Source organism: Thalassospira sp. MCCC 1A02898 (genome assembly GCF_001618185.1).
Taxonomy (GTDB): Bacteria; Pseudomonadota; Alphaproteobacteria; order Rhodospirillales; family Thalassospiraceae; genus Thalassospira; species Thalassospira tepidiphila.
In genome coordinates this window covers 172,644-230,314 of the sequence record NZ_LPXK01000009.1, presented here as the reverse complement: position 1 = coordinate 230,314, position 57,671 = coordinate 172,644, and the positions used below count along the sequence as shown (strand labels likewise).

Sequence of the window (57,671 nt, the reverse complement as noted above, 5' to 3'; positions counted from 1 at the left end):
CGCCTGAATGCCAACCGGCTTGCGCAGGATCAGGCCTTCATAAACGATCAGAATAACCGGCGGCAGCGCCATCAGGGTTGAGGCAATCCCGACATTAGCGTTTTGAACCGCCAGCATTGAAAGCCACACACCGATTGCGGGCCCGATAAGCGCGCCCAGCAGAAGCCATTTGCCAACATCCGGCGCAATACAGGCGGTAACAGTCCGCCGTACCCGGCCAAGAATGATCGCCAGTCCCCACATGGCAATCACCGCAACCAGTGTCCTGATCCAGGTGGCGGAAAGTGCGGAATAGCCATCAATCAGGGCATATTTCGCGGTGATCAGATTGGCGACCTGACCGACCGCGCCGCCAAAACCAAACAGAATGCCAATGGCGTAATTGCGTCCCTCAAGCCCGATCGGGCGGCCCTTTTTGCCAAGAATGACAATCAAAACACCACCCACCCCACAGGCGATCCCAGTGATTTCAATCGGACGCAGCGTTTCATCAAACAAGACCCAGGCCAGAACCGCGCCCATGATCGGAACGGTCGACATCAACAACATCGAAAGCCGCGCACCGATCAGAACAAAAGCCTGAAACAGCATGGCATCGCCAATCACGAGGCCCAATACAGACGAAAGTGACAACCAGCCAAGCTGTTCCCACGTCACGGCATTCGGCCATGGCTGGCCCAGAAGGATCCAATGCAAAATGGTCAGACAAAAAATCGAACAGGCCAGACGCCCGCGATTAACCGTCTGCGCGCCTGCCTTGCCGCCGATATTGGAGAAGATCATGCTGGAACTCGCCCAACAGAGCGCAGCAGTAAAGGCAGCAGCTTCACCAAAAAGGGAAATCATGGGGCGCGTTTCCGAAAGGGTTTGTCTGTCTGGCTTTAACACCAGTTATGAGTGCAGGTCGTGGTAGCGCATACCTGCCTCCGTCATACAGCGGAGTTTTACGTCATTTGCAATGGCTTTTATTACCTTACAAAGACGCAAGCGCCCTTAAGCACGCACGTTTTCCGTCCGCAAAATGGCAAATAGACAGATCAGATTGTTGTCTTAAGAACACAACGTATGCAGGACACGTTTGATCTTCATTGATCGTAGGCATTAAGAGTCTGAAAATCAGATTGAGTCAGCACACGGGTGATCTCTGGCAGATATTTTTCGTTCTTCTTCGAAAGCCAAAGATAGGCGTGCCCCTGCCTGACCACCGTTTTCGTCGCAGACGCCAATTGCGCTTCATACTGTTTCAGATTGTTACTTTCGATCAGAAACGCATCAAGACGACGCCTTAAAAACATATCAACGACAATGTCGTATGATGGCAAAAATATCCGGTTGATATGCCCGCCAGCAGCCTCCGAGGACCATTTGGTGCCACGACGAAGGCCCAATGTCACGGCACCAAGATCATCAACGGATTTGATCGCAGGGTCAGAGGTTACCAACAGCCCCTCACCAGAGATAAGCGGGACCGGAACCATCACTGCCTTGGCGCCAACATAAGGCGCAAACTCCGGCAACCTTGGAAAATCACCATCAATCTCACCACTCAGAAGCAGCGCCTCTGAGCGACTTGCAGGCATATATTGCACTGAAAGGCAGGGGTTATGGTCGGCAAAGATGTGTTCGAGCTTTTCACCGACTTCTCTGCCGATGGCGTCTTCAAGACCAGCCAGTTGCAAACACGGTTGTGCTCTTACTGAAATTGGCTGCCATATGACTATCATAAGAGCAATCAATACACTGGCGGTACCGAACAACCGCATACAGCGGACTCCAAGCCTGATCTGGTTACATTAGAAAAGATTATATAACTTCAACCTATCAGTTCAGCTCACGAGATTCACGATTTTGTTTCGGTTTCCATTTCCGGCTCAAGTGCAGCCCGAAAAAGGTATGTTCCCCGATCGAATTGCGGCAACAGGGCCTCGTATTCCTTGCGCAGCCAGCTATAGGTCGTCAGCGTTTCCAGTTCGATGGTGCGATAGCCTTCCGGCACGCCTTCGGTCTGATTAAGCGAGAAGTCGTCAATCAAAAGACCATCCAGCCGCCCATGACGGAGCATGCGTAACATCATCCCGGCACCCCCGGGTACGGTGACGATATCGGCAAGACCGACCAGTTCCTGTTTGCCGTGGTCATCGCCCAGCCAAACGCCGATTTCCTTGTTTTTAAGATCATTGAGTGATTTCACGGTGTCGTCGGCCGTGATCAAAAGGCTTTTGGGACGCCCAACAACCACCGCCCCGGAAACAAGCGGCACACCAGCCGATTGTCGAATGGTTTCGCCACTGGCAAAGACACCATCAATTTCGCCGCGTTTAAGCGAAACAGCGGTGCGTTTGTTTGGCAACCAGACGGGCTGCACACATAACCCGGCCTCTGCCATCGCGGCACGGTATCGCTCGGCAGAGCGGACATGATCGGCCATTTCCGGCAAGGCAATCTTGAGACAGACTTCTTCGTCTGCCTTTGCCGAGGGCAGCAATTCAAATGACAGGAAAAGTGCTGCCAGAAAAATGACAGCAAACATACACGACCGAACGATCGCATTGGGCTTGCGAAGCGCCATAGTATCACCCCCAAGGCAACATCTTCCCGGTATTTGCGGGACATGTTGCGAGCCTACCTGATCTGCCCGCCGTCATTAATTGCGGTCGGGTCATTTTCATTGTTCTTTGGTTTCGGCTTTTGCCGTTAGGGAAAACTATAAGTGCAATCCAAAAGCGCGTGCAAGCACCTGTTTGCCAACCGTCTAAGGCAAACGTATAGGTCGCAGTGCAGCATTATGCGCCAGAATCAAAGCCAAGCTGTAACGGCGCCAGAGCCAATTTGACCGCACATTGCAGCACTCAACCGCAAAGGCGGGAGCGCCTTTGGCCCAAAGTTTGATGCGGCTCAGGAGGGGTCCTTGCGGAAGGCCGCTATCTTTTCCCGGAAGCGGACGGTGCCATTATCAAATTTCGCCATCTGTTCGGCATGTTCGGCCCGAAGGAAGCTATAGACGGCGAGATTGGCAACAGGGATCGCAACAAACCCTTCGGGCGCACCACCCTGGCTGCGCAATGAATAGTCATTGAGCAAAATGCCATCCAGACGCCCTTTCACAAGCATCTCCATCATCAACTCCGGTCCACCGGCGACGGGCACAACGTGGTCATACTGTTCAAGAAGCTTTTCTGACCAGCCTGTTCCCAACCAGACGCCGATCTGCTCGGACGTAATCTCTGACAGGGTTTTGGGCCCATCCTTTTTAACGACAAACATGCCATCGGGTTTCCCCAAAATGACACTGCCCCGGATCACAGGCGTTTCGGTCGTCTTCCCGTATGTTTCAAGCATGGCAAAGACGCCATCAATCTGTTTATGGCGCATTGCCATGAACGTTCGCGCATGGGGCATCAAAACAGGTTCGACACAAAGACCGGCATCATTCATTGCCGCCTGGTAAATGTCGTGTCCGGTATCGCCAATTGTGGCTTCGGGGATGGCAATGCGCAGGCATGGCTGCTTTGCCTTTGCGCCGGGCAGCATGGCAAAGGAAAGATAAAGCGCCGCCAAACAGAACAGTGTCAGGGCACAGTTTCGTAGGAACGTGTGCAATTGAAAGCTAGCCATTTTCAGTCTCCCACGGCACCAACTGTTTGTTGAGTAACCGTATCCCGGGAAGTTCAGCTTGCACCTGGTTGGCAAGTTCTGTCGTTCCAGATTTTTTAATCCGTTGATTGAAAAGATATATTCAAACCCGCTGATTGCCTAGCGGCGAGTTATCAGCCTTAGGGGGTTTCAATTCGGAGGACCCGCATTATCGCAACAGGATACCGTAATACCAAGTTTTGCCAGAAAGGCGCGCGTGGCGCGGTCAAATTGCGGTTTGATATCGGCAAACTCGGCTTTCAGCCAGCTATGCACATCAAAATGATCAACCTCAATCGCCTTGTATCCTTCGGGCACACCGCCCGCAAGACCAAGCGAATAGGCATCAGCCAACATGGCATCAATGCGCCCTTCGGCCAGCATTTCCTTTAGCATCGCTGTACCGCGCGGCACCCTGATCACGTTTGCGTATTGCTCAACAAGCTTGGTGCACCAGGTCGCGCCAAGCGGAACGCCGACCACTTCGGTAGTAAGATCGGCGATCTTATTTACCGGTCCTTCGCGCACAACAAGATATCCTGCCAGCGATCCAAGAAGGACATTACCGGCAACCAGCGGCAGGTCTACAAGCTCCGGCAGGTCATCGCGTGCTGCAAAAACACCATCAAGTCGCCCGGAACGCAGTGCGACAACCGCGCGTGTTTGCGGCAATGCCACAGGTGATACACATAACCCCTCATCTTTCATCACCTGACGATAAAGATCGAGTTTTTGCGGACTGGATTGGAGTTCAGGCATGGCGATACGAAGGCATTTCTCATCGGCCTTGGCAGACGGCAACACCCCGAAAGACACCACAGCAGCCATAAAACATATCGTTGCAAAAACACAGGCTTTGGCAAAGCTGTGCTTTGAAGTGCGCACCATACTTACCCCCAAAGGCATTCGGTCTGTTCTTTTTCTTTTGTTTCCCGGAATTCCGTTATTTCGAACCACTCAGGAACCTGTTTGTTTTGGCCATTGCCGTTGCGGCTTTTGCGCTGCATTGCGTCAAACGATACGTCGGAATGCCGGGCTTTACCAGCCGGAATTATGTGGTTATGCGCAGAGGAAAAAGAAACCCCGGTGCTCTGCAACCTGGCCGTCAGGCCCAAGAATTTCACACTATCGGCTTCTTTGCCCCGCCCCTTAAACAAGGTTTGGCTCGTAGCCGCTTGACCATCGACAAATGTTCCAGCATTGCGCGCTTTTGGAACTTGACCAATATGCGGATGGGGCGCACCATCTGCGCGCGGCTGGCCCGGAAATCGGGAAAGCAGCGCCACCAAGCCACCAAAGTTTGCAACCGTGCCGCCCTGCATCCCCCTTGGATGCACGACGCCCCATATTCCGGACACCCTCGATGAAACCAGGGGATATCGCCCGCTACCTGTTCCTCGCCATCGTGTGGGGACTGTCATTCCTCGTTGTTGTTAAAATTGTCGAGGCCTTTGGCTGGGTCGGTGCCGTCACCTTCCGCGCCCTAATTGCCGCCGGATCGCTTTATCTTCTTGCCCGGTTGTTTCGCCGCAAACTTGATTTTTCTGCTGGTTGGCGTCCCTTTGCCATTGTCGGTGCCACCACGGTTGCCGGGCAACTGATCGGCCTTTCCTATGCCGCACCACGGATCGGGACCGCGATGGCCGCCATTTTTGTCGCAGCCATTCCATTGTTTTCCATGATCATCAGCCAACTCTGGGGTCTTGAGCGCACTACAAGACAGGGCTTTGCGGGCTTGGTGCTTGGCATCAGTGGCATTGTGTTGCTGGTCGGGTTCCCCGCCGTCCCGGTCACGTTCGAATTTGCCCTTGGCTGTGTGGCATCAATCCTGGCCGCCCTGTGTGCGGCCTTTGGCAGCAACTATGCCAGCCGCCATCTGCGCAACAGTGGCAATTGGGAAACCACCATCGGGGCGTTTCTGTTTGGTGGATTGATGACCTTGCCGCTGATCTTTGCCGTGCCGCTGGAACGCACGCCGGTTGCCATGGACTATCTGTATCTGATCATTGCCGCAGTTTTGATGAGTGTGTGCACCTATATCGCCTATTTCCGACTGGTCGCCTCCATCGGGCCGACGCGGGCAATCAGTGTTGAGTTTCTGGTCACCGTGATTGCCGTCTTTATCGGTGCGACCGTTCTGGGTGAAAAACTTTCCGCCATGCAGTTCATTGGAGGGATAACAATCATGGTGGGCTGCGCGCTGGTGCTGAACCTTGTGCCTGCGTGGATGCGTCCGCGTCCGAGCGTCCCTGAAATCCCGTAAGCCACGCGGACCACATCCGCCAAGGAACAAGCAGGCCTGTGAGAAGTTAGACTAGATAGTCCTCTCTGATCACGGAAAGCAGCGCATGCCCTTTGACCTTGGCCAGCAGTCGCTCGGCATAATTGTGATGACCTTTGCGGTCTGCACACTGATTATCGGTTTTGCTGGGACCCGACTTGCAGGAATTGCCGTCAAACTGGCCGAGCGCACAGGCATGGGGCAAATCATCGCAGGCGCGTTGTTTGTCGGCATGTCGACCAGCCTGCCGGGCAGTGTCCTGTCGGTGACTACCGCGTGGCAGGGACATACCGATCTTGCGATTGGCAACGCCCTTGGCGGGATCGCCGCCCAGACAACCTTTCTGGCGATTGCCGATCTGGTTTATCGTAAGGGCAATCTCGAACATGCCGCCGCAAGCGCTACTGGCCTTGCGCAAACCACCCTTCTTTTAAGCATGCTGTCCGTGCCGCTTCTGGCCTATGCCGGGCCGGAATGGATGATTTTTCATATTCACCCGGCATCAATCCTTTTGTTTATCATTTATGCGTTTGGTCTGAACCTTTTGTCGGAAATCCGCGATGAACCGATGTGGCATCCCAAGAAAACCGACCTGACCGAAGAAGACGCCAAACATGACGAAGCCGACACCCACCCGGAAAGCTCCGTTCGGCTATGGGGTGAATTTCTGGCCTTCGCCCTTCTGACCGCCATTGCCGGTCACGTCATCGGGCAGGCCGGCCTTGCAATCGTTGCAGTGACCGGGATCAGTGAAACCGCCGTTGGCACCTTCCTGACTGCGATTTCAACATCCTTCCCGGAATTTGTTTCGGCCATTGCCGCGGTGAGGATGGGGGCAGTTAATCTGGCAGTCGGCGACATCATCGGCGGCAATGCCTTTGATGTGCTGTTTTTGGCCGCATCCGACTTTGCCTATCGCGAAGGGTCGATCTACGCCGCCTTTACCGATCAGCACATCTTCACCATCGCGCTGGTCATTCTGATGAGCGGGGTGTTGCTGTTAGGCATGCTCAACCGCGAACGCCGTGGCATTGGCAATATCGGCTGGGAAAGCTTCGCGATGCTGGCACTTTATGGTGGATCAATATTCTATCTGGCGGGCTAGATTCTATCTGGCGGGCTGGCCTGTGGCGTAAACGCCTCAAAGCACTTCCTTGACCTTGGTCGCAAGGTCTTTGAGAGAGAATGGCTTGGGCAGGAAGTGTACGCCATTTTCTTCATCAAGCTCATCGCGATAGGTATCTTCGGCATAGCCCGAAATAAAGATGACCTTCAGTTCCGGCTTTTGCTCGCGCAGCATCCGGATCAAGGTCGGGCCATCAATGCCCGGCATAACCACGTCCGAAATCACCAGATCAATGACCTTGTCGGTATTATTGAGCACCTCAAGCGCGTTGTCGCCGTTATTGGCTTCGAGCACGTCATAGCCCTTGCTGCGAAGAGCCCGTGCACCAAAGGTCCGGACCGCATCCTCATCCTCGACCAGCAAGATTGCGCCGGTGCCGGTCAGATCGCGCGACGGGGTTTCTTCAACGACAGCCTGTGTTTCGGCAATCTCAGCCTCGGATGCCTCATAGCGCGGCAGATAGATGGTAAAGGTCGTGCCTTTGCCTTCTTCGCTGTTGACCGCGATGAAGCCACCGGTCTGTTTGACGATGCCATACACGGTTGAAAGCCCAAGACCCGTCCCCTCGCCGCGCTGTTTGGTCGAGAAGAAGGGCTCGAAAATGCGGGTAAGGTTTTCTTTCGGAATGCCAATCCCGGTATCGGTGACCTTGATGCCGATATAATTGCCCGGCGGGATGACCTCGGTGCCGGTTGCGGTCGGCTCGTCAATAATTTCGGTGCTGGTCTGAACCGTAAGCGTCCCGCCCTCGCCCGCCATGGCATCACGCGCATTGACGACAAGGTTAATGATCACCTGATCAAGCTGACCCGGATCGACCTTGACCAATCCGATGTCGCGACCGTGGCTGACTTTAAGATCAATCTTCTCGCCAATCAGGCGGCGCAGAAGATTGGACATCTCGGCCAGGGCATCAGTGATATTGATGATTTTCGGCTGCAAGGTCTGACGGCGCGAGAACGCCAAAAGCTGCCGGACAAGGTTGGCAGCACGGTTGGCATTCTGCTTGATCTGCATGATATCGGCAAAGCTCGGATCACCCGGCCCATGACGCGACAGCAACAGATCACAGAACCCGATCATTGCGGTCAGAAGGTTATTGAAGTCATGCGCCACCCCACCGGCAAGCTGACCAACAGCCTGCATTTTCTGGGACTGGGCAAATTGTTCCTCAAGGTTCTTCTGTTCGGTCGTATCAAGGAAGTTCAAAAGCAACGCACCGGCTTCACCCGAACGGCCTGCGACACGTTGCAGATAAATCTGGGCGGCAACCCCGCGTGAACCGGCAAGGCGGGCTTCGATCTGTCCGCCTTTGCCCATGCCCATCACGGCCTTCGACAAATAGCGCGCCACTTCGTCGCGGTCTTCAGGCAGGATCAGCTCAAGGATGGAGCGCCCGACAACCTTGTCATGGTTTTGTCCGGCCGTGACAATGAAGGACCGGTTGGCATCGGTAACCGTGCCCGACATATCCGCCAGAACAATCGAAAGCGGGCTTTCATCAAAGAACCAGCGCACCCGGCGTTCGGTTTCAGCCAGCGCATGTTCCCATTCATGGGCAGGCATCGGATCGGGGAAGATCACGGCCTGACTGCGTACAGGGCCCGTGCCCGGCGCATTGATCGAATGGGTCACAAAGCAGCGAATGGGCTCGCCACCGGCCACCTTGAACTTGACCTCGCCGTTGACCCCGTCACCGACGATCAAATCGGCAAGTTCGACGGAACCATTGTTAAAGTCTTCGGGCTCCCCGCCAAGCCAGCTTGCCAGACGGCGGTTGAGGTACAGAATGCGTCCTTCTTCATCAAGGCCACACACCCCGACCGGCAAACGTTCGATCATCTGATCGGCATGCTCAAAGCCGCTTTGCGCCGTTGCAACCGGCAGGTTGGCCGCCATTTCGGTGGCCTGAGGTGCAGACAGGGCAAAGCTCTTCTGGGGTTCTGAGGGCGGCAAGAGCAAGGACGCATCGCTATCGGCGAGAACGACACTATCCACACCGTCAACGGTCCACAGCATTTGGCCGGCACGCGCATTCGCCGCAGTCACCGAAATACGCAGACACGCACCGTTAGGCGATTTGGTCTCATCCAGCTTGCCGTCATCCTGTTCGACATCATCAGCATTCTCGCCGCCATCGTTATCCGAGGCAGCATTGTCTGATTGAAGTTTTTCGGAGCGCGAAAGATCGACAAACATCTGTCCGCCTTCGCCGCGCATGGCGCGCGTACGAAGCTCTGCAAGTTCGTCACTGCCAATCCCGAGGAAGGACAGACGTGCCTCAAGCGCGGACAACATGTCCGACCCTGCATCAATGCCGAGCTTGGATGAAAAGGCCGGGTTGGCATAAAGCGTCTTGCCATAGGCATCAATCAAAGCAACGCCGATGTCGGATTTGGCAAAACCGGAAATCAGCGGCCCAAGGCCATCATGCCCGCCATTGCGCAGCTTTGCCGAGAGGGACAGCGACGCAACCGCCACAACGGCGACACCGGTGACCATCGCCCCGATAATCCACATCAGGCGCGCATCAAGACCCGCCTTTGCCAACACATCCATCAGGACGAAGACAAACGCGACAAATGCGACACTTACAGCAAGGATAAGTCCCCGAAACAGCACGCGACCGCCTTTAACGACAATAACTTAACAAAATAGTCTATACTTTTAGCTGCTTATCGCCCAACTGGCTACCGACAAGTTTGTCGTCCATCACACAGCCCGGCAATCCCCCCAAACCGAACGCAACGCCCGCAAAATATGCGAAAGGCAGGAACCAAGAATGGTCCTGCCTTTCGAAGATTACAATTCCGCGGTTTCAGTTCACGATTTTGCTGTGATCAATACCTAGCGGCTCAGACGCTTAACCTGCGCTTCGTCGAGTTTGATGCCGTCGAATTCAACGCTAACTCCCTCGTCGCTTACATTGCGTACGATGGCACGTACGGGTTTGTTCAAACCAGGAAGTTCAACTTCGACCTTGGTGCCCAAAGCAATTCTCTCATTGCACGAGAGCTTCGCCCCGCGTTCGGAGATGTTTTCAAGTCGCGCCTTCGATGCCTTACCGCCAAAGCTGATAGCCACATCCTTCGAGGCGCGATGACGGGTCGAAGAGCGACGGTCAACATCAGAGGTCGAAGTCCGGACAACTTCGACGAGCACATTGCGAAGATCTCGCACAGCATGTGCGACCTTCTCGGAAAGAGCACCAACCTCGGCGGCAAGTCGCCCCGTGCCCGATGCTTCTTCGGAAACCTCATTGATCCGACTCGAAACTTCACGGGATGCATCAGCGGTTTCGTTTACATTACGTGCGATTTCCGATGTTGCAGCACTCTGTTCCTCGACGGCAGCCGCAATCGCGGTCGAAACTTCATCCATTTCGTGGATTTTCTCGGCGATGGTTGCCACTGCCGTAACGGCGGAATCCGTCACCGCCTGAATTTCCGCAATTTGACGGGTAATTTCATCGGTCGAACGGCTGGTCTGCGTTGCCAGATTCTTGACTTCCTGCGCAACCACGGCAAAGCCCTTGCCTGCATCACCGGCACGGGCGGCCTCGATGGTGGCATTCAAGGCAAGAAGGTTGGTCTGCTCGGCAATGCCGGAGATCAGCTCCACTACCTCGCCAATGCCACGCACGCTGTCTGCCAGCTGCGAGACGGTTGCTTCTGTTGTGCGGCTGGCCTCAACAGCGTCTTCACTGACCCGGTTGGCACGTGAAATCTGACCATTGATTTCGCCCAGCGAAGAGTTCAGTTCTTCACCGGCACCGGCAACCGCTTCTACCGTCGCCAGTGCCTGTTCAGAGGCCGCAGCAACGGTCTGGGAATTGCCCTGAACAAGGTCGGCAGAACTCGACATGCGATGGGCTGCCTCTGCCAGTTCACCGGTTTGTCCCGAAATGATTTCAACTACGCGGCGGGTTTCATTTTCAACCCGCTCGGCCATTTCCATTAGAGACTGGCGGCGCTGCTTTTCGGATTCCAAGCGATCAGCTTCTTGCTGTTCGCGCATTTTAAGGTTGTTCAAACCGGTTTCGCGGAACACATGCATAACCCGAACCAGATCGCCGACTTCGTCACTACGCTTGGTTTCAGTGAGTTTGACGTCATATTTGCCATCAGCCAGTTGCGCCAGCGTGGTCACGCTCTCGGCGACCGGTGCTGAAATGCGGCGATGCATGACCCATGCAATCAATGCACAAACAATGATTGATGCAATGGTCACTGCCGTTGTAAGAACGAAAACAAACTCAACATTGCGTTCAAGGCCATGAAGCTTGTCGACCAGGGCTTGTTCGATTGAGATACTATAGGTATCGGTGTACTCGACAGCAACTTCAAGCGCCGCAGCAAGGTTTGCCGCAGCATCATCAAAGTTGCCCATCATCTTGTTGCCAACTTCAGGACCACCGTTGATATAGCCCTGCGCCATTTCCTTGCCAGCGGCATAATAAGCCGGAAAAGCGGCCTCGACCTTTTCAAGGGATGCTAGCAACTCATCCTGCCCCAGCTTTTCAGCCAGAGCTTTTGCTTTTGCCAAGTTTTCTGCCAATGCCTGTGCAGCGATTTCGGCCTCGTCAAAGCCGTCATTGAGGCCATCAAGCCCACGGGTCGCAGAAATATCGGTCAACCATTGCTGAACCTGAACAACATTAAAGCGCGCGCCCTCAATCGCCTTAATCAAGCTCGGTACATCCAAACTGACAACCACACCAATTTCGGCAGCTTCATGAGTCGCACGACGGCTCTCGCCATTCACGATACCTATACCAAAAGCCACCGCGATCAGCATGACGACGATAATCGCGTTCGACAGGGCTATCTGCCCGGCAATCCTCAATTTCATAAAGACATTCCCGTTAGAAAAGGCACATATTTTTGCAATGGACTAGGCGTACATAACCGCCCGTATAGTATCAAAAACACGCAATGGGAACCACTAATTTGCTTCTACCACCTATGCGGCAATCACCGATCGCCGCAAATCATTGCAAGCAAAACGTACTATAGTATTACAGAAAGTAATTTTTATAGATCAGACGGACCTAAGAAGCTTACTATCCAAGCTTCTTGCCACGTTGACGGAAAACGAACGAGATGATTTCGGCAACGGCCTTGTAGTGCTCGGGCGGTATTTCCTGATCGATTTCAACGGTGGCAAACAGGGCACGCGCAACCGGCGGGTTTTCCATGATCGTGATGTTGTGCTCCTCGGCAACTTCACGAATTTTAAGCGCGACATTGTCCTGCCCCTTGGCGATACAAACCGGGGCCCCCATGGTATCGATGTCATATTGCAGGGCGACGGCAAAGTGCGTCGGGTTGGTGATGACCACGTCGGCCTTGGGCACGTTTGACATCATGCGCTGCTGGGCGCGTTCCATCCTGATCTGGCGGACCTTTGCCTTGATCTCGGGGCTACCCTCGGTCTGTTTGTATTCGTCCTTGATCTCCTGCTTGGACATTTTCATTTTCTGATTGAACTCGTACTTCTGATAGGCAAAGTCGAGCCCGGCAATCACCGCAGTGAGCGAGATCGTCGCAATCAGCAGGATCACAATCATGTCGTAAAGGCGTTCCAGCGTCAGGCCGAGCGACAGCTGGGGATACAGTTCAACGTCCATCAGTTCAGGCACGATCACGAGGCCCAGCACAACCCCAACAAGGATGATCTTGCTGACGTTTTTGACAAACTCGACCATGCTTTTCATCGAAAACAGGTTCTTGAGCCCGGTCAGCGGGTTCAGTTTATCGGGCTTGGGTTCGATCCGTTCCATCGCAACAACGATACCGTTCTGGACAATATGCCCGGCTGCGGCAAAAAACATCAACAGCACAAACGGAATGCCCAGAACCCAAAGCATGCCCAAAATCACGTCTTCAAACAGACCGGGAATGCCCGCCTGGGTGACGTCAAATCGGTGCGGATGCTCAAGGAAACCGACAGCAAGATCACGAACGCTTGCGGCCATGCTCGGCCCGAGCATGGTCATGACAAGACCACCGCCGAACAGGATCATGAAGTTGCCGACTTCCTTGGAAACCGGCACCTGACCTTTCTTTCGCGCGTCCTCAAGCTTTTTACTTGTGGGGTCTTCTGTCTTTTGGCTGTCGTCTTCTTCTGCCATTGGCAAACCCATGCTTGGCAATGCGGGGGAAAATGCTGCCCGTCATTGCCTTACGGACTAAGAAACGCCTCAAGCCCGTTCTCGAAATATGCAAGATAAACCATCATCATGGATGGCAGGGCCAAGGTCAACAAAAGCAGTGCGATCGCGATCTGGACCGGCATCGCGACAAAGAACACCGGCAATTGCGGCATCAGCTTGTTAAGCAGACCCAACGCAATCTGCAAACAGATCGCGACCACCAGAAACGGTGCCGACATCTGCATTGCAATCGCGAAGCTGTCATTCAGCGCCCTTGCAAAAAACTCGCTCATATCACCAACCGGCAAAACACCGCCCGGCGGAAACAGGGTATAGCTTTCAAACACCGCCTGGATCATCAGGTGATCCATCCCGGTGGCAAACAGCAACACCAACCCGACCTGCATCAGGAAATTACCGGTCACAGCACTTTGCGCCCCGGACAACGGATCGGCGGTGAAGGCGTTCGCCATCGATGACAGATAGGCAATAATCGACCCGGCAGTCTGGATTCCGGCCATCATCACCTGGGCGAACAGGGCAAAGAACAATCCCACCGTGACTTCATATCCGATACCCACCAGAAGAGACGGCGCATCAGCGGGCTGTGGCGGGAAAAGCGGCCCGGCCAACGGCGAAATGACAACCGCCACCCAAAAGGCAAACAACAGGCGCGCGCGTGCCGGAACGGCACGCGCCCCGATACCCGGCATAAAGGCAAAGGCCGCCCCCACCCTGGCGAAAGTCATCAGGACGACGTAAACATTCAGCGTAAGAAGTTCTTGAAGATCCATGTCGTCTTCGACTGCCTTACTCATTCACGCTGGCGGGCGGCGGGTTTAACGCTAATTCGGTAGCCCGATAAAGTGGTCAACCATTCGGCCCATAAATTCAACCATCTCGGTCATCATCCATGGCAGCAAAACCAGAAGCGCGATGAAGATCACCAGAATTTTGGGCACGAAGGTCAGTGTCATTTCCTGAATCTGTGTCAGGGCCTGAAACAGGGCGATGATCAGGCCAACCCCAAGCGCAATAAGCATCAACGGCGTGGTGACTTTCAGCAGTGTCCACACCGCGTCATAGGCCACGTCCATGATTTCAGCTTGATCCATCGGGTCTTCCTGTTTCGCCGTCTTGTCATGCGGGCCGCTTCGGGCCTTTATCCTTCATACAGGATTTATCACGGGTTTTGCCATGATTTCCTGACTTATCAAACGCTTCCTTGCGGATTTCCCCAAAAACACAAAAACCGCACGAATGATCGCGCGGTTTTATCAAGGGCGTCTGAAAATGCCGATCAAACCGGCATGTTGAGAATGCTCTGATAGGCTTCAACGGCCTTGTCACGAACCGAGACAACGGTACGCAGGGTAACTTCGGCGGCGGATACCGCAGTCACCACTTCGTGCAGTTCGGCATCACCGGTAATGGCCTTTTGGGTCATCTGTTCGCTGACTTTCATGGTATCGCGGGCATCATATGCCGCCCCCTTGACCATGTCGGCAAAACTTTCCCCCGGATTCACGGACTGGCCCGAACCGGTTACGGTTTCCGTAACGGTGTTGGTCTTGCCAGCGGCCGCATTACGGTAGGCAGAAATAGCATCGTTGAAGCTTGCGACCATGGGTATCAATCCTTAAGCGTGTTCTTGTCCCGTTATATCGACTGCCTACTGCAGGATATCAAGGGTCTTGAGCAACATACTGCGCGATGACTGGATCACATTGAGGTTGGCCTCGTATGAACGCTGTGCTTCGCGCATATCCATCATTTCGACCAGCGTTTCAACGTTCGGGGTCTGAACATAGCCCTGATCGTTTGCTGCCGGATGGCTTGGTTCATATCTCATACCAAAATCAGAGCGATCCGGCATCACCTTATTGACCTTGACCATCTCAACGCCAACTTCGCGGTCCATGACGTTTTTAAACGTCAGAAGCTTACGGCGATAGGGCTCCTGCCCCGGTGCCGTTGCAAGGCTGTCTGCGTTGGCAACGTTTTCAGCCGCAACACGAAGACGGGTACCCTGTGCGCGCATACCGGCAGCCGAGATTTTAAAAGCCTTGTAAAGTTCCATGGTTCTTACTCTCTAACGACAGGTTAAATGCGGCCAAGGGCCGAAATGAACATTGATTTCTGTTTGGCATACAGACGGGTCATGGTCTGATAATCGACCTGGTTTTCGTTCATCTTGACCATCTGTTCTTCAAGGATGACGGCGTTTTTGCCCGGTGCGACTTCATAGTTCTTGCGCACTTCCTCGTCCTTGAAGTTCTGCGGTTTGTTAAGACCCTGACTATGGCCCGGCGTGGTCGCCTGCATCGCAAGGATGAACTGACGGTCGCGGCCGATATTCTTCGGGTCGAATTCCTTAAGATCGTTGGCGCGGTAGTTCGGCGTATCGGAGTTAGCAATATTCTGCGCGATGACTTCCTGACGCTGAGTCAGCCAGTCCATCTTCTCTTTGAGGTTGGCGAACATGCCAAGTTTGCCGATATCCATTTCCTGCTCCTTGTCTGCGCGTCTTGCAGTATTGAGTGCGCGGGTAAAGCCGAAGTTAACATCACGCCCTGATCGGACCCGGATCGTTCGAAGGGCCGTTTTTGCCGCCCCGATAAATCCTGCCAATACAAATGCACGTAGCGTGCCAAACATAAAAACAGCGTTGAATTTGCCCGCATTTCGTTCTAATCACTGCGGGTACTAGACCCCGAGTATGAAACCGGGCATATTGAGCTCATCTGACGAATTATATTTGTCATCTATCTATCGAAACCGGGACATTGCATGCTCTATCTCACACGAAAAGTTGGCGACTCCGTTGTCATTGATGACAATATTGAAGTCACTGTCGTTGAGGTGCGCGGCAAGACCGTAAAGCTCGGCTTCACCTTCCCCGAAGATGTTCAGGTTCTGCGTCGCGAACTTTATGATCGCATTCAGGAAGAAAACCGTTCGGCAGCGGTCAGCGAAGATCTTATTCGCCACCTCGGCACTGTCGGATCATCCGACAAGACCGCGTCCGAGAAAAAGAGCGATTCCAGCGACGATTAGGCCTTATACCTCCGCCCCGCTTATCGCTTAAATACCCACCCCACTGACATCCCGCATCCAAAACATCTCAGCCCGATGATTATCGACTGTGTCATCTGACGGTCGTTTGCGCGGCTACTCATCGCAGTTGTCGGCGACAACGATTTGTTGACCATCTTGGGTCTATGGTCGACGCTATTGAGGTTGATCGCCGCAGACTGACACGGCAAACCGTCCTGAGTTGAAGAACCGAATGAGCGGGAAAAAGCCCACCTATGACATTACCGACACCCCGGCAAGCAGGACGGAAAATCTTGCCGCACCGGGTGCGCATGACCAAAAGGCGGTCGCGCTGCGGTATCGGCATGGGAAGGATAATGCCCCGACATTAAGTGCCAAGGGTGAAGGCAGCGTTGCGGAACAGATATTGCAAGTCGCCTTTGCCAACGGCATCAAGGTCCGCAAGGACAGTGACCTGACCGAAATTCTGATGGCTGTCGATGTTGAAAGCGAAATCCCGCTCGAAGCCTTTGCAGCCGTCGCCGAGATTTTGAACTATATATACCGGATCAATCGCATCTATGGCGGTCCGTCGCGCAGCCAGTCAGATCCCGAAGATCAGATCATGGCCACACCAAATAATGACGTAAACGGGGAAGGCCCATCATGAGCCCAGAACAGTACAAGCCCGATCAGTTCAAGAACGACCTGAAGCGCGTCCTGTCATTGATCCGCACCGGACAGCGATACCTTGAAGACGGCAAGGTGGTTGAACTGGCAGCGCTTGAAAGCCGCATTGCCGATCTGTGCGAGAAGGCCCGCACCATGGCCCCGGACCAGCGTCAGGATGTTGCCCCGTTGCTTGCCGCATTGAGCGAGGAACTGGCAGAGTTCGAAACCCGCATGCAGCAGGAATATAGCGACATCCAGCGCCAGCTGCGCGGCATCAGCAACACCGCACAGGCAACAAATGCCTATGCGCAGGCCGCCCGCACGAAATAGGTCCAGTCTACTAAGGTGCTGATTTAAAACCGGCCCTTGAAACCGACCTTTGGGGGCAGTGCATGTGGATGCTGCCTTGCCTGCACTTGCACGGCGCGGTAAACAGAAACACGAAGGCAGGTGATCGTTTCAAGATCAACCTGCCGACTGAGCGTCACAGGTTGTCGACGGGGAAAACTGCCTGATGGAACTAAGCGCCTATTTCCGGTTTGTGGCCGCCCTGCTTTTTGTGCTGGGGATTATTGGCGTGTTTGCCCTTCTGGCACGACGGTTTGTACCCGGTGCACGCAACATCAACCGCCGTGGTGTAAAAAGACGCCTGGCCGTTGTTGAGGTCGTCCCGGTCGATACCAAACGCCGTCTGGTTCTGCTCAAACGTGATGACACTGAACATCTTGTCATGCTTGGCCCGAATGGCGACACCGTGATCGAACGTAATATCGGCACACAATTCAGCGAAATCCTTGGCAATCAGAGCCTTGCCGATGAAATCCCCGCATCTTCGGATAGCTCGATCACGGCCGACAGCCCAAAAGACATCGATCAGACTGACAGGAATGCGCCTGCATGAACCGTGGCATCCCATCACCATCAGCACGCACCCAGGATGTGAAACCGACCAAAACTGGTTGGCGCGCGCCGCGCTGGTTAACGCTTTGCGCAATCTGGTCGCTGATCCCGCTGATCGCCATCATGGCCGGCGGCGATACCGTTCATGCGCAATCATTCAACTTTGATCTTGGCGACGGCCCCGGGGTGACATCATCGGGACGGCTGATCCAGTTGATCGGCCTGATCACGGTTCTGTCCATCGCGCCGGCCATCCTGATGATGGTGACGTCCTTTACCCGTATTATTGTGGTTCTCAGCCTGCTTCGAACCGCCCTTGGCATTCAGCAATCGCCACCGAACCAGGTTCTGATCAGTCTGGCCATGTTCCTGACCCTGTTTATCATGATGCCAACCCTGGAACGCGTCTGGGACGAGGGTCTGGAGCCGATGATCAATGGCAACATCGATGAATTCGAAGGGTTCGAACGGTCCGTCAAACCGGTTCATGATTTCATGATGACCCAGGTCCGCGAACGTGATCTTCAGTTGTTCGTCAATCTGGCGGGGATCGATGAAATCACATCCCCCGACGACATCCCGCTGCGCTCGCTGATCCCGGCCTTCATGATCAGTGAATTGCGCCGTGCGTTCGAAATCGGCTTCTTGCTGTTTATTCCGTTTTTGATCATCGACATGGTGGTCGCCAGTATCCTGATGTCGATGGGTATGATGATGCTGCCGCCGGTCATCATTTCCCTGCCGTTCAAACTGATCTTCTTTGTGATGGTGGATGGCTGGTACCTGATTGCCGGATCACTCGTGGAAAGCTTCGGCGGATAGGCCGACGGGCCAAAAACGTCGCATCCCAGACAACAGAAAAACAGCTTATCTCAGCTTTCGAGGTAATCGCGCAGGCGATAATACCAGATTGCCATCGTCGCATAGGTACGATGCATGTCATGGGCAATCAACGGGCTGATGTCACTGAAACGCAGGGGCAACGGCGTATCGGGCGCCAACAGGTTATCGGCAATTGCCTTGCCCAGTGACGTCGACAAAGCAACCCCGCGCCCGTTATAGCCAACCGCCATCGTCATATTGTCCACCGGGCGATGAATATGCGGCAAATGGTCATAAGTCATTGCAAGACGGCCCGACCAGCAAAACTCAATCGGAACTGACTTCGTCCACGGATAATAGGCATGCAGTTCCGAGATGATCCCCCTGAATGCCGCGCGACTGACGGGATCAGCAAAGGATCCCCGCCCCCCGATCATCAGGCGTCCGCCCGGACCGATGCGGAAATAATTACCAATCCGGCGGCTGTCGGAAACGGGTGTTTTGGTCGGTAGCACTGTCGCAAGCTGTTCTTCACTCAGTGGCGCTGTTGCCACCTGAAAGCTGTTTACCGGGATCAGGCTTTTGCGCAATTTCGGAAACAGGTCGCCGGAATAGGCGTTTGTTGCAACCACCAGATGGTCGCTTGTTATGGATGCCGTGCCATCACCAATCTCGGCATGCCATTTCCCGGAAATGCTTTTAACGCGCTGAACCGGTGCAGGTGCAAATACCCGACAACTTGCCGCTTGGGCTGCCCGCGTCAGACCGCGGATATACTTTAACGGATGAAGCTGACCTGCCCGGTTATCGAGCCAACCACCGACAAGGCGCTGGCTCCCCGTAAGGGCCTGAATTTCGGCGGTATCGAGCATTTTGACATCTGCCCCGCGTGTCTGCCATTCGCCCATGCGGGTTTCCAACCAGCCAAGATGATCGCGCTTGACCGAACCCTGTATCCAGCCACTTGGCGCGGCGTCACAGTCAATGTCGTTTTCCTTGATCAGGTTGAATGTTGTCTCGGCGGTTTTACCGGCAAACGCGGTTGAGAATTCGCCATAAAGCCGGTCTATCTTGCCCGGGTCGTGTTTAAGCCCCGGGATCACCTGCCCGCCATTGCGCCCGGACGCACCAAAACCCGGCCGAATAGTATCCACCACAATCACCGACGCACCGCCCTTGGCAAGCTGAAGCGCGCAGGACATACCGGTAAAACCGCCACCGACGACCAAGACATCGCAGGCGTATTCGCCTTCGGGCTTTTGCGTTTCGGGGGCGTTATTCGCGGTCGCTTCCCAGACCGACGCCAGATCATCTTGCATTTGGACCTCGGTCACCGGGTGTTGCGGGCCTTGCGGCGCAAGTCGGAAATTAATGGGGTTAACGAACTGATTTTAAAACCATAACTCAAATTCAGATGGCATCAACGGATTAGTTTTCCTGTATCCAGCGCCGTTGGTAACAACACCATCCCTCCAACCCGACCGCCAAATAAAAAAGCCGCCTGCAGCGCAGGACGGCTTTTGGTCTTCCCTAGACTTGGGCTTTGGCGCCCAACGGTTATCCGGTCCTAGCCTTGGCGGCGGCCGGATTTGAAAACATCCTGTTCAAGTGGCTTGAGGCCAAAGCTGCCGCGACGCGGACCGGGATTTTCCACCACGTATTTTTCGGCCACCTTGCGTTCATCCTCGCTCATACGGGCATGGATTGCCCCCATTTCGCGCTGCGCCTGACTGCCTTCGGTCGGTGCCGACATTTTCAGCCAGTAATAGGCCAGAATATTGTCCTGTTCGACGCCACTGCCAATCGCATAAAGGCGTCCAAGTGCTGCCTGACCATTTGCCGATCCCTTGCGGGCGGCGCGCTCATACCAGGTCGCTGCACGCACCATATCAACCGGCACACCAAGGCCGTGTTCGTACATTACACCGATCAGGTGATAACCGCCCGGATGGCCAAGCTCGGCCAGATCCATGGCAAGATCCAGCGCATTGGCGTAATCGGGTTCGCGGTGCGGCACACCGAAAATCTGGATCTGGGTCATCTGATATTTCGCAGATGCATCCCCCTGATTAACCGCATGGCTCAACATCTTCCAGCCACGGTCAAACAGTTTCAAATCCGATGAATGGCAGAAATACATCGCAAGGTTCGCCTGGGCATAGGCATCTCCTTCGCTCGCGGCGAGTTCGAACCAGCTGATGCTTTCGGCGATATTGCGTTCCGCGCCAAGCCCGACACCAAGGGCATAGCCAAGGGCCGATGCGGCCTCGACACTGCCGGCACGGGCCGCGCGCATGTTAAACTCGAACGACTTCGACGGATCGCGACGAACCCCGCGGCCTTCAAGATAAAGGTATGCCAGAACGCTGGCAGCAGACGGGTCATTCAGTTCGCTTGCGCGTTCGAAATACGACACAGCCTTTTCGTCGTCCTGCGGCACGCCCCAACCGTTCAGGTAGCAAACACCAAGGTTGTAAAGTGCTGCGACAGAGCCGAACTCGATCGCCTCTTCAAACCAATGCGCCGCCGTTTCGGCATTTTCCTGAACGCCAAGCCCCTTGGCATAGAGATAACCAAGGTTGTTTGCCGATACCGGACCACCGGCAGCAGCTTCTTCGTTAAACCAATAAGCCGCTTCGCGGTACCATTGCTGGCCTTCGCCAAGATCCTCGGCAACGCCGAGTCCCTTGCTGCGCATATAACCATAGCAAACAGCCGCAAAAGCACGGCTCTGTCTGTGAATTTGGTCAAGGATGCGGCGGGTCGCGGACTCATCACGCGGCATGCCGTCGCCCAGATAATGCTTTTGGGCAAGCGAAAGCTGGGCGAAAATGTCTTTTTCGACATTTGCCTCATCGTAATAGACCATTTTAAGTGCACGATCCATCACAGCACTACACTCTTCACCGCTCAAAAAAAATCCAACAGAATCATAGCGCTTGCACCCACGTTGGGCGAAAAAGGCGCCACCATATAGTTATTGAACGTTAATTTATAGCACTAAGCTGCGACTTTTCCAACTGGTCTCGATAGGTTGCAAGGAAACCTTGGAACTCTTCTACTTCGTCGACGCGATCGGCAAGCGTCCGGTAATCGATCAACCCTTGGGTCGGTGAAGATGTGATCAGGCTGAAGGCCTCGGCATAGGGGCTTTGGGCCATGACTTCGCCATAGCGCCGCTTGAGCATGTTAAGGGTGCGTTCCTGCCCGGCCATCGCCAGATTAACCGCCCAATTGAGCATGTATCGGCCACGCTCATCAGAGATGCCGTTTTCATCGAACGGCTCTTCACCGACCAGTCGCTGGAACGTCTCGGCGGCCGACATATAGTCGCGGGTATTGCGATAATGGTCGATCCGCAACAATTCGGCATTGCGCGAATAGTCGCCTTCAAGCGACGTAATTGCCTCGACACCGCGATCCGTATCAAGCAGGGCACGCGCCCGAAGGTGTCGGCGCTGGGTGGCAAGTTCGTCGGAAACGCCGGGCACTTCGGTCTCGTCGATAATGCGGATGGTTTCCTCGGGCTTGCTATCAAGAAGATAAACCAAGGCCAGTCGCGCCCCGACCCGGGCCTTTTCCACCCCGGTCAGACGGAAGTCGACCTGATGTTCAAGGAGTTCCTCGGCGCGTTCAAACAGTTCGACATCAACCATGCGGTCGGCAAGACGGCGAATAAGTTCGTCGCCCTTGTCACCCGCCGGCGTCAGTTCGCGGAACTCGTCATAAAGCGCAACCGCCTTGATCGCCGAGATATTATTGATTTCCTCGCCGAGATACAGGTTTTCGAAAGTCTTGTGCATCATGTCGGTTGCCTCGGTCGCCACCGGCATATTCGGGAAGAAGATCGCGACCTGACGCAGGGTATTAAGCCCTTCGCGGAAATCCTTGTTCTCGATCTGCAGTTCGCCAATCCGTTTAAGCAACGCCATCTCGAATGCATCACCGCGCCATGCAAAACGCAGCTTCTGAAGCTGTTCGATCGCATCTTCGACCGTCAGGCGTTCAAGCCGCATCAGAAGTTCGGTGCGGTCAAAGATCGCATGCGCGCGCGCCTTGCGGTTTTCACCCTCTGCCACCTGATCCCAGGTCGCAACAGCCTGCTCAAGCTCGCCAGCTTCTTCTTCGAAAATACCCTTGAGGTACTGGATATCCATGATCTTGCTTTCGGAAAGACCCGGGGTCACCAGCATCTTTTCGATCATGTCCATGCCGGCCTCTGGGTTGCCGACTATCAAGGCCTGTTCGGTTGCAATCGGCACCAGACGCGACAGCAATTCGGGCGGGTAATAATCAAGGATATGAACACTTTCAAGAAGGTCCCGCGCACCTTCGTTCGGACGCCCGCGCGCAGCCAGGGTCACCGCCCGCCAAAGCTGCATCTCTGGGATCTTGCGCAGGCGTTCATCTTCCAGCAGGCGTTCGGCCTCTTCATATTCCCGGTTCAGGAACTTGACCGCAGCCTTAAGCGCACGGAACTGCAATCGCTGTGCAATCAGCGGATCATCGTGTTCCATTGCGGAAATCACCGCATCGGCTTCGGGGCCCAATCCGTTGGCTAGATAATACTGGGCCAAATCAAGACGCGCCTTGTTGCGATGCTCGTCACCGGATTCTGCAATCTTCCGGCGCAGCCCACGAATGGTTTTGTTGTATTGATCCAGTCCACCGCGCCGCCAGTCATCCAGCTCGAAAATAAGACCTTCGCGGCCATCACCTGTTTGGGCACGCACACCGGTTGCCGAGGCCAGCAACCGCGCACCTTCCGGTGAGATATTAAGACCATCTTCGGCGGTAACAATCACAGCCTGTCCATCATCGCGCCCTGCGACCTGCACGCTGTCATTCATCGGGGCAACGACCACACCCTGAACGGATGGCAGAACTTCAAATTCCGGATAGCGCAGCGCAACCTCGATGCCATAGCCGTTCTGGGTTGTCGTGGTCACGCGCAGGGTGTCGCCGACTTCGGGATCATCAATCGGGATAATCGGCCCGACATCCTCAAGGGGTACGATCAGGCGCGCACGGGTCTGTTCGTCCAATTCAATCGACGGACCCAGCTTTTCAACCGGCTGCATGATGCCTTGCTGCATGGTGATGCGCCAATCACCCGTTTCACTCCGGCCAGTGTAAAGTCCGATGCCCTCCGGGATTGTCATGCGGACAATCGTTGCGTACGGGCTTTCGATCTGTTCGACAACGCCGATGATCTGGGCAGCCTGTTGGCGCACGTTATCAAGGTTGAGGTTGGCACGCACATCAAACGCCAACCACAAGAACCCGGCGCGCGACCATACCGCCGCCCCGCCCGGCTGACCAAACGGGAAACCAAGCGTCAGTTCGGTCGCGGTCTGATCAACAGTGACGACAAGATCGCCGATGCTTTGCCGTTCGATCGGTGCCTGCCCGTTGGTTCGAACGGTATTGCCTGCATTCTGCGCGGCTTGGGCAAGGGCTTCGGGGGAGTTGGGGTCAAGCGCGCCCTCTTCAGACGTTGGCACGCCTGCATCGGAAACGTCCGGCGCCGCATCTCCATTCTGCGCAGACTGGGTTGCGGGCGCAGGCGGCGCTGGGGTTGTCACCCCGGCCTCTGGCGTGTCTGTCGTGCGGGTTTGCGCGGTGGTGGTTGCCGGAGCACGCTGCACGCCCATGATATCAACCACGACCTTGTTGCCAGACCGGAAATGGCGCAATTGTCGCGCCGGGGTCGTTTCGACAACGACATCCAGCGGATTGGTGTCGCCCTGGCGCACACGCACACCTTCAGGCAGGCGTCTTGAAATATCGTTGGCATTGATCCGGGCCGGCGCATCAAACGCGATGGTTTGCGCGCCTTGCGCCCCTTCAAGGACGTAATCGGTGCGGTTTGGCCAGTCAAACACCAGACGATAGAAAGTCGGATGGCGTCCAACCCGCACGTCAAGCTCCGCCAGTTCTGCCGGGTTATCGGCAACGGTTTCAACCGGCGTTGTCGGCGCCGGGGTTATTTCGGGGGTTTGGTCATCCTGTGCGGGACGCGCCTGGGGTGTTGGTACGGAGGGTGCCGGTGCGTCGGGTTTATCGAGGATGTCCAGGACGACGTTGCTGCCGACGTTAAACGCGCGCACTTCGTAATCATCACTCAGCACAAAGGCGATTGTGCGCCCATCGGGATCAAAGAATGCATCGGAAATATAGCGCGAAACCGGCGTCAGAACACCGCGCAACGAAGCCACCAATGGCTGATCGAACCGCACGACCAACTGGTCGCCGATGATCTCGGCGGTGTAGTTGACCGGCTCGTTCCATTGCAGAACAATTCGGCCATACCCGTTATGAAGCCCGGAGCGGATGATAACAGGGTCCGCCACCTGGGCTATTGCAGGGCGCATTCCGCTATAAGGCAAAACCATTGCCGTGGTGGTCGCAATTGCAACCGCCAGCAGGATGCGCACGGCAAGTTTCGCCATACTTACGTGCCTCCGATCCCGCTTCCCCCGTGAGGCTCGATTACAATGTCGACCCGGCGCGCCATTGCAAATCGCGCCTCCTCATCCAAGAGTTTGGGAAGCTGGTCGTATCTTGATGCCGCAAATCCGTAAATATTTATGTAATCTGTGTAACCGGATTGCTTTAACTCGTTGGCAACAGCCCCGGCACGGGCCAGCGAAAGTTCCCAGTTCGATGCATATTGCCCGCGCCCGCTAAGCGGCCGCGGATCGGTATGCCCCTGAACACCGATACGGTTACCGATATTTCGCAACACCCCGCCAAGCACAAACAACGCCTGTTGCGCCTTGGGTGTCATATCCGAACTACCGGCAACAAACAGAATATCACCCGGCAGGGAAATCACCAGTTTGTCGGCTTCGCGCGACATGCGCGCATCCCCAAGGACCGGGTTGTCATCAATCGCGTCGTCAATCACGGCACTGAGATAATCAAGGTTCATTGCCGGTTTGCGATACACACGCGGAATGTTCATGTTCGCCATCGGCTCGTCGGTATCTTCAACCGGCGAAGGCTTGATCGATTGCGACAAGGCATCAACGACCTCGTCCCAGCGATCGATCTTGACCTTGGACATGGCAAACAGCATGACAAAGAATGTCAGCAGCAGCGAAATCAGATCCGCCAGACTAAGCATCCAGGGCGGCGGGCCCTTGACCTCTGGCTTGCGTGGTGCGTCTTCGCTCATCCGCCACCTCCCGATGCTTGTGGTCCAAGCGGGATCGGCTGGGAAATGGATGGCTGCGCGCCACCATTTGCCGGCGGGATCATGAATTGTTGTGGCGCGACAGCACCCGTCTGCCCGCCCGAACCACCGCCATTCGCACCAGAGTCCGGCGTCGTGGAGGTCGGCGTTGCAGCCGGCGTTTCATTTCCATTGCCGTTACGATTGATCGGCTCCGGCGCTTCCTTGGGACCGAAATTCCAGAAAAAGCGGAACGTCACGATGAACGGGTCGGCACCCGGATCAATCCCGACAAAGAAACGGTCTTCGGGTGCGCCGACATCGGTCAGCTCGCGGGCAAATGATCCGGCTTGGGCGATCTGAAGATTGTTTTCAATCTGGATCGTGCCTTTGTCTTCGATCTGGCTGCCCATGACCATTTCCATCTCGTAGGAGGCATACCCATCGTCATCAGCCAGCACTTCGGCAAGCTGGCGCATAAAATCGGCCTGTCTTTCGCGGACCAGAATGGAATTGGTATCAAACAGCTGATCAACGTGCATGATGACCTCCATCAGTTTGCCCGGCTGAATGACTTCAACCCGGACCACTTTGATGGCGGTTTCAAAAAGATGCCCCAGCTTGTCCTGGGTTTCCTGTGCTGATACCGTTGGCCCTTCGATGGAGGTCACGGTCTGCAGACTGGTTGTCGGCGGGAGAATGGCCGCAAATGCCGAGGAAAGGCTTTCCTGCACTTCACGGGTTTTGACCTCTTCAAAGGTCGAAATGGTATTGAGCAGAATGAAAAAGGCTAGCAGAAGAAGATAGAGCGCCAGAAACAACGCCACTGCCCCGTTTGTAGGGGGGGAAGGTGGTGTCGGTCCATCGTCCTCTATCTCCGCCATGATAACGCCACTTAGTTAAACATCGCGTCGATGTCGGCCTGCGTTACGCCTTTTCCTTCAAGCTGCGGACCGTTCAGCAAAGCCTCTTCGCCTTCCGGTTCTTTTTTCTTCCGCGGGTTGGCAGCAGCATATTTGGCAATTTCATCACCAAATGCCGTCACAAGCCCTTCAACGCGTTCTTCGATGGATTTCAGGGCTTTGATCACCTTGGTGGTGCGCTGGCCCGTGATATCCTGGAAGTTACAGGCTTCGTAAACGCGCATCGTCGCACTGGTCACGATTTCGGCCTGTTCTGGCGGCAAGGTGCTTGCGAATTCTTCAAGCGTGTCCATGGCATCAAGGATTTCGTGCGTCGCCCCGGCAGTCGCATCGACGATGGCATCAAGCTCGTCGGTTGCGTTGGGGATATACTCGGCCTTGATATCGTCCGGACGAAGCGAGGCGATTTCCGATTTCATCTTGCGAATGATGCCGGAAAGCTCATCGAGCTCGCCAAACAAACGTTTCTGATCATCGGTCGGTTTATCGCCCATAAAGCGCGACAACTGATCCATCAGATCGGACAATTGTTCGACCTTCAGGTCATCACCGTCAAGGCGAGCCTGAAGATCATTCAACAACTGACGTAGTTCGTCTTTGGTCGCCTTAGACATAGCGGTATCGCGGGACACCTGCCCCGCGCTCCTGATCAGAAATCACCAATGACAGTCTTCATCTTGCCTTTCAACGTCTCTGCGTTGAACGGCTTGACGATATAGTTGGAGACGCCTGCCTTTTTCGCCATGACCACGTTCTCGGTCTTGGCTTCAGCGGTGATCATGATGAAGGGCATATCCTTCAGTTTTGCGTCTGCGCGGACTTCCTTCAGAAGCTGAAGACCGGTCATCGGCTCCATGTTCCAGTCGGAAATCACGAGGCTGAACGGAGCCTCACGCAGTTTGCGAAGCGCCATGCTACCATCGGTCGCTTCTTCAATATTCGTAAAGTTGAGCTGCCGCAGAAGGTTACGGATGATACGCAACATGGTTTTGTAATCATCCACAATCAGGATCGGCATATTCGGATCGACGGCCATTCACAACTCCATCAGCTATCTGATCTCCCACCCTTGCCTACCATACTTCCGCATAGTAACAAGGCCCCTAATAATCGTGATGTACCTATTTAATATTGGTTAATCAAGATGTTTAACCCACGATTAAATTCGCCACCACGTTGTCTTCGCTCAAAAATTCTCCCCCAACGGCCACTCTTTCCCATTCGGGCCGTGCGGTCAATCCTTTGCAGCATTCCGCTATTGAAGCGGTAACATGTTGATATCCTGCTTGTAGGCCAGCTCGGACGTCAGCGCGCGCGCACGATCCGGCGTCATTTCTGACAGAACCGCTGCGGTGTTGGCTTCGCGCATGCCCAGTGCGACCTGCAAAAGAATATCCATATCAAGATCGTTCCAGATGCGTGCCGCATCTTTCGGCTTCATTTTTTCATAAACGCTGATCAGCTTTTTGATCCGATCATCTTCCTGCGCTTCCTTGGTTTCGACCAGACCTTCGATGGCCGATTTCAGGGATTTCATTTCCTCAATCTTGGCATCGATGCGCGCTTCGGCGGCAGCAATCAGGCTTTCACGCTCGTCAAGGCGCTGCTCCTTGCGGTCCAGCTCGACACGGCGGACCGACAGGTTCTGCAACAGGTCAATTTCTTCCTGGGTGAAAAGGGTCGGATCACCGCCCAGCATCGGCGGCACGTCGGGGTTACCCGTGACACCGTCAATCGGCTCACCTTCCATGGTAAGCCCTTCCGGGTTATCCAGACCCGGATCGCCATTTTCCGGTGTCGCGGCCTGTTCGGCGGCAGGATCGGGTGCCGGTGCCTGCGCCTGGGCCATCTGCACCACGCTGACACCTTTATTCTCTGCCGTTTCCGGCTTGGCGGAGTCATACGAAAACAGGTTGACCACCCGCATCGAAAGCACCATCACGCCAACCAGAACGACCAACGGCAGAATACGCACACCTGACATTCACACACCCAAGCATGTCGGCACAAAGTGCCCATGCTCCTTCCCGATTGATTTCTGTCCGCTCCAGTGGAACGGGATCCTACCCATTAGATATATAGAAAACTCGTAATCTCAAGACCGACAACAACGCAAATTCGTTGCTTGAAACTTCTTATCGAACCGACCGCAAGGCCGCCAGCAATTCACGTTCTGCCTCGGAACGTCCCGCATCTTCATCCTGATCATAGGGATCGGACACATCCGCCCGACTGCCATATGATCCCCCCGAACGCGCGGGCTCTTCACGGTCATAGCCCTCATCGACCGGGCCATTTCCCCCGCGCTCGATCTCGCCGACCATTCTGGCGGCAAGTTCTTCGGCACGGGTTTCAACACCGACGCGATCACGGTCGTCAATGACATCATTGCGGTCTTTGGCCGCCTTCATCCGCCCAAGACCGGCATTGCCGGCCCCGGCCGATTTTCCACCATCACCGCCAGCAGCCATGCCATCGGCCGCGTTTCCAGCGGTACGGCGCACGGAATTAACGTCGCGCGCAGCCTTTTCCAGACGGTTGGCGATGCTTTCACCACGATCGACCATAAAGCTCAGGTCTTCGTTCAGTGCGCTGGCCTTTTCAATATCCTCACGCAGCCTCTCGCCAGACTGCTCCGCCATTTCCTTAAGGGCGGTGATCGACGTTTCGGCGCGCTCATTGGCGGCATTGAAAGCGGTCAGGAAGTTCTGCATGTCTTCGCGGCTACGCCGAAAAGCTGCCAGCTTGCGGTTCAGAATAATCGCATAGACAATCGTTGCCCCCAACAGCACGATCATCACAAGATCCAGATAGAACGCGAAGTCCATCAGCTAGTCTTCCTCGTTTATGCGCGCACGATCACGAACCTGAATGGCAATCCTGTCACCCTTGCGCCCCATCAACCCCTTGAACAACGGCACATCCCCGCAGCGAACCTCGACAGGCGAGGTCGGACCAGTATTAAGAACCAGTCTGTTCCCAACTTCAAGGTTGAGGACATCGCCAAGGGCCATGATCTGTTCGTCAAGAACAGCCAATAGATTAACATGGGTCTGCCACAGCTCATTTGCGAGGTGGTTTTCCCAAATGGAGTCACGACCGAACTTTTCCCCCATGAACATCTGAAGCAGAAGTTCACGCACCGGTTCCAGCGTCGCATAAGGGATCAGAAGTTCAAGTCGACCACCACGGTCTTCCATGTCGATGCGAAGCTTCGCCACAATGGCGGCGTTGGCATGACGGGCAATGGTGGCAAAACGCGGGTTGGTTTCAAGGCGTTCAAAGCGGAACGTGACCGGGCTTAGCGGGTCAAACGCAGCCGAAAGATCACCAAGAACCACGTGGATCATACGTTCCACAAGGTTACGTTCAATCGTGGTGTAGGGACGACCTTCAATACGCATGGCCGCCGTACCGCGACGCCCACCCAACAAAACGTCCACGATGGAATAAATCAGCGCTGAATCGACTGTCAGCAGTCCGTAGTTATCCCATTCCTCTGCCTTGAAAACACCAAGCATGGCTGGCAACGGGATCGAGTTCAGGTAATCACCGAAACGCAGCGACAGGATGTTATCAAGCGAGACTTCGACGTTATCGGATGTGAAGTTACGCAAGGATGTCGACATCATACGCACAAGGCGGTCGAACACGACTTCAAGCATCGGAAGTCGTTCATAAGCCACCATCGACGAGTTGATGATCGCCTGAATACCCGACTGATCGCCTGCACCCGAACCGTCATCAAAGCCCAGAAGACTGTCAATTTCGTCCTGGTTCAGAACGCGCGCAGATGTGCCGCCGCCCATGGCTTCGGCCATATCGTCGCCGCCGCCATCATCGTCGCCGTCATCATCGCCGAGCATGGATTCCCATTCGGCGGCCATGTCCTCGCCGCCGTCGTCTCCACCCTCGTCATCGCCGCCTGCCATGGCTTCCCATTCAGCGGCGAGAGCATCATCATCTTCGTCTTCATCAGCCATCAGCGATTGCTTCCTGAATTTGGCATTCGGACTGCTACAAGATTATTGTACCAGCATTTCCTTGAACAAAACGTCGTTTATTTTCGCAGGCTTGGCTGCGGCACTCACCCGGATCAAAAGTTCTTCGCGCAATCTGAACATCCCCTCTGACCCGGAAAGATCCTCTGGACGCAGTTCGCGAAGATAGACCTGAAAGTTGTCAACAATGCGCGGCATCATCTGTTCGACCTGCGGCAGCATTCCCTGATCGGCGACTTCCAGACTGACACGAATTTTAAGGTAGCTCTGCTTTCCGCCACCGGTATTCAGATTGACCAGAATTTCCGGCAAGTCGACAAAGCCGACATTTTCCGGAACGCCCGGGTCATTTTCAATCGAATCTTCGGTGATGACTTCCTCGGTCTGCTCGCCACCGCCACCGGTCAGCATGTCTATCACCGGCTGAAGCATGCCGGTGAAATACGCCGCCGCAGCGCCGCCCAGCAAAAGCAGCACAAGCAGAATGACCACGACCAGCATCTTTTTGCTTCGGCCACCGCCACCCTCGTCCATTTCGATTTCGTCGACGTCGTCACCCATCGCTTCGCGAATTCCTGCGTTTGAAGTTCTATCTTCCTGATCCAGCAAACACTGTGCCGGATTAAAAGCCATAACGCTATCACGTTAAAAATATGTTGCGTTTCGGTCTATTGGTGATTTGTCACAGCGGCAAATATTACCATCTCAGCGCCATATGTTCAGCCCGGATATGCAAAGCAATAGCCTGTCGTGGCCATCCCGGAATAAATTGCCGGATCGGAGCATCCGGCTTGTGGCGCAATTGTGAGATACCCCTGTACCACCCTGCAAACCGGACATGTTTTGCCGATCTGCCCGGCCACCCAGCAATCCTTTGCCCATCAAGGCAGTCAGCAATGGCTCTTTCAGTCAAACCACCGCAAAAAACGACCGGCAACAAATACCGAACTTAAAATTTATTATTTTAAATCAGTTACTTAATCAAACTGGCACGCAGATCGCATTCCTGATGGTCAAGTTACAGTCCTGAAAGGGAAATTCAACCATGGAAAACGTTTCATACATTGCACTGTCCCGTCAGAAGACGCTGCGCAGCATGATGAACAACCTGTCGCAGAACATGGCAAACATGAACACGACCGGTTACAAAGAGCAGCGCATGATGTTCACTGACTGGATCGCAAAGAACAAGGACGCGCCGTTCCGTGGCGAACGCGAAATCTCGCTGGTTCAGGATATCTCGCAATACAGAAATACCACTGTCGGCAACATTGAACATACAGATCGTCCGCTTGATGTGGCGCTTAGCCAGCCGGACATGTTCTTTGCCGTCGAAACGCCAACCGGTGTCCAATATACCCGTTCGGGCAACTTTTCCCTCGATCCGGGCGGCCAGTTGATCACCAATGACGGTTTTCCCGTGCTGAGTGATGCCGGTCAGCCTCTGTTCTTTAACGAGGCAGATGGCCAGATCGAGATCAAGGGCGACGGATCCATTTCCACCGATATCGGCCAGATCGGCAAACTTCAGGTGGTTACTGTTGATAACGTGCAGGAAATGATCGTCACCGGGAACACCCTTTATCGTGCGCCGGAAGATGAAAACAACGCAGATGCCGTCGAGCTTGTCGAAAACCCCGGCATTGTTCAGGGCGCGCTGGAAAAATCCAACGTCAATCCAATCAGCGCCATGACGCAGATGATTGACGTTCTTCGCACGTATCAATCGGTCAGCCGTTCTCTTGAAAGCGAGAACGAGCGTATGCGCAACATGATCAACAAACTCGGGGATGTCCGCGCCTGAACCGGCAGTGGCACCCGATAGATAACATCGAATTATAGCGCAAAATCTGCGCAATCGAAGGAGAAGACAGATGCGGTCACTTGATATCGGCGCTTTGGGCATGCAGGCTCAGTCCACCAACGTGGATGTGACCTCGCACAACATCGCCAACATGACCACCACCGGCTACAAGCGCCAACGTGCTGAATTCCAGGATCTGCTGTATCAGGATTTGCGCCGTGCAGGTTCGCCGTCCTCCGACACCGGCACGATCGTGCCAACCGGTGTTCAGGTTGGTCTTGGTGTGAAGACCGCCGCAATCGGCCGCTACATGGGTCAGGGTTCGCTGACCATGACCGAGAACGAGCTGGATATTGCCATTCAGGGCCGCGGGTATCTTCAGATCGACCTGCCCAGCGGGGAAACCGCTTATAGCCGCGATGGTACGCTTAAACTTGATGCCAACGGCGCGCTTGTTACCAAGGATGGCTTTGCGGTTCAGCCGGGTATCACGGTTCCGGCCAATGCGCGCTCGGTAACAATCAACTCCAACGGTGAAGTTTTTGCCGAGATCGATGGCCAGGTTGCCCCGCAGAACCTTGGTCAGCTTCAGCTTGCGACCTTTATCAACCCGCCGGGCCTTAACGCCCTTGGTGACAACCTGTTCCTTGAAACCGAAGCATCCGGCCAGGCCAATGTCGGCGCCCCGGGGGATGTCGGCTATGGCACGGTTCAGCAGGGATATCTTGAATCCTCGAACGTCAACGTGGTTCAGGAAATCACCAACCTGATCAAGGCGCAGCGCGCTTATGAAATGAACTCCAAATCGATCTCGACCACGGACGAGATGATGAGCGCCGTCAGCAACCTGCGATAATTTCCGGTTCTGAGAGCATTTCGTTTGCGCAAGTCGCGGTCGCATGATCTGCGAACTTGCGCAAACTGTATTTACGCGATTTATACCGTTCCGTGGTACAGTAGGCGGATGAAGATAAAGAACATAATCCTCGCGCTCGCACTGTTGTCCGCAATTGCGTCTCTGCCCCCATTGACAGAGAGCGCTTTGGCGCAATCATCGCAAGGCAACAACCTTCGCAACAATCAGCCGACCAGTTCTTCTGTCTTTCTTAAACCCGATGCCCTTGTCGAAGGTCAGTACGTGACCTTGGGTGATCTCTTTTCCGGGCTTGATCCCCAACAGCAAGATATTGCCGTTGCCCATGCGCCACAGCCGGGCAAACAAACCGTTCTTGATTATCGCTGGCTATACGGGATTGCCCAGCGCCACAATGTCGAATGGCGTCCGCGCACAACAGCCGATCAGGTCCTGATCACCCGCGCCAGCCAGGTGATTACCATGGATGAAATCCGTGAAGCGGTCGAAATTTCCCTGGTTGACTATGGTATTCAGCGTCCCTTCACGGTCGATCTCTCGAGTGACAATTTCCAGATTCATCTGCCCGTTGACGCCCGCAACAGTGTTGACGTCAGTGCCATCGAGGTCAATTCACGCACCCAGCGCTTTGTTGCCAGCGTCACAACCGGCGCCCAGACTGCCCAGCAGCGGACATATCGGATCAGCGGCAAATATTACCCGCTAACAAGCGTTCCGGTGTTGGTCGAGCCAGTATCGCGCGGTTCCGTCATCCGTTCCGATCAGGTCGAATACCGCGATTTCCGTTCCGAACGCGTTCCAAACGGAGCCATCCGGGACATCAATGATGTTATCGGCAAGGAAGTCATGCGGCCCAGCAATCCCAATGAACCCTTGATGTTCCGGGATCTGAGCAACCCCATTCTGGTCCGTCGCGGATCGCTTGTGATTATTCGCCTGGTCACCGCCAACATGTCCCTGACTGCACGCGGCAAGGCAATGGAAGACGGATCACTTGGGGATGTTATTCGCGTGGTCAACCAATCGAGCAACAAGACCATTCAGGTCGAAGTTGTGGCCGAGAACGAAGTTCGCGCCCTGCCCGCTTTGTCTCAGTAATCCACGCAGCAAAACACCACACAACCCGGCAAGCTTTTCCCCTTATACCAGCTGATAATTGGCACGGTACTTGCGTTAAGAAATGCAGGAACCCAGGAGGAATTCATGCCTACTAAAATCACCCAGATATCATGGCGGCGCATTGCGCTTGTCAGCTCGCTCATCGGAGCAACAGCATTGCTGTCAGGCTGCAACGCGATGAAACGGCTTTCCGAAGTTGGCGAACCGCCGAAACTGTCGTCAATTGATAACCCGACACAGTCAGAGGCGTATCGCCCGGTAAGTTTGCCGATGCCGGCCCCGCAGGTTGCTGAACGTAACCCGAACTCACTATGGCGTGCCGGTGCACGGTCCTTCTTCAAGGATCAACGCGCAAACCAGGTTGGCGACATCCTGACTGTGGTTGTTGAAATGGAAGACCGCGCGGCCCTTGCCAACACGACAGTGCGTTCGCGCACCAATTCCGAGGATCTCGCTGTTCCGAACCTGTTCGGCCTCGAGGCAGAAATGACCAAGGTGCTGCCCGAAACCATCGATCCGACCTCGATGCTGGATTTCGACAGCAATACCTCAAACCGGGGTGCTGGAACCCTTGATCGTAACGAAGCCATTGATTTGCGCGTTGCGGCCATCGTTATTCAGGTTCTGCCGAACGGCAACTATGTCATTCATGGCCGTCAGGAAATTCGTGTGAACAGTGAAATTCGCGAAGTTCAGATTGCCGGTGTTATTCGTGCTGCTGACATCAGCTCCGCCAACGAAGTCAACTATGACAAGATTGCTGAAGCTCGCATTTCATATGGTGGCCGCGGAACCATTTCCGATGTTCAGCAGCCACGCTATGGCAGTGAAGTTCTCGACATCATTCTGCCGTTCTAACATTTGAAAAGTCTTGTGGCTCAATCCCGTTTTCCGGGTTCCGGTTGACCACATGGCGAAGCGTTCAAAGGTCACCTTCGGGTGGCCTTTTTCGCATCAGAGCGACACAAAAACGAAAAGCCCGGCCAGAAGGCCGGGCTTTTGTGATTTTGGTTATCCCTAACCAGTAATCTCCCACCATGTCATGTCGTTGCATGACGAGGATCGGCAAAGCCGGATCCCAAGTATTTTTTTTCCACCCGGCGCGATCAATCGTCGCGACGTGTGCGCTCCATCCGTTCGTGGCGTTCCTGGGCTTCGATGCTCAGGGTCGCAATCGGACGAGCTTCAAGTCTTTTCAAGCTGATCGGCTCGTCGGTTTCTTCGCAGTAACCATAAGATCCGTCTTCAATTCGACGCAATGCAGCATCAATTTTTGAAATAAGCTTGCGCGCCCTGTCACGAGTACGAAGTTCAAGTGCCCGGTCAGTCTCTGCCGACGCGCGGTCGGTAAGATCCGGTTCCTGAAGCCCGCCATCTTGCAGGTTCGCTAATGTTTCTGAAGATTCATGCAGAAGTTCTGCCCGCCAGGTCAAAAGTTTCTGGCGGAAATATTCCCGCTGACGCGGGTTCATGAACTCTTCGTCCTCAGCAGGACGATAGTCAGGTGGTAAAGTGATAGTCATGTATGCCCTCTATACAGGACTCATCGATCGCGCGGCAATATAGAGGCCACGCGCCAACGGTGCAAGCCGATTGAACAAATAAATGCCAATCACCCCTCAAAGGCGCAGAATTCTGCGATATTTCTATGGAAAATACCTTTGATTAAACAATCAGATCAGGCCGGAAACTTCAAGTTTCGCCAACTCAACCCGGGCGCGAAGATCAATCTCGTCGAGAACAGAAGAGAGTTCGGGATCATCAATCATTTCGCGCTGCTGGTCGAGCAAACCGACCAGTTGCTGCAGGCGTGCGGGGGATAATTGGCCACTTAGCAAGCCGTCTCGCACAGCCTCAAGCTGCTCGAGCATGCTTTTTGCGCGCAACATCGCAGCCTTTTTGGGCGAATCCAGTGCATCCCCGCTTTGCTGAAGCGCAAGCAAGGCATCAAGTGCACTGACAGCCCCCGCACTTCGAACACCAGCGGCACCGCCAGCATCCCCGGAAGAGTCGAGCGAACGCATGGCGTCAGCAAAACTGCTTCCGCCAGATGTGCCGGACGATTTCTTGCGCGATGAAGTACTCGTACCGGCAGCCTTGGAACCGCTAACCTTCATGATCCGTGTCCGCTCAGTTGTTGTCGATCTGTTCAATGAACATATGCAGTGCATGGTCGGATGCATTCATCCAGCCCAAGCGGCCGGAGAATGGGCAAACACCAAACTTGCAGAAATGAGTCTCCCTCAATCATGCCAGACGCGCAACGGGAAAAAAATGCCGGGTTGGCACATCCGCCGCGACGACACAGAGGCAAAACCACCTTAAACGCGTCGTTTTCAGGGGATTTTGGCGTCACAAAGGTCGCCATCGGCAGAAAGCCTCAGTTGGCATGGTTTTCGCAAATAGCTTTGCAAACGCGGTTTACCCGATCAATCGCCTCATTTGCCGGATGCGCTGCATCCCATGTAAAAGCGGAATTAAGAGTATGATCACAGGTCTTGGCAAAATAGCACGCAATGCACTCGCAATGCTTACGCTGGGAATGCTTGCCCTGACGCAGCTTACCCCTGCACATGCACAATCACGCATCAAGGATATCGCCGACTTCGAAGGCGTGCGTGACAACATGCTGGTGGGTTATGGCCTTGTGGTTGGCTTGAATGGTACCGGCGATGATCTGGGCGATGCAGAATTTACCCGTCAAAGCATGGTCGCGATGCTTGAACGCCTCGGTATCAACGTCCGCGACCAGATCGAGGACCTTGAGTCTGATAACATCGCGGCCGTGATGGCCACCGCAACCCTGCCGCCATTTTCGCGTCAGGGGTCGCGCATTGATGTCAATATCAGCGCGATTGGCACTGCCGAGAGCCTCCAGGGCGGCACGCTGCTTGTGACCCCGATGGTCGGTGCTGATGGCGAAGTTTATGCCGTTGCCCAGGGCAATCTCGCGGTTGGCGGTTTTTCCGCTGGTGGCAATGCTGAAACCATCGTCAAAGGCGTTCCGACCTCGGCACGTATTGCCAATGGCGGCATCGTTGAACGCGAAATCGACTTTAACCTGAATTCCATGCAGGACATGTCAGTTGTCCTGCGCAACCCGGACTTCACCACTGCGCGCCGTGTTTCCGAAGCAATTAATGCCTATCTGGGTGAAGTTGCTGCACGCGCCAGCGACCCGGGTACCGTGCGGCTGAACATTCCGGAACGCTATAACCAGAATATTGTCGCCCTTCTGACCGATATCGAACAGCTTCGTGTTGAACCCGATCAGATCGCGCGTGTGGTGATTGATGAAAACACCGGCACCATCGTGATGGGTGAAAATGTCCGGATCAACCGTGTCGCGATTGCGCAGGGCAATCTGACGATCCGTGTCACCGAAACGCCGCAAGTTTCCCAACCCTCGCCCTTCTCTCAGACTGGCACAACCGAGGTTGTCGACCGCACCAATATCGAGGTCGATGAAGGCGAAGACAATCAGTTGGGCATCATGAATGGCGGTGTCAGCCTTCAGGAACTGGTTAATGGCCTCAACAGCCTTGGCGTTGGTCCGCGCGACATGATCACCATCCTTCAAGCCATCAAGACGTCTGGCGCGCTGCAGGCTGAAATCGAGGTGATGTGATGATGACCGACAGCACCGCCGCTCTGATGGCGCAGGCACAGGCCAGCGCACAATACGGCAAGCAAAACAATATCGCGGCCCGGATGGATGCACTCACAGACGGGCACATCAAGACCGAAGCACAGGCACGCAAGGGTGGCGAGGAATTTGAATCGATGTTCCTTGGCCAGATGCTCAGCCACATGTTTGCCGGCATTGAAACCAACGAAATGTTTGGCGGCGGGCATGGCGAGACGATGATGCGTTCCATGCTTGTTGATGAATACGCCAAAGAAATGTCCCGCGCAGGTGGCATCGGAATTGCAGATGCCGTTACACGCGAAATCCTCAAAGTCCAGGAGGGATGAAAATGACCACCCAAGAGCTGGTTACCGAACTTAAAAGCGTCACCTATGACCTTATGTCCCTGCTGGAACGTGAATCCAGTGAACTGCGCAGCCTGACATCTGCCGAATATGAGCAATTCCTGTCGGAAAAATCTGCCTTGGCAATGCAGTACGAGCAATTGGTCGTTAAGTTGCGCGACCGTGGCGAAGAACTCCGCACAATTTCCGAGGAAGAGCGCGACGAACTGCGAGAGCTTCAGGCAGATTTCCAAGAATTAGCCCGCCGTAACATGAATACACTTCGGGCCGCCAAGGAAACCAACGAACGTGTGGTTCAGGCCATCGTCCGTGCGGTCAATGACAAATCCAAGGAAGAGTGCACGACCTATACCCGCTCCGCCACCACCAGCAAGGCGTCGCTCGGCGGATATGGTCGCACGATCAATAAGTCCGGTGGCGCCTATAGCGTCAACGAGACGCTCTAAGGGTAGAGGCAAAGATCATGTCACTTACTCAGGCACTCAATACTGCGATTTCAGGCCTTAACACGGCGCAAGCTCGTATTGCGATCACGTCTTCGAACATCTCGAACGTCAATACCGAAGGCTATTCCAAGAAGATCGCAGGTCAGGAAACCCTGTCGCTTGACGGTATCGGAGCGGGTTCGAAAGTTGCCGATATCTATCGCAACGTCAATGAGGGCCTGGTACGGGAAATGCGCGGCGAACTGGGCAAGGCCGGTCGCGAAGAAGCCCGCTATGAATTCTTCAGGCGCATTCAGACCCTGTTTGGCACCACCCAGTCTGATGCTGCGATCAGCCAGCGCATCAACGATCTGGCAGACGCGTTTGAACAGCTTGGCGTTACCCCGGACCAGAATTCCCCGCGTGTCGAAGCCATCGAAAGCGCAATTCAGGTCATGGAATCGTTTGAGCGGCTCTCAAGCCAGCTTCAGGATCTGCGCGATGACATCGACGACCAGATCACTGATGAGGTGAATAGTGCCAACACATTGCTGACGCAGATTTCCGAGCTCAATACCGGCATTATTCGCCTGAACAACCTTGATCAGCCAACGACAGAGCTTGAAGATCAGCGCGATCAGAAGCTTAATCAGCTGTCAAAGATCATCGATATCACGACCTTCAGCCGTAGTGATGGTTCGATCGTTGTATATTCAGCAAATGGCGCGAACACGCTTCTTGACAGGTCACCGAACAAATTGACCTTTAGCCAGACAGCGGGCTTTGAACCTGGTACGGGTGGTTCGGGCGTTTCGCTTGATGGCGAAGATATTACCGATACGCTCCGCACAGGCACGCTTAAGGGCCTGTTTGAAATGCGCGATTCCGAAATTCCTGCCTTGAACGACCAGATCAACGAACTAGCAGGTGAGTTGCGGGACGCAATCAATGAAGAGCACAACAAAGGTACGGCGTTTCCTCCGCCAACGAACCTTTCGGGAACACGGATTGTTGATGGTAGCGACCCGCTAACGACGACCGGCGCCTTTCGCGTTGCGGCACTTGATCAGAACGGCGATCTCGTTGCAGCGGACAGTTGGGCAGATATTACCCTTCCAACAACCCCGGCGACCGTTCAGGGTATCGTTGACGCCATCAATGCTTCAGATGCGAGCACCTACTTGACAGCATCAATCGTGGATAATCGACTGGTTATCGAGGGTCAGAACGGCAACCGTGTCGCCATCAACGAAATGGATAGCGAGATCACTCTCAGTGATGGTCGCAAGCAAGGGATGTCGCATTATTTCGGCCTCAACGACTTCGTTGCAACGACCAAGCGCTCCGACGTCATGACATCGGCCGCACAGGAGAGCTCGACCGAAGCACTCGGCGTCACGGCAAGTTCTTTCACCGTCAGCTCCGGCACCGGCGCAATTGCAGGTGCCGGCATAACGGTGAACTATGCCGCAACAGATTCGCTTGAAGATGTTCGCGACAGCATCCGGACCGCCCTTCAGGGCGCAGGCATGAGCGCCGCTGCAGCTGCAGACACCGCTTTCATTGTCGAGGACGGAAACCGTTATCGCTTGGTTATTGAGTACGATGCAAACCTGACGATAAATGATTCGGGCACGATGTCGTCAAAAATCGGCTTCACCGAAGATCGGCCGAACCTTTCTGGCAATATGGACATCGCAGCAGCGATCAAGAATGATCCGTCACGTATTGTGCGTGGGCAAATGAATGCGGATACCTATAGTAGCTCGAATGCTATCGTCGATCCGAACGGAACAATTAACGGCCTGGGCCCAACTACGCCGCCGCCGGTCAACTATACACTGACTGTCAGTGGCGCTTTCACGGATGTCGATATTGATTATAATAGCAACACGACACTCCAAGATATTGCCGACGCTATCAACAATAGCGCAACTCTGACGGACAACGACATAACCGCCGAGATTGTGTTTGACAGTCAGGCAGGTGGCTACAAGCTAAGAGTAACTGACGCGGGGGGAGACCCGTTCTACTTCAGCGACAGCGGCCTTCCTAACGCCGATGCATTCACGACAATTGTTGGCCTCGGCATCCCCTTTGGAGTTCACGAAGGTGACAACAGCGCCGCAAATGCGATCAGCAATACTTTTGAACGCACCGACATTGACTTCGAGGCAACCGGCGGCTTGTCCGGCGAAAAAACGTCTCTAACCGATTATGCAGCAGGTATTGTTGCAACAGCCGCAACGAGAACAAAAGTTGCAGAGAGTTCCTTCGAGTTCCAAAGTAACTTGGCGACGGATCTAAACACACGAATTCAAAACGAAGCGGGGGTCAACCTCGATGAAGAAATGTCCGATTTGGTGATCTTTCAGCGTGCCTACACTGCAACAGCTAAGGTGATCACCACAGTAGATGAAATGTTTGATGCATTGCTGAATGCAGTTTAAACTGCGTTCTTGTAAAGTGAGGCTGCCATGGTAACTCGTGTCGCGACATATACTAACCACACGTTGCTTTCGGATCTCGCTCTCCGGAATGCTTCCCGTGTGACCGACCTTCAGAACCAAGCATCAAGCGGATATAAATCCCGTGATTACGCGGGAATTGCCGACAGTGCGCAGCGCCTTCTGAACTTGGAGGGTGAGTATACCCGGACCGAGCAATATCTGCGCAACACCACCCAAACCAAATTGCGCCTGCAGAGCATGGAAACAGCTGTCGATGGCATGATGACCATCGCGACAGAAATGAAAACACTGCTAATTCAAGCTGCGTCTGCAGAGCAAGCAAGTGACGTCAAAGTTCGTGCGCAAGCCACCCAGGCCCTGCAACAGGTAGCAAGCCTACTGAACATAAACCTTGACGGGCGCTATCTTTTCGCAGGTGGTCGCTCAGAAGAACCGGCTGTTGATCTTGAAAAAATGTCGGCACCCGAAAACTACATCAGCTCCAATGATAACGACCTGACCAACTCAACGACCTTGGCAGGGCTTAGCGTTACAACTGGACAGTTGACAATTGTCAGCACCGATGTTGATGGAAATAGCGTGACATCAACTGTTAACTACAATGCAGCTACCGACGATATCGATGATATTTTGACATCCATCAATAGTGTCACAACAAACGGTGCGATTGCATCATTGCGTCAGCTCGGCGATACGGGCAAGACACGTTTGAACATTGAAAATGTCGGAAACGGTTCAATTACAATTTCTGAAACTGGTGGTGGGGACCTGCTTACTGTTTTGGGAATAGAAAAGATCCCAAACCCACGGATAGACACTGATTACTACAATGGTGACCAACAAGTTTTGGAAGTTCGTGTGGACGACCAATATGACGTGTCTTATGGCATTTTGGCGGATAATCCCGCGTTTCAAAAACTGATCCAAGGCCTTAGCTTGGTCGAAGGGACTGAAAATGAGGACGCCTTGGTCGTTGCAATCGGATATATATCTGAAGCGATTGAGGAACTGCCCAATGTTCAGGGGCAGATCGGGCTTGATATTGCGAATGTCGAGCGTTTTGAGACCCGTCACCAAGACTTCAAAGTTTTTGCAGCCCAAGCCATTAGCGATATTGAAACCGTTGATGTGCCGCTCACGCTTGCGGAACTCAGCCAATATGAAACAGCTCTTCAGGCAAGTTTTATCTCGATCTCTCGAGCTGCTGATTTATCTTTGGCTAACTATTTGCGTTGATGATCCCATATAAAGATCATCTGCATTAACAGGATTGCCGATCCGAACTCATCATGAGTTAAATTATGACGAGTTGCACCAGACAGAACTCGTGACCCTCGGAGTATTGCGGGAATGGAAACCGAAAACCTCGCCGAACAAGAAACACCAGAGTCCGTCACCGTTGAGACGCGCTTTGGGGACATTGAGTTTAGTTGGGATAAAAGCATTTATATGCCAGTGGGATTGCTGGGCTTTCCGGAACATCACGTATTTGGTCTTGCCAATATTCCAAACACCTCGCTTGACCAGTTCAAGCTTTACCAAAGCCTTACGGATGCGAATTTGTCATTTTTTGTTGCTCCGTACAATTTGGAAAGTGATGTCTATAGTGAAAAAGATCTGATGGTTGCCCAGAAGAGTCTCGCTATTCCTGCTGAGGATATGGCTATTTTGATGGTGGTAACAATTCGCAGCGCACCTGGCGGTGCAGGCATTAAAATGTCTACGAATGTTCGCGCCCCGATTATTGTCGACACAGCCCGCCAGGTCGCTTGGCAACATGTTATGCACAATGACAGATATCCTGTGCAATTGGACCTCTAAATTTTAGCCAGGCACTCAATGAACAGAAGCGAACGCAGACGCAAAGAAAAACAAGCTAACTCAAAAATCTCATCATCAACCAATCGATCGACTTCGGGAGCATTACCCCCGATTTCCGAAAAATTTCAAGAGACCCTTGCTGTCGGAAAGACTTTCCATGCTCAAGGGAACTTAGCCAAAGCGCTGGAAACGTACTTTCAGATTCTGTCTGCTGAATCTGAGCAACCTACAGTACTTTATCTGGCTGGCGTTGCATTCCTACAATCTGGCCAAATCGAAAAAGCGATCCAGTTCCTGGAACGGTCTTTAACTGTTTTCCCAAACAGCGCAGAAGCAAACAATAACCTTGGTGTCGCCTACAATGCCGCTGGACGCCCCAACGACGCAGAAAGATGCTATCGCCGTGCCATTGCAATCCGCCCTGAGTACGCATCCGCCTGCAAGAATCTTGGAGCACTGCTTGCTTCAAACGGCAGACTTGACGCCGGCCTCGAATTCTACCGAAAGGCTATAAACCTAGTAGAAAACTTAGCTGATGCGCACAAAGCCATTGGCGACATTCTCTATAAACAACAGAAATATGAAGAAGCCCTGCAAAGCTACATGCAGGCAAGAACATTGCTTCCGATGGACGCAGATGTGCTAACGTCTGCCGGTTTGACCCTGCAGCTCCTCTCACGCTACCAAGAAGCATTAAAACTCCACAGTCAGGCAATTAATTTCCAACCGAACGAAGATAGACACTGGACAGCATTCAGTGACTGTGTTTCGAGCATGTCCTTTTCAGCGACAAACGACAATTTAGAAAGTTCTTTACTTAATTTACTCGAAAAGAAAGATCTATCGCCTGCGACGCTAATGTTTCCGATCATTAGTGCTTTACGGCACCGCAAAGAATTCGCACACCTTCTGGACAACCCGGACGATGTCATCAACGATGCAGATGCGTCGACAAAAGCTCTTGCTGCTATTACAGATTCAAAACTGTTTATTGCGCTGATGGCACGGGTTCCAATTGCCGATTTGAGAATTGAACGTTTATTAACAAAACTGCGTTGCAATTTACTTTCCGAAGTACTTGATCAAGGTGTAAATAATGAGCAACACTTAGTCGCACTCGCATCCATCGCGCAGCAATGTTTCATCAATGAATACGCGTACCCTGTTACTGAGCAAGAGCACACAGCCGTTGCAGAAATAAAGAAGTCTGCTGAATCTGCCGCCGACAGGGGGGAGAAAATCAGGAAAGACTTGTGGCTGATCGTTGGTTGTTACGAGGCCCTCAAAGACTTATCTTGGAAAAACCACATTGAGCGCCCAACAGGCGAAGACTCTGCTCTCAGGGTCTATGAACTGCAGATTTCCGCTCCTGAAACTGAGAAATTACTCAGTAAATCAATACCTCAACTGACAGAAATCCACGACGCGACCTCTCAGGAAGTTCGCGCACAATACGAGGAAAATCCTTATCCTCGTTGGATACACACTACACGACTAACATCAAAGCCCGTTCGCGAAGTGCTGTGCGCTCCGCCGCTATCTTTCGATCTTGGCGATTATGAGGAGCCTAGACATATTGATGCATTGGTTGCTGGATGTGGAACTGGGCAACACGCTATCCAAGCCGCAACGCGCTTTACCAACACAAAACTCACCGCTGTAGACCTGAGCCTTAGCAGCCTCTCTTATGCGAAGCGAAAAACGCAAGAAATGGGACTGGACAACATTGATTACATTCAAGGTGACATCCTTGAACTTGATCTTATAGGCAGACAGTTTGACATAATTGAGTGCGGTGGCGTGCTTCATCATATGTCTGAACCCCTAAAAGGGTGGGAGGTTCTTGTTAGACTGTTGCGGGACAACGGTTTAATGAAGATCGGCCTTTACAGCGAAAAAGGGCGCCCAGACATTGTCGCTGGTAGAAAGTTCATTAACCAAGGTGGTTATGGTGTAACTGCTTCAGAGATGCGTCGCTGCCGACAAGATATTATTTCGGCAGCAGAGCAAGGTGATCAGGATTTGATACAGCTTTGCATGCGGGGCGATTTTTACAGCCTGAGTCCCTGTCGAGATTTGATTTTTCATGTTCAGGAACATCGCTTCACAATTCCTGAAATATCAAGGGCACTTAAAATTCTTGGACTCGAGTTTATCGGCTTTGAAACACCGACACCTCAGACACTGGTGCAGTTCCGGAAAGAAAATCCGTCTTGCCCGAAAGGCAATGAACTTCAGCGCTGGCATAAGTTTGAGGAGAGGTTTCCCGATACCTTCCGAGGCATGTATCAATTCTGGTGTCGAAAAGCGACCCGGTAAATTTTGCCCGTCAGACTATCAAGCCAAGCAGTATGCTTGGCCTTCTCGACGAACCCAGTTAGGTTGACGATACCAAATACTCTTGAAAACTGAGCCTGGTCGGGTGAATGATGGAACTGGCACAGCTCTTGCGTTAGCTAACCCCAGATAGTACGATAGAGCTCAGGATTGCATTCTGGGCAACGGGCTTGAGCAAAGTGACCGAAGCGATATAGCCCTGCGAAGCACTGGTGAAGAGTGAAAAATCACCGCACCCAAACAACGTAGGATAGAAAAATGGCTCTTAATATCATTTCCAACTATGCTGCTAACGTTGCTCATCGCAACCTAAGCAATTCTGACACTATGGCGACGCGCTCGCTCGCAAAGCTTTCCTCGGGTACCCGGGTTGTGTCAGCACGTGACGACGCCGCCTCTATGGCCATTGGCGCAAGACTGAGCTCCCAAGTGGAAGCTCTAAAGACTGCAACGGTTAACGTTGGTCAGGCAAACTCGATGTTGCAGATTGCTGATGGCGGCATGGCCACCATTAATGACATCCTGACGCGCATGAAGACTCTTGCGGTTCAGGCCTCCTCAGACAACCTGTCTTCCACGGAACGAGGCTTCCTCGACGACGAATTCCAGGCTCTCGATGAGGAAATCAACCGTGTTGCAGACTCTACCACTTTCAACGGCGTCCGGTTGCTCTCAGGTCAAACCACCTTTGGCGTCGACCCTGCCGCAGTAGGCACCAACATTGAGGCGGCCGACGGTATTGCTGCTTTCTCGATCGACAGCGACGGCGGTCTTGTTGCTGGCGATACGATCTCGATTACCTTTGACAACGCCACCAACACGATGACGTTGACAAACACCAACCAAGCAAACTTCTCTCAGTCCATTGATCTTGATGACATCGGCGTAACAGCCTTAACCGGTTCGCAAACCGCGGATGTAGAGTTTGGGGCGCTCGGAATTACAATTACGCTAAACTCGGCCTTTGCGTTTGGTACAGACATCACTGCTAACAACACCTTTGACGTTGCAACCCAAACCGGCCCGGCATCTCTTACCTATCAAATCGGGTCTGGCAATAACGCTGCCGTTGACCGCTTGACGTTTAACCTGACATCTGTCAGCTCGGCAGCTCTTGGTGTCGGAGCCCTGCAGGTTAATACTCTTGCTAACGCTCAGGCTGCTATCGCCGGCGTTGATGCTGCAATTGATACCCTTCAAACTGCGCGTTCTTCTGTGGGTGTAGGCCAGAACCGCCTGGACTTTGCGGCGAAAAACCTTGCATCTTCTCAAGAAAACAACGAAGCGGCACGCTCAACCCTGCTTGACCTTGATGTCGCAGCAGAAATGACCCAATTCACATCAAAACAGATTCTGGTGCAATCGGGTGTTGCCATGCTCGCGCAGGCGAACCAGATGCCTCAGAACCTTTTGCGTCTTCTGCAGGGTTAAGACTACAGCTATATTAAGACGTCTATTAAGAAGGGGCCCGTCAGTCGGGCCCTTCTTTTTTCAACACCTTCGAAACCATAAGCCAGCAGCGAGAATCGATTCGGGTAGCGCGCAAGAATCCGAGATTTCGGTTACTTTCCAAACCGATATACTCGTGCCCGATCTCAGTAGCATAGTGCTGCGCCCGCGCTAACCATTTGAATTTACGAGTTAATTTAATATTCATTTTTTTCTAGACAACAAAACCATACGTAGGTATATTTTGAGATATCTTCCGGTGACCAAGAAGGTCTTGAAGGAAGTTCTGGCAAGACGCCAGTACGCGAGGAGCATGACGCTTTCTCGATTTATCCATGTAGGAGAAATAAAATGGCTCTCAATATCATTTCCAACTACGCTGCTAACGTTGCACATCGTAACCTGAGCAATTCTGACGCGATGGCGACTCGTTCGCTTGCAAAACTTTCCTCTGGTACCCGCGTTGTTTCCGCACGTGACGATGCTGCATCCATGGCAATTGGTGCACGTCTGAACTCGCAGGTTGAAGCGCTGAAAACCGCGACGGTTAACGTTGGCCAGGCAAACTCCATGCTTCAGATCGCTGATGGCGGCATGTCGACCATTAACGACGTTCTGACCCGTATGAAGACTCTGGCTGTTCAGGCTTCGTCTGACAACTTGTCTGCGACTGAACGTGGCTTCCTGGATGACGAATTCCAAGCCCTCGATTCAGAGATTTCTCGTGTTGCAGCCTCTACGACCTTCAACGGCGTTCAGCTCCTGTCTGGTCAGACTACCTTTGGCGTTGACCCGGCAGCAGTTGGCACGAACATTGAAGCTGCTGATGGCTTTGCAGCGTACTCGATCGACAGTGATGGCGGCCTCGTAGCAGCCGACACCATCTCGATCACCTTCGACAACGCCACCAATACGATGACGTTGACAAACACCAACCAGGCTAACTTCTCTCAGTCTGTAGACCTTGACGACCTGGGCATCACTGCATTGACCGGCTCGCAAACCGCAGACGTCGAGTTTGGCTCGCTTGGTATCACAATCACGCTGAACTCTGCCTTTGCTTTCGGCACCGATATCACCGCCAACAACACCTTTGATGTTGCGACCCAGACTGGTCCGGCTTCGCTGACGTTCCAGATTGGCTCGGGTAACAACGCTGCAGTTGACCGTTTGAGCTTCAACCTGACTGCCGTAAGTTCCGCCGCACTTGGCGTTGGCGCCCTTCAGGTAAACACTCTTGCGAACGCTCAGGCCGCAGTTGCTGGTATTGATACCGCGATTGACTCCCTGCAGACAGCTCGTGCGAACGTTGGTGTCGGTCAGAACCGTCTTGATTTCGCGGCCAAGAACTTGGCTTCCTCACAGGAAAACAACGAGGCAGCTCGTTCTACCCTGATGGATCTTGATGTTGCAGCGGAAATGACGAAGTTCACTTCCAAACAGATCTTGGTACAGTCTGGTGTAGCAATGCTTGCCCAGGCGAACCAGATGCCGCAGAACCTTCTGCGTCTCCTGCAGTAATCCGGATATCCGAAGCGGGATGAAGGTTAATCCTTCATCCCGTGTCCGGATTAACCTTTGTCAGTTTTGGCACAGGAGGGTGAGATGGAAATTACCAATACATACAAATCAAGTAATGCATTGGCTCAGAGCAGCAAGCCTTCCTCTAATGCCCCTTCTGCGCCAAAAATTATCGCTCCGAATTTACCCGAAGAGCAAGGCTCTTCCAATCGCTCCCAAGCGCTGAAGTTACAGCGAACTCTTGGCGAGCTGGATATACCAGAAATAGCAAACAACGATGCACGTGTTGAACTGAACTTTAATCAGGACACCGGTCGTGTTATTGCTAAGATTACTGATCGCGCGAGCGGAGAGGTTATCCGCGAGCTCCCTTCAAAGGAACTGCAACAGCTGTTTTCTCAGATGCGCGAATTTCTTGGCAGTATCGTGGATAAAGAGATTTAACACAGCCATCGGGTTTCACAAGGCACACTTCTTGCTTTCATAAAAGCATAAACCCAACTGAAAGTTTGTTAGTGGTTGCCGACCAAGGAAACCCAGGGAGCTAAACCGATGAGTAGCTTGAATCTAAATAATATCTATGTTGGTGAAAACGGGCGCGTTCAGCTTTCCGGTGGGTCATCCAATATTGATTTCGTCGATACCGTCGACCAGATGATAAAAGCTCGTCGAATCCCGGCCGATAATCTCGAACGCCGCGTTGAAGCTAATGATGAGAAAATTGCCGCGCTGAAAGAACTTGAAACGCTCGTTGGCAATCTGAAAGATTCTATGTCTAACCTTTACGGTGCGACAAGCTTCGATAATTCAAAGAATATCTTCGAATCCAAGCAGATTTTTGCTTCTTCCGATGGATCAGCGGCGGGTTCGTTGTTGGGTGTTACCGCATCCAACGCTGCTCAGACCGGAAGCTACAAATTCGAGATCGATCAATTAGCGAGTAGACACAAGCTCGCCAGCGATACGCAGGCAGTCGCAGCAAGTGCTGATGTTACGGGTATCACCGGAACAGGAAGCTTCACGGTTACCGGCGGTGCTGGTAGTTCTTCCATTACCGTCAACGCTGGCGACTCTCTTCAAGACATCCGTGACAAGATAAATAACGTCAAGGGCTCCACCGGCATCCAAGCCTCGGTCGTAAAAGTTTCTGATACTGAAAGCACGATCATTCTGACGTCAATTGAAGAGGGCGTCGACAACCGGATGACGCTCAGCGACGATTCCGGTTCAGTATTGCAGAACCTTGGAATTCTCTCTGGCGCTGCGACCATCAATGCTGCCAACGTCATTGATATCGGCAATAATGCGAGCATCAAGCTTGATGGCGTCACTGTAACACGCGGTACAAATGAGTTTTCGGACTTGGTGGATGGATTGACCATCAATCTTTACGATGCCGAACCTGGTACCACCATTACTATTGATATCGAACAAGACCTTAACCAAGCAAAATCGGCTATTCTGGATTTTGTTGACGCATATAACGCTGTTCAATCGTTCATCAACGAGAAAACTTATGTTGACCCGACAACGTTTGAGCCAGGCGAGGAATCCATCCTGCTGGGTAATTCTGCTGTAAAGACGATCGAGTCATCATTACAGCAACTCGCAGGAACATTCGCACAGGGCGTGACTGATCGCGTTGGTCAGGACGACTACACGCTTCTCGCAGAGATAGGTATTGCGTTTATCGGATACGGCGCGACCGAAGATCCTACTCAGGAAAAAACACTCGAGATTGATGAAACCACCTTAAATGAGGCGCTCCTTAACAATCCAAGTGAGGTGATGGAGCTGTTTCAGTTTAGAGGGACCTCTAACAATTCTGACGTCACGATGACAGGCTTTGATGGCAACACCAAAGCTGCAACTTACGACTTCAGCATTGATGCAGCAGGTGGAACAATCAATAGCGTTACATATGACATTACCGTTGATGGTGTAACAACAAGTGGGCTTACGGCGACACTTTCCGGCAATTCCGCGTTTATCACGGAAGATGGATTACGCATTTTTTATGGTGGTGACAAAAATGCCGCTGACACAGCCTCGGTAACCACGACAAATGGCGTTGGAGCGCAGATATTCTTCGAACTTGAGTCATTTCTTGACGAAGACACAGGCACACTAACGCAAGAAATTGCAGATATCGAGACACAAAACAAGTCGTCTGAGGACAAGATATCGCGTATTGACGAACGTCTTGCTCGTCAACGAGAAGTCCTTATGGATCAATTCATTGCGATGGAATCTGCACTCGCCCGCATGAAAAACATCCAGAGCTCTCTCGACGAATTGATGGCTGCTGGCAGAGAAAACGATTAACTTTCTTCTGTTAGATGTGCACAATGTAAGACGCACCGCAGATTAAGGAGTGTCGTATGAATGAGCACGCCGCCCAAGCTTACAAGCAGCAGCAGGTGAACACAGCATCTCCTGCGAAGATGGTTTTCATGCTTTATGAAAAAGTCATTGCTCGCTTGCAAGAGGCAAAACATGCAATTGACCAAAACGACATTCAGGCTCGATGCAATGCCAACTGCAATGCGCAGGAGCTTCTTGCACACTTGTCCAATACGTTGGACATGGAGCAAGGTGGCGAGATCGCAGCAAACCTGGAAAGAATATATACGCATTGCATCCTCCGCTTGATGGACGTTGATAGGCACAATGACCCTCAAGCAGCTTCCGAGGTGATTTCGTTAATGACACCTCTGCGAGACTCTTGGGCAGAACTCGCTGAAAAAAGTGACAGCGAATTGCGCCAAACTGTAAGCTCCGTAAAAAATGAGCAGGGTTCTTATTCGACGCGAGACAATTCAAGCTCTCATGAATCTGGCGAACAAGCCCCCAAGAAGTCAGGATTGTCTATATCCGCTTAACTGTTCACTTCGCTCTAATCCATAGACAGATATCAAAAAGGCCTTCGTTGCAGCGAAGGCCTTTTTCTGCGCTTAGAGCATGAAACCGACAAAATTGCTTGCCGCACACTGGTCACTTTTTTCCTTGTTCTCCCGGCTCAACGTGTCGCAAAGAATCTCACCTTTTTAAACCGGACAACCTAACCTTCTGAATTTATGTAGGAAAAGTTAACAGACAAAACTGGCCCGTGACTTGCAAATGTTCTGACACTGCTTCCATAAGGACCAAGGTCATGAACAGCTCTGCGATTACAAACAGCGTGATGCCAACTGTCTCCATTCCCGGCACAAACCCTAGCGAACGCAAGGGATCAGGCTTTGGTGATGTCATTGCATCAATCACAGACAACTGGTCTGAGCAAAGTCATCAGGTCAAATACGACGCGGCAAAATCTGCCCAGAAGAATTTCGATGATCGGCGCTCGGATAGGGCTGCCGAAAGATCCGCACGCGACGAACGCAGCATCAATGAGGCGCGTTCCGAAGATCGCCGCGAAGAAGACCCTGTCCGCGCATCACATGATGACTACGAAGATCATGATGATCATGCCAAAATCGATGATCCTAAATCCGATGAACCGCGCGACGTGGAAGCCAACTCGGAAGATGATCGCGCTGGCGAGGACATGGAAACTGCCAATGGCGGTGATCGTTCAAACGATAACGAAGCTGCACCCCAGGACGGGGAAAACACTGCTTCCGCATCCGACGAAACCACATCAGCAGAATCAGATGATACCAAGTCAGACGGGGACAGCCCCCTGACGGCCGACGCTGGCATGGTCGACCCCAACCAGCCGACACAAGCCGTTCCGCTTCCCGGATCCCCCGAAGCCATTGAATTGGCCAAGGCAGAAGCCGCCAAAATGAAGTCTGCTGGTGCTAATGGTGCAGCAAATGCCCAGAATGCAGCCCTGGCAAATGGTCAGGCAGCAACCGGTGCCGCCAATGGTAACGCCACTGCGGATAACGGCTTGATGAATTCAACTGCCCTGTCGCAGCCTGCTGCAGCGTCCTCTACCAAGATGGCTCTGAATGGTGCGGATGCGGGGACTGGTGATGAAATGTCCGCGGACAAGTTCCTTTCGCGGGTTGTCGATTCAATGACCGGTGACGGCAAAGGTAGAACCGATGCCACCGGCACCACGAACGCAGCAACCACTGGCCAGACCAATAATAGCACCCAGCAGGCTTCCGCAGCCAACCCGGCACAAACTGCCCAGGCAGCGCAGCAGGCAATGGCCGCCGCAGCAGCCGGACCGAACGCACAAAATAACCCGACCGCCGCGCAGAATGCGTCAACCAACAGTGCGGTTACCGCAACTGGTGGCACTGAGGCCACAGCAACAGCCAACGGCCAACCGGGAAGTACCAACACCCTGCATCAGACCAACACGGGTGGTCAGACCGCGCACACCGCACGTCAGGCCCCGTCACAACAGGTTCAGCAGCAGGTCGCTGTTTCGATCCGCAATGCCGCCAGCGAAGGCGTTGACAAGATCTCTGTTCAGCTTCGACCGGAACATCTTGGGCGCGTCGATGTCAAAATGGAAATCGGTCAGGATGGCCGAATTCAGGGCGTGATTCAGGCTGACACACGCGAAACACTAGACATGTTGCGTCAAGACTCACGTGCCTTGCAGCAAGCGCTGAAAGACGCCGGTCTGAATGCAGACAGTCAAAGCTTCACATTCGAACACAGGAATGAAGGTGGCCAGAGTCAGGAAGGCAACGGCCAATCCCGTATGACCGCCGATCAGGGCAGCAGCCCGGATGAAGGTGACGTCATGAGTGGAACCGAACTCGCCGAACATGTCGCCATTGGCTACGGGATTAATCCCAATGGCCTTGTCGATATCCGGATATAGAAAAGGTAGAGGGCACATCCCATGACCGTTTCATCCCTGACAAACGTTGGCCTTTCTCAGTCCAACACAAATGCTGCTTCAAGCAGCTCTGCCAGTCAGCTAGCGCAAAACTTTGATACGTTTCTGACCTTGCTGACTACGCAGCTCAAGAACCAGGATCCGACCTCGCCGATGGAAAGTGACAAATTCACCGATCAGCTGAGCCAGTTCGCCCAGGTTGAGCAAGGCATTCAGAGTAACAAGAACCTCGAAGACCTGCTCGCAATGCAGGGGCAGCAGCGTCAGCTCTCTGCGCTGTCCTATGTCGGTGCGCAAATCGAGGCCGTTGGTGACACCAACTGGCGCGAAGAAGGCGAAGAGCTCACCTACAAATACAATGTCGCGCCGGAAGTTCCCCGTATGAAACTGCAAATTCAGGATCAGAGCGGCAAAACGATCTACTCCGAAGAACTCACCGATGTTTCTGGCCTCCAGACCTTTACCTGGGATGGCAAAAACAACAATGGTGTTGAACAGGACGCAGGTGCCTACACGCTGGTTGTTCAACCGATGGCCGCAAACGGTGACACCTTCAAGGATGACAAGGGCAGACCGGCCTCTGTCGCGATTGGCATCATCGGTACTGTCGACAGTGTCGATATCGACGATACCGACATCTATCTCCGTCTTGGTGATGTCTCTGTGCCGTTCTCGACGCTTACCAACGTCAAGTTGGGCGCGAACAGCACAGATACCGGCACTGACAATACCGATAATACAGAAACGAATACCGGGGATAACTCCGGATCTGAACAGCAGGAAGAAGCCGCCTAGGGCATTCATCCGGATTTGATCAACACCCTGTGAAACAGGAGAAGAAAAATGAGCCTTTTTGGTGCAATGATTTCCGGTGTTTCCGGCCTGAATGCCCAGTCTCAGAACCTGGGCGTCATCTCGGACAACATCTCGAACCTAAACACGATCGGTTACAAAGGGAGTGTCGGACGCTTTTCTACCCTTGTGACTGAGTCCGCAACAGATACCCGCTACACGCCTGGTGGAGTCCGGTTCCATCCGACCGCACTGATCAGCAAGCAGGGGCTGTTGCAGGCAACCTCGTCAACCACGGCAGCCGCAATTTCGGGAGATGGCTTCTTCATCGTTCGCGGCACCGCATCGCCGGGTACCAATGACGAGCTGTTCTTTACCCGTGCTGGTGACTTCAAGCCGGATGATGACGGCTATCTGCGCAACACAGCAGGCTACTATGTTCAGGGTTGGGCGACCGACCGTGATGGCGGCCTTCTTGATGGAAACGGCAACGCCACAACGTCAAACAGCTCGGCTGTGACCGACCTTCAGGTTCTTGATATCAACTCGATTCTGACGGCAGCTGCGTCTACCACCACTATCGAATTCGGTGCCAACCTGAACTCGGACGAAACGGCTGTTACCGGCGGCACGGCGACCTCGACCACCACGGGTCTCGACTATGATACGACCGATCTGACGACACTTGCCGGCATCAACAACGGCGACCAGTTCAGCATCACCCACAACGGCACAACGACGACCATCACCATCAATACGGGTGATACGCTCGAAGATCTGGCATCCGCCATTAGTGCTGTGACCGGTATCAATGCCACTACCACCACAACCGGCACGAATGACACATTGACACTCACGGCTGCTTTTGCCGATCAAGGAGTGACCTTTGCCAACGTCACCGGTACACCATTTAGTGCAACGGGCATTACGGTTCCTGGTGTCCCAGGCACCCTCGCACCGACCTACACTGCAGGTAACCTTGCAACCGGAACAGTTGCCGAAGACAACTCGATGCCCGTCACGATCTATGATTCCCTTGGTTCGGCACACACTGTGAACCTTCAGGTTGTCAAGCTGGGCCAGAACCGCTGGGGCTTCGAACTTATCGGTAACACCACGACCGGTGAACTTGATACCACCGATCATCCTAATGGCTTGATCCAGGCTGGAACGATCACATTCGACGGTTCTGGTAACCTTCAGAGCTTTACGGGTGTTCAGGCGACCATCGGTGCCACAACCATTGGTGTAAACGGCAGTCTGGTCGACACTGATATCTCGGCTGAATGGACCAATGGTTCCGACACCAGCGAATTCACCCTTGATTTCGGCACAATCGGCCTTGGCAACGGCATTACCCAGTTCGCCGCCGGTTCGGATGCGAACGGTAACCTTGTTGAATACACCACGCACTTCATCAACCAGAACGGTGCGCAGGCCGGGACCATGGTGAACTATGCCTTCACCGAGGAAGGCTTCCTGCAGGTAGAATTCGCGAACGGTGTAAAACGCCCGGTCTATAAGCTGGCGATCGCAACCTTCGAAGCCCCTGATGAAATGGAAAACCACACTGGTAACGTTTATCGCCAGACACGTGAGTCGGGTGATTACTTGCTGCGTGAACCGGGCCTGAACGGTGCCGGTAACGTTGTGGCATCGGCACTGGAAGGGTCCAACGTCGATCTTGGTGAGGAATTCACCAACATGATCGTTACCCAGCGCGCCTACTCCGCGAACACCAAAACGATCACCACGACCGATGAAATGCTCGACGAGCTGATCCGTATCAAACGGTAATTGACATCTGTTTCAGGGCGTTAGCCCGCCCTGAAACATATTGCACCAATAGAGACTCGCCCGGCACAATTGCCGGGCTTCTTTTTGCCCGATTGACTCACTACATTAAGGGCAGAACAATTCGGTCATTAAATATCCAAGCGATTCAAATCACTGATAAATTTGAATCCGATGACTGGGCAAAAATTGCCGGTTGTTAACCTGTTCTTCAGCATGGAGAACTATTCGTTGTTAATGCTGGTCGTATTCCGCACGGATCGATCCGCATGGGGACAGTGGTAAATTTTCGTTTCGGAGCAGTCGAACGTGGGCGGCTTGTTACAAACACTTAAAGGTCTGGGACCAACGCGGCTGATGGCTATCAGTGGCGTGGGCGTGCTGTTGCTTGTCTTCTTTGCATTCCTGATCATGCGTGTTTCAGCCCCGAATATGGAACTGCTCTATCGCGATCTGGATCCGGCAGACGCCAGCCAGATCGTCAATCGCCTCGAAGACCAGCAGGTTCAGTACCAGTTGCTGAACAACGGTACCGAAATTCTTGTCCCGGCCGATCAGGTCAACCGCATGCGTCTGACCATGGCCGAAAGCGGCCTGCCGACCGGCGGCTCTGTCGGGTATGAAGTATTTGACAACTCAGACGGCTTTGGCGCCACCAGTTTCGAACAGAACATCAACCATGTTCGCGCCCTTGAAGGCGAGCTGGCCCGCACGATCGCATCCATTCAAGCGATCCAGCAGGCACGTGTTCATCTGGTTCTGCCAAAACGTCAGATGTTCTCGCGCGAGACCCAGGAAGCCAGTGCCTCTATCGCGGTCAAGATGGCCGGTGGCGAACTGAAACCCGAACAGGTTGTCGCCATCCAGCACCTTGTGGCTGCCGCGGTGCCCCAGCTTGATCCGGGCAAGGTATCGATCATTGATGAACGTGGCCGGTTGCTTGCGCGCGGTGATGGCGAACAACAGTCGTCGACATTCCTGACCCAGACCGCCGATGAAATGCGCATTCGCACCGAGAGCCGCCTGCGCAATACCATCGAAGATCTTCTGTCGCGCTCCCTTGGTTACGGCGAAGTCCGCGCCGAAGTCTCGGTCGAAATGGACTTCAACAAGATTACGACCGCCAATGAGCGGTTTAATCCGGATGAGCGCGTCATTCGTTCAAGCCAAACGATTGAAGAAAACGCGACCAATTCCGAGACCGAGGGCACAGATCCGGTAACGCTTCAGAACAATCTGCCGGATGCCAATTTTGATGCCGCCAACGGTGCAGGAACCCAAAGTCAGGAAAGCCGCACCGAAGAAACGGTCAATTACGAGATTTCCAAAACAACCACCACACAGATCAAGGAAATCGGCGAGATTTCGCGTGTGACGGTTGCCGTCCTTGTTGATGGCACCTACACTACTGATGAAAATGGCGAGCGCCTGTATCAGGAACGCTCACCGGAAGACCTTGAAAAGATCGCAGCACTCGTGCGCAGTGCCATAGGCTATGACCCGCAGCGCAGCGATCAGGTCGAAGTCATCAACATGCAGTTTGCTGATACTGCCGACCTGTTCCCGGATGAAGAGATCGAGACCTTCCTTGGCCTTGATAAGGCTGAGATCTTCCGCATCGCCGAAATGCTGGTGCTGGCGATTGTTGCCATCCTCGTCATCCTGCTGGTGGTACGCCCGCTTCTGACCCGTGCGTTCGAAACTCTGCCGAGTGCGGCAGATATGGCACAGCGTCAGCT

54 protein-coding genes (2 of these 54 cut by a window edge) are annotated in these 57,671 nt (G+C 53.5%); 27 read left to right on the top strand and 27 right to left on the bottom strand.

The annotated features are described in order from the left end of the window. The 6 genes from AUQ41_RS07770 to AUQ41_RS07745 form a co-directional block, all read right to left on the bottom strand. On the bottom strand, positions 1 to 846 hold the 5' portion of the coding sequence (locus AUQ41_RS07770; RefSeq protein WP_063087550.1) for a DMT family transporter. Its footprint begins 54 nt before the window's first position; the window shows 846 of its 900 coding nt (coding positions 1–846); it begins with the start codon at positions 844 to 846; the stop codon falls past the left edge of the window. 239 nt (positions 847 to 1,085) lie between these two features. Beyond that, positions 1,086 to 1,763 carry an ABC transporter substrate-binding protein gene (locus AUQ41_RS07765; protein WP_143588736.1) on the bottom strand — a complete coding sequence of 226 codons (678 nt, stop codon included), beginning with the start codon at positions 1,761 to 1,763 and terminating at the stop codon, positions 1,086 to 1,088. 77 nt (positions 1,764 to 1,840) lie between these two features. Then, a complete protein-coding gene (locus AUQ41_RS07760) occupies positions 1,841 to 2,569 on the bottom strand; it encodes an ABC transporter substrate-binding protein (protein WP_063087546.1) in 729 nt (242 codons plus the stop codon). A 326-nt stretch (positions 2,570 to 2,895) separates the two neighbouring features. Continuing rightward, positions 2,896 to 3,615 (bottom strand): ABC transporter substrate-binding protein, encoded by a 720-nt coding sequence (locus AUQ41_RS07755; RefSeq protein ID WP_143588737.1) that lies wholly within the window; start codon positions 3,613 to 3,615, stop codon positions 2,896 to 2,898. A 168-nt stretch (positions 3,616 to 3,783) separates the two neighbouring features. Continuing rightward, positions 3,784 to 4,461, bottom strand: coding sequence for an ABC transporter substrate-binding protein (locus AUQ41_RS07750; RefSeq protein ID WP_143588738.1), 678 nt, complete (start codon positions 4,459 to 4,461; stop codon positions 3,784 to 3,786). Between the two features lie 62 nt (positions 4,462 to 4,523). Then, entirely contained in the window at positions 4,524 to 4,955 is a 432-nt protein-coding gene (locus AUQ41_RS07745) for a hypothetical protein (protein WP_063087540.1), read from the bottom strand. A gap of 41 nt (positions 4,956 to 4,996) precedes the next feature. Between AUQ41_RS07745 and AUQ41_RS07740 the strand changes: the two genes are divergently transcribed. Together AUQ41_RS07740 and AUQ41_RS07735 are read left to right on the top strand one after the other, a co-directional pair. Further along, positions 4,997 to 5,896, top strand: coding sequence for a DMT family transporter (locus AUQ41_RS07740; RefSeq protein WP_063087538.1), 900 nt, complete (start codon positions 4,997 to 4,999; stop codon positions 5,894 to 5,896). A gap of 85 nt (positions 5,897 to 5,981) precedes the next feature. Continuing rightward, positions 5,982 to 7,019 carry a sodium:calcium antiporter gene (locus AUQ41_RS07735; protein WP_008890373.1) on the top strand — a complete coding sequence of 346 codons (1,038 nt, stop codon included), beginning with the start codon at positions 5,982 to 5,984 and terminating at the stop codon, positions 7,017 to 7,019. A gap of 36 nt (positions 7,020 to 7,055) precedes the next feature. Here the strand turns inward: AUQ41_RS07735 and AUQ41_RS07730 are convergent, their stop codons facing one another. The 8 genes from AUQ41_RS07730 to AUQ41_RS07695 form a co-directional block, all read right to left on the bottom strand. Continuing rightward, positions 7,056 to 9,662, bottom strand: coding sequence for a PAS domain-containing sensor histidine kinase (locus tag AUQ41_RS07730; protein ID WP_063087536.1), 2,607 nt, complete (start codon positions 9,660 to 9,662; stop codon positions 7,056 to 7,058). A 225-nt stretch (positions 9,663 to 9,887) separates the two neighbouring features. Next, positions 9,888 to 11,891 (bottom strand): methyl-accepting chemotaxis protein, encoded by a 2,004-nt coding sequence (locus tag AUQ41_RS07725; RefSeq protein WP_063087534.1) that lies wholly within the window; start codon positions 11,889 to 11,891, stop codon positions 9,888 to 9,890. Positions 11,892 to 12,102: 211 nt separating this feature from the next. Further along, the gene (flhB, locus tag AUQ41_RS07720) at positions 12,103 to 13,173 is read right to left on the bottom strand and encodes a flagellar biosynthesis protein FlhB (protein ID WP_063087532.1); all 1,071 of its coding nucleotides are present in this window, start codon (positions 13,171 to 13,173) and stop codon (positions 12,103 to 12,105) included. A 50-nt stretch (positions 13,174 to 13,223) separates the two neighbouring features. Continuing rightward, positions 13,224 to 14,012, bottom strand: a complete 789-nt coding sequence (fliR, locus tag AUQ41_RS07715; RefSeq protein WP_232308332.1) for a flagellar biosynthetic protein FliR — start codon at positions 14,010 to 14,012, stop codon at positions 13,224 to 13,226. Between the two features lie 27 nt (positions 14,013 to 14,039). Beyond that, positions 14,040 to 14,309, bottom strand: a complete 270-nt coding sequence (gene fliQ, locus AUQ41_RS07710) for a flagellar biosynthesis protein FliQ (RefSeq protein ID WP_063087530.1) — start codon at positions 14,307 to 14,309, stop codon at positions 14,040 to 14,042. A gap of 185 nt (positions 14,310 to 14,494) precedes the next feature. Further along, complete coding sequence (gene fliE / locus AUQ41_RS07705; protein ID WP_008890380.1) at positions 14,495 to 14,821, bottom strand: flagellar hook-basal body complex protein FliE; 327 nt, start codon at positions 14,819 to 14,821, stop codon at positions 14,495 to 14,497. Between the two features lie 45 nt (positions 14,822 to 14,866). Further along, positions 14,867 to 15,274, bottom strand: coding sequence for a flagellar basal body rod protein FlgC (gene flgC, locus AUQ41_RS07700; RefSeq protein ID WP_063087529.1), 408 nt, complete (start codon positions 15,272 to 15,274; stop codon positions 14,867 to 14,869). A gap of 23 nt (positions 15,275 to 15,297) precedes the next feature. After that, positions 15,298 to 15,825, bottom strand: a complete 528-nt coding sequence (locus AUQ41_RS07695; protein WP_232308331.1) for a flagellar basal body protein — start codon at positions 15,823 to 15,825, stop codon at positions 15,298 to 15,300. A 159-nt stretch (positions 15,826 to 15,984) separates the two neighbouring features. On the opposite strand from AUQ41_RS07695, the gene csrA reads away from it, so the two are divergent. The 5 genes from csrA (at position 15,985) to fliP (ending at position 18,624) form a co-directional block, all read left to right on the top strand. Then, positions 15,985 to 16,251: a carbon storage regulator CsrA gene (gene csrA / locus AUQ41_RS07690; protein ID WP_008890383.1), complete on the top strand. Its 267-nt coding sequence runs from the start codon at positions 15,985 to 15,987 to the stop codon at positions 16,249 to 16,251. 232 nt (positions 16,252 to 16,483) lie between these two features. Next, on the top strand, positions 16,484 to 16,900 hold the full coding sequence (locus tag AUQ41_RS07685) for an EscU/YscU/HrcU family type III secretion system export apparatus switch protein (protein WP_008890384.1): 417 nt from the start codon (positions 16,484 to 16,486) through the stop codon (positions 16,898 to 16,900). After that, positions 16,897 to 17,232: a flagellar protein FliT gene (locus AUQ41_RS07680; RefSeq protein ID WP_008890385.1), complete on the top strand. Its 336-nt coding sequence runs from the start codon at positions 16,897 to 16,899 to the stop codon at positions 17,230 to 17,232. Before AUQ41_RS07685 ends, AUQ41_RS07680 begins: the two co-directional genes overlap by 4 nt. Positions 17,233 to 17,416: 184 nt before the next feature. After that, positions 17,417 to 17,803, top strand: coding sequence for a flagellar biosynthetic protein FliO (locus tag AUQ41_RS07675; RefSeq protein ID WP_063087527.1), 387 nt, complete (start codon positions 17,417 to 17,419; stop codon positions 17,801 to 17,803). After that, positions 17,800 to 18,624 (top strand): flagellar type III secretion system pore protein FliP, encoded by an 825-nt coding sequence (gene fliP, locus AUQ41_RS07670; RefSeq protein WP_174713885.1) that lies wholly within the window; start codon positions 17,800 to 17,802, stop codon positions 18,622 to 18,624. The genes AUQ41_RS07675 and fliP overlap by 4 nt, the downstream gene beginning before the upstream one ends. 50 nt (positions 18,625 to 18,674) lie before the next feature. Here the strand turns inward: fliP and AUQ41_RS07665 are convergent, their stop codons facing one another. From AUQ41_RS07665 to AUQ41_RS07615, 11 genes are all read right to left on the bottom strand, one after another. Beyond that, positions 18,675 to 19,943: an FAD-binding oxidoreductase gene (locus tag AUQ41_RS07665; RefSeq protein WP_063087525.1), complete on the bottom strand. Its 1,269-nt coding sequence runs from the start codon at positions 19,941 to 19,943 to the stop codon at positions 18,675 to 18,677. 248 nt (positions 19,944 to 20,191) lie between these two features. Continuing rightward, positions 20,192 to 21,511 (bottom strand): tetratricopeptide repeat protein, encoded by a 1,320-nt coding sequence (locus tag AUQ41_RS07660; RefSeq protein ID WP_063087523.1) that lies wholly within the window; start codon positions 21,509 to 21,511, stop codon positions 20,192 to 20,194. A gap of 100 nt (positions 21,512 to 21,611) precedes the next feature. Beyond that, positions 21,612 to 25,076 (bottom strand): hypothetical protein, encoded by a 3,465-nt coding sequence (locus AUQ41_RS07655; RefSeq protein ID WP_063087521.1) that lies wholly within the window; start codon positions 25,074 to 25,076, stop codon positions 21,612 to 21,614. Between the two features lie 2 nt (positions 25,077 to 25,078). Further along, on the bottom strand, positions 25,079 to 25,804 hold the full coding sequence (locus AUQ41_RS07650; RefSeq protein WP_008890391.1) for a flagellar motor protein MotB: 726 nt from the start codon (positions 25,802 to 25,804) through the stop codon (positions 25,079 to 25,081). Further along, positions 25,801 to 26,628, bottom strand: a complete 828-nt coding sequence (locus tag AUQ41_RS07645) for a hypothetical protein (RefSeq protein ID WP_232308330.1) — start codon at positions 26,626 to 26,628, stop codon at positions 25,801 to 25,803. Before AUQ41_RS07645 ends, AUQ41_RS07650 begins: the two co-directional genes overlap by 4 nt. A 68-nt stretch (positions 26,629 to 26,696) precedes the next feature. Then, complete coding sequence (locus AUQ41_RS07640; protein WP_063087517.1) at positions 26,697 to 27,338, bottom strand: protein phosphatase CheZ; 642 nt, start codon at positions 27,336 to 27,338, stop codon at positions 26,697 to 26,699. Between the two features lie 35 nt (positions 27,339 to 27,373). Then, positions 27,374 to 27,760 carry a response regulator gene (locus tag AUQ41_RS07635; protein WP_008890394.1) on the bottom strand — a complete coding sequence of 129 codons (387 nt, stop codon included), beginning with the start codon at positions 27,758 to 27,760 and terminating at the stop codon, positions 27,374 to 27,376. Between the two features lie 219 nt (positions 27,761 to 27,979). Continuing rightward, positions 27,980 to 28,708, bottom strand: a complete 729-nt coding sequence (locus AUQ41_RS07630; protein ID WP_063087515.1) for a MotE family protein — start codon at positions 28,706 to 28,708, stop codon at positions 27,980 to 27,982. 151 nt (positions 28,709 to 28,859) lie between these two features. Next, a complete protein-coding gene (locus AUQ41_RS07625; protein ID WP_063087513.1) occupies positions 28,860 to 29,552 on the bottom strand; it encodes a DUF6468 domain-containing protein in 693 nt (230 codons plus the stop codon). A 3-nt stretch (positions 29,553 to 29,555) separates the two neighbouring features. Next, the gene (gene fliM / locus AUQ41_RS07620; protein WP_063087511.1) at positions 29,556 to 30,707 is read right to left on the bottom strand and encodes a flagellar motor switch protein FliM; all 1,152 of its coding nucleotides are present in this window, start codon (positions 30,705 to 30,707) and stop codon (positions 29,556 to 29,558) included. A 42-nt stretch (positions 30,708 to 30,749) separates the two neighbouring features. After that, positions 30,750 to 31,286 (bottom strand): flagellar basal body-associated FliL family protein, encoded by a 537-nt coding sequence (locus AUQ41_RS07615; RefSeq protein ID WP_008890398.1) that lies wholly within the window; start codon positions 31,284 to 31,286, stop codon positions 30,750 to 30,752. Positions 31,287 to 31,770: 484 nt separating this feature from the next. Between AUQ41_RS07615 and AUQ41_RS07610 the strand changes: the two genes are divergently transcribed. The 4 genes from AUQ41_RS07610 to flgH all read left to right on the top strand — a co-directional run bounded on the left by AUQ41_RS07610 (position 31,771) and on the right by flgH (position 35,380). Continuing rightward, positions 31,771 to 32,529: a flagellar hook-basal body complex protein gene (locus AUQ41_RS07610; RefSeq protein WP_008890399.1), complete on the top strand. Its 759-nt coding sequence runs from the start codon at positions 31,771 to 31,773 to the stop codon at positions 32,527 to 32,529. 70 nt (positions 32,530 to 32,599) lie between these two features. Further along, positions 32,600 to 33,385: a flagellar basal-body rod protein FlgG gene (flgG, locus tag AUQ41_RS07605; RefSeq protein WP_008890400.1), complete on the top strand. Its 786-nt coding sequence runs from the start codon at positions 32,600 to 32,602 to the stop codon at positions 33,383 to 33,385. A gap of 186 nt (positions 33,386 to 33,571) precedes the next feature. Continuing rightward, positions 33,572 to 34,501 (top strand): flagellar basal body P-ring formation chaperone FlgA, encoded by a 930-nt coding sequence (gene flgA / locus AUQ41_RS07600; RefSeq protein WP_063087509.1) that lies wholly within the window; start codon positions 33,572 to 33,574, stop codon positions 34,499 to 34,501. 105 nt (positions 34,502 to 34,606) lie between these two features. After that, entirely contained in the window at positions 34,607 to 35,380 is a 774-nt protein-coding gene (gene flgH / locus AUQ41_RS07595; protein ID WP_063087507.1) for a flagellar basal body L-ring protein FlgH, read from the top strand. A gap of 248 nt (positions 35,381 to 35,628) precedes the next feature. Here flgH and dksA read toward each other — a convergent pair whose 3' ends face one another. Both dksA and AUQ41_RS07585 read right to left on the bottom strand, forming a co-directional pair. After that, positions 35,629 to 36,045 (bottom strand): RNA polymerase-binding protein DksA, encoded by a 417-nt coding sequence (gene dksA / locus AUQ41_RS07590; protein ID WP_008890403.1) that lies wholly within the window; start codon positions 36,043 to 36,045, stop codon positions 35,629 to 35,631. A gap of 150 nt (positions 36,046 to 36,195) precedes the next feature. Further along, positions 36,196 to 36,639, bottom strand: a complete 444-nt coding sequence (locus AUQ41_RS07585; RefSeq protein WP_063087504.1) for a flagellar assembly protein FliX — start codon at positions 36,637 to 36,639, stop codon at positions 36,196 to 36,198. Between the two features lie 368 nt (positions 36,640 to 37,007). On the opposite strand from AUQ41_RS07585, the gene AUQ41_RS07575 reads away from it, so the two are divergent. From AUQ41_RS07575 to fliF, 16 genes are all read left to right on the top strand, one after another. After that, complete coding sequence (locus AUQ41_RS07575) at positions 37,008 to 38,150, top strand: flagellar basal body P-ring protein FlgI (RefSeq protein WP_008890406.1); 1,143 nt, start codon at positions 37,008 to 37,010, stop codon at positions 38,148 to 38,150. Between the two features lie 2 nt (positions 38,151 to 38,152). After that, positions 38,153 to 38,497 (top strand): rod-binding protein, encoded by a 345-nt coding sequence (locus tag AUQ41_RS07570; protein WP_232308329.1) that lies wholly within the window; start codon positions 38,153 to 38,155, stop codon positions 38,495 to 38,497. Between the two features lie 2 nt (positions 38,498 to 38,499). Beyond that, the gene (locus AUQ41_RS07565) at positions 38,500 to 38,961 is read left to right on the top strand and encodes a hypothetical protein (RefSeq protein WP_063087501.1); all 462 of its coding nucleotides are present in this window, start codon (positions 38,500 to 38,502) and stop codon (positions 38,959 to 38,961) included. Between the two features lie 17 nt (positions 38,962 to 38,978). After that, positions 38,979 to 41,390 carry a flagellar hook-associated protein FlgK gene (flgK, locus tag AUQ41_RS07560; protein ID WP_063087499.1) on the top strand — a complete coding sequence of 804 codons (2,412 nt, stop codon included), beginning with the start codon at positions 38,979 to 38,981 and terminating at the stop codon, positions 41,388 to 41,390. A gap of 27 nt (positions 41,391 to 41,417) precedes the next feature. Further along, the gene (locus tag AUQ41_RS07555; RefSeq protein ID WP_083952820.1) at positions 41,418 to 42,647 is read left to right on the top strand and encodes a flagellin; all 1,230 of its coding nucleotides are present in this window, start codon (positions 41,418 to 41,420) and stop codon (positions 42,645 to 42,647) included. Between the two features lie 114 nt (positions 42,648 to 42,761). Further along, a complete protein-coding gene (gene fliW, locus AUQ41_RS07550; RefSeq protein ID WP_063087495.1) occupies positions 42,762 to 43,232 on the top strand; it encodes a flagellar assembly protein FliW in 471 nt (156 codons plus the stop codon). Positions 43,233 to 43,250: 18 nt separating this feature from the next. After that, entirely contained in the window at positions 43,251 to 45,551 is a 2,301-nt protein-coding gene (locus AUQ41_RS07545) for a tetratricopeptide repeat protein (RefSeq protein ID WP_063087493.1), read from the top strand. 276 nt (positions 45,552 to 45,827) lie between these two features. Beyond that, complete coding sequence (locus AUQ41_RS07540) at positions 45,828 to 47,000, top strand: flagellin (protein WP_083952821.1); 1,173 nt, start codon at positions 45,828 to 45,830, stop codon at positions 46,998 to 47,000. Between the two features lie 369 nt (positions 47,001 to 47,369). Continuing rightward, positions 47,370 to 48,539, top strand: coding sequence for a flagellin (locus AUQ41_RS07535; RefSeq protein ID WP_063087489.1), 1,170 nt, complete (start codon positions 47,370 to 47,372; stop codon positions 48,537 to 48,539). An 84-nt stretch (positions 48,540 to 48,623) separates the two neighbouring features. After that, a complete protein-coding gene (locus tag AUQ41_RS07530; protein WP_063087487.1) occupies positions 48,624 to 48,983 on the top strand; it encodes a flagellar protein FlaG in 360 nt (119 codons plus the stop codon). A gap of 108 nt (positions 48,984 to 49,091) precedes the next feature. After that, the gene (gene fliD / locus AUQ41_RS07525) at positions 49,092 to 50,864 is read left to right on the top strand and encodes a flagellar filament capping protein FliD (RefSeq protein ID WP_063087485.1); all 1,773 of its coding nucleotides are present in this window, start codon (positions 49,092 to 49,094) and stop codon (positions 50,862 to 50,864) included. Between the two features lie 56 nt (positions 50,865 to 50,920). Beyond that, positions 50,921 to 51,421: a flagellar export chaperone FliS gene (gene fliS, locus AUQ41_RS07520; protein ID WP_063087483.1), complete on the top strand. Its 501-nt coding sequence runs from the start codon at positions 50,921 to 50,923 to the stop codon at positions 51,419 to 51,421. Between the two features lie 272 nt (positions 51,422 to 51,693). Continuing rightward, a complete protein-coding gene (locus AUQ41_RS07515) occupies positions 51,694 to 53,328 on the top strand; it encodes a flagellar hook-length control protein FliK (protein ID WP_063087481.1) in 1,635 nt (544 codons plus the stop codon). A gap of 21 nt (positions 53,329 to 53,349) precedes the next feature. Then, complete coding sequence (locus AUQ41_RS07510) at positions 53,350 to 54,141, top strand: flagellar hook capping FlgD N-terminal domain-containing protein (protein ID WP_063087478.1); 792 nt, start codon at positions 53,350 to 53,352, stop codon at positions 54,139 to 54,141. Between the two features lie 48 nt (positions 54,142 to 54,189). Continuing rightward, positions 54,190 to 55,935 (top strand): flagellar hook protein FlgE, encoded by a 1,746-nt coding sequence (locus tag AUQ41_RS07505; protein ID WP_063087476.1) that lies wholly within the window; start codon positions 54,190 to 54,192, stop codon positions 55,933 to 55,935. Between the two features lie 354 nt (positions 55,936 to 56,289). After that, positions 56,290 to 57,671, top strand: the 5' portion of a protein-coding gene (gene fliF / locus AUQ41_RS07500) for a flagellar basal-body MS-ring/collar protein FliF (protein ID WP_008891640.1). 220 nt of this gene lie beyond the right edge of the window; the window shows 1,382 of its 1,602 coding nt (coding positions 1–1,382); it begins with the start codon at positions 56,290 to 56,292; its stop codon lies beyond the right edge, outside the window.

Bases quoted from the DNA above. Each gene is read 5' to 3' on its own strand.
- AUQ41_RS07765 (WP_143588736.1), bottom strand. From the start codon at position 1,763: ATGCGGTTGTTCGGTACCGCCAGTGTATTGATTGCTCTTATGATAGTC.
- AUQ41_RS07760 (WP_063087546.1), bottom strand. From the start codon at position 2,569: ATGGCGCTTCGCAAGCCCAATGCGATCGTTCGGTCGTGTATGTTTGCT.
- AUQ41_RS07755 (WP_143588737.1), bottom strand. From the start codon at position 3,615: ATGGCTAGCTTTCAATTGCACACGTTCCTACGAAACTGTGCCCTGACA.
- AUQ41_RS07750 (WP_143588738.1), bottom strand. From the start codon at position 4,461: ATGGCTGCTGTGGTGTCTTTCGGGGTGTTGCCGTCTGCCAAGGCCGAT.
- AUQ41_RS07745 (WP_063087540.1), bottom strand. From the start codon at position 4,955: ATGCAGGGCGGCACGGTTGCAAACTTTGGTGGCTTGGTGGCGCTGCTT.
- AUQ41_RS07740 (WP_063087538.1), top strand. From the start codon at position 4,997: ATGAAACCAGGGGATATCGCCCGCTACCTGTTCCTCGCCATCGTGTGG.
- AUQ41_RS07735 (WP_008890373.1), top strand. From the start codon at position 5,982: ATGCCCTTTGACCTTGGCCAGCAGTCGCTCGGCATAATTGTGATGACC.
- AUQ41_RS07725 (WP_063087534.1), bottom strand. From the start codon at position 11,891: ATGAAATTGAGGATTGCCGGGCAGATAGCCCTGTCGAACGCGATTATC.
- flhB (WP_063087532.1), bottom strand. From the start codon at position 13,173: ATGGCAGAAGAAGACGACAGCCAAAAGACAGAAGACCCCACAAGTAAA.
- fliR (WP_232308332.1), bottom strand. From the start codon at position 14,012: ATGAGTAAGGCAGTCGAAGACGACATGGATCTTCAAGAACTTCTTACG.
- fliQ (WP_063087530.1), bottom strand. From the start codon at position 14,309: ATGGATCAAGCTGAAATCATGGACGTGGCCTATGACGCGGTGTGGACA.
- fliE (WP_008890380.1), bottom strand. From the start codon at position 14,821: ATGGTCGCAAGCTTCAACGATGCTATTTCTGCCTACCGTAATGCGGCC.
- flgC (WP_063087529.1), bottom strand. From the start codon at position 15,274: ATGGAACTTTACAAGGCTTTTAAAATCTCGGCTGCCGGTATGCGCGCA.
- csrA (WP_008890383.1), top strand. From the start codon at position 15,985: ATGCTCTATCTCACACGAAAAGTTGGCGACTCCGTTGTCATTGATGAC.
- AUQ41_RS07685 (WP_008890384.1), top strand. From the start codon at position 16,484: ATGAGCGGGAAAAAGCCCACCTATGACATTACCGACACCCCGGCAAGC.
- AUQ41_RS07680 (WP_008890385.1), top strand. From the start codon at position 16,897: ATGAGCCCAGAACAGTACAAGCCCGATCAGTTCAAGAACGACCTGAAG.
- AUQ41_RS07675 (WP_063087527.1), top strand. From the start codon at position 17,417: ATGGAACTAAGCGCCTATTTCCGGTTTGTGGCCGCCCTGCTTTTTGTG.
- fliP (WP_174713885.1), top strand. From the start codon at position 17,800: ATGAACCGTGGCATCCCATCACCATCAGCACGCACCCAGGATGTGAAA.
- AUQ41_RS07665 (WP_063087525.1), bottom strand. From the start codon at position 19,943: ATGCAAGATGATCTGGCGTCGGTCTGGGAAGCGACCGCGAATAACGCC.
- AUQ41_RS07660 (WP_063087523.1), bottom strand. From the start codon at position 21,511: ATGGATCGTGCACTTAAAATGGTCTATTACGATGAGGCAAATGTCGAA.
- AUQ41_RS07655 (WP_063087521.1), bottom strand. From the start codon at position 25,076: ATGGCGAAACTTGCCGTGCGCATCCTGCTGGCGGTTGCAATTGCGACC.
- AUQ41_RS07650 (WP_008890391.1), bottom strand. From the start codon at position 25,804: ATGAGCGAAGACGCACCACGCAAGCCAGAGGTCAAGGGCCCGCCGCCC.
- AUQ41_RS07640 (WP_063087517.1), bottom strand. From the start codon at position 27,338: ATGTCTAAGGCGACCAAAGACGAACTACGTCAGTTGTTGAATGATCTT.
- AUQ41_RS07635 (WP_008890394.1), bottom strand. From the start codon at position 27,760: ATGGCCGTCGATCCGAATATGCCGATCCTGATTGTGGATGATTACAAA.
- AUQ41_RS07630 (WP_063087515.1), bottom strand. From the start codon at position 28,708: ATGTCAGGTGTGCGTATTCTGCCGTTGGTCGTTCTGGTTGGCGTGATG.
- AUQ41_RS07625 (WP_063087513.1), bottom strand. From the start codon at position 29,552: ATGGACTTCGCGTTCTATCTGGATCTTGTGATGATCGTGCTGTTGGGG.
- fliM (WP_063087511.1), bottom strand. From the start codon at position 30,707: ATGGCTGATGAAGACGAAGATGATGATGCTCTCGCCGCTGAATGGGAA.
- AUQ41_RS07615 (WP_008890398.1), bottom strand. From the start codon at position 31,286: ATGGGTGACGACGTCGACGAAATCGAAATGGACGAGGGTGGCGGTGGC.
- AUQ41_RS07610 (WP_008890399.1), top strand. From the start codon at position 31,771: ATGGAAAACGTTTCATACATTGCACTGTCCCGTCAGAAGACGCTGCGC.
- flgG (WP_008890400.1), top strand. From the start codon at position 32,600: ATGCGGTCACTTGATATCGGCGCTTTGGGCATGCAGGCTCAGTCCACC.
- flgH (WP_063087507.1), top strand. From the start codon at position 34,607: ATGCCTACTAAAATCACCCAGATATCATGGCGGCGCATTGCGCTTGTC.
- dksA (WP_008890403.1), bottom strand. From the start codon at position 36,045: ATGACTATCACTTTACCACCTGACTATCGTCCTGCTGAGGACGAAGAG.
- AUQ41_RS07585 (WP_063087504.1), bottom strand. From the start codon at position 36,639: ATGAAGGTTAGCGGTTCCAAGGCTGCCGGTACGAGTACTTCATCGCGC.
- AUQ41_RS07575 (WP_008890406.1), top strand. From the start codon at position 37,008: ATGATCACAGGTCTTGGCAAAATAGCACGCAATGCACTCGCAATGCTT.
- AUQ41_RS07570 (WP_232308329.1), top strand. From the start codon at position 38,153: ATGACCGACAGCACCGCCGCTCTGATGGCGCAGGCACAGGCCAGCGCA.
- AUQ41_RS07565 (WP_063087501.1), top strand. From the start codon at position 38,500: ATGACCACCCAAGAGCTGGTTACCGAACTTAAAAGCGTCACCTATGAC.
- flgK (WP_063087499.1), top strand. From the start codon at position 38,979: ATGTCACTTACTCAGGCACTCAATACTGCGATTTCAGGCCTTAACACG.
- AUQ41_RS07555 (WP_083952820.1), top strand. From the start codon at position 41,418: ATGGTAACTCGTGTCGCGACATATACTAACCACACGTTGCTTTCGGAT.
- fliW (WP_063087495.1), top strand. From the start codon at position 42,762: ATGGAAACCGAAAACCTCGCCGAACAAGAAACACCAGAGTCCGTCACC.
- AUQ41_RS07545 (WP_063087493.1), top strand. From the start codon at position 43,251: ATGAACAGAAGCGAACGCAGACGCAAAGAAAAACAAGCTAACTCAAAA.
- AUQ41_RS07540 (WP_083952821.1), top strand. From the start codon at position 45,828: ATGGCTCTTAATATCATTTCCAACTATGCTGCTAACGTTGCTCATCGC.
- AUQ41_RS07535 (WP_063087489.1), top strand. From the start codon at position 47,370: ATGGCTCTCAATATCATTTCCAACTACGCTGCTAACGTTGCACATCGT.
- AUQ41_RS07530 (WP_063087487.1), top strand. From the start codon at position 48,624: ATGGAAATTACCAATACATACAAATCAAGTAATGCATTGGCTCAGAGC.
- fliD (WP_063087485.1), top strand. From the start codon at position 49,092: ATGAGTAGCTTGAATCTAAATAATATCTATGTTGGTGAAAACGGGCGC.
- fliS (WP_063087483.1), top strand. From the start codon at position 50,921: ATGAATGAGCACGCCGCCCAAGCTTACAAGCAGCAGCAGGTGAACACA.
- AUQ41_RS07515 (WP_063087481.1), top strand. From the start codon at position 51,694: ATGAACAGCTCTGCGATTACAAACAGCGTGATGCCAACTGTCTCCATT.
- AUQ41_RS07510 (WP_063087478.1), top strand. From the start codon at position 53,350: ATGACCGTTTCATCCCTGACAAACGTTGGCCTTTCTCAGTCCAACACA.
- AUQ41_RS07505 (WP_063087476.1), top strand. From the start codon at position 54,190: ATGAGCCTTTTTGGTGCAATGATTTCCGGTGTTTCCGGCCTGAATGCC.